Consider the following 57671-nt stretch of genomic DNA (forward strand, 5'->3'; position numbering starts at 1 on the left):
GGGCGGGGGGGGGGGGGGGGGCGGGGGCGGGGGCGGGGGCGGGGGGGGGGGGGGGGGGGGTGGGGGGTGTGGGGGGGGGGGGGGGGGGGGGGGGGGGCGTGGGGGGGGGGGGGGGGGGGGGGGGGGGGGGGGGGGGGGCGGGGGGGGGGGCCCCCCCCCCCCCCCCCCCCCCCCCGCGCCCCTTTGGGGCGCGACAGCTTACGGGGCCGGCAGTGGGGGTTTCCCCTTGCGGGTGATTGTTGGATCTGCGTGTTGACAAGTGCGCTCGGACGAGTGGTAGGTCTGGCCCATCAGGTCCTGAACAAAAGCCAATGTGGCAGTCTGACCCGGTGATTCGGTCGGATTGGGCAGGTATCGGGGGCATCCGCGATGAGCGTTGACGGGTGGGACGAGTCGTCCGTCGGTGACGAGACGGCCTTGCCGCAGGTGCCCAGGCAGGGCGGGCGGGCCCGGGTGCCGCCCGTCGGCGAAGCCCCGGAGGGGAACGTTCCGGCACAGCGGGGCGGGAGTGTGCTGCCGCCGCCCCGGGAGCTGCCGCCCGCCGACAGCCAGTTGATCCAGCGGATGCGCGCCGGCGACGACTCGGCGTACGAGGAGCTGTACCGACGGCACGCGGACGCGGTGCGGCGCTACGCGCGGACGTGCTGCCGGGACGGGCACACCGCCGACGACCTGACCGCCGAGGTGTTCGCCCGCATGCTGCAGGCGGTGCGCGGCGGGACCGGGCCCGAGTACGCCGTGCGCGCCTATCTGCTCACCTCGGTGCGGCGGGTCGCGGCGCAGTGGATCAAGTCTGCCCGGCGTGAGCAGCTGGTCGACGACTTCGCGCTGTTCGCGGCGCAGGCCTCGCGCGGCTCCGAGGTGTCCGACGACGACACACTGGACCTCGGCGCCGATGTGCTCGCGATGCACGAGGCCGAGCAGTCGATGGCGATGCAGGCGTTCCGCTCGCTGCCGGAGCGCTGGCAGGCCGTGCTGTGGCACACCGAGGTCGAGGACGAGTCGCCGAGCGAGGTGGCCACCCTCTTCGGGCTGGACGCCAACGGCACCCGGGTCCTTGCCAGCCGGGCCCGTGAGGGGCTGAAGCAGGCCTACCTCCAGGCCCATGTGAGCGCCTCCCTCATCGACGACGAGGAGTGCGCCCGCTACGCCGACCAGCTCGGCGGCTACGCCCGCCGCAAGCTGCGCATCCGCGCGGAGCGGGGGCTGCGCAAGCATCTGGAGGAGTGCGCCAAGTGCCGGCTGGCCGCCGCCCAGGTCGAAGAGGTCGCCGCCGGAATCCCGGCCGTCGTACCGGTGGCGGTCATCGGCTGGTTCGGGGTCGCCGGCTACGCCAAGGCGCTCGGGATCGTCGCCGGTGGTGCCGGAGTGGGGGCGGCGGGCGCGGCCGCCGCGGCGAGCGGTTCGTCCGGCGGGGCGGGCGGCGGCGCGGCCTCGGAGGGGCTGGGGGCGCCGGTGAAGGCCGGGATCGCCGCCGGAGTGGTGGCGGCGGCGGTCGCCGCGGTGGTCCTCGCCCTGGCGAACGACAGCCACCCGGCCAAGAAGGTCGCCGAGCCCGCCCCGTCCGCGCCGGTCGTCCAGCCCGAGACCCCGGCCCCCGCCCCGTCGAAGAAGAAGCCGCAACCCGAGCCGGTCGTGCTCGCCCCCGAGCCGGCCCCGACGCCCACCCCGACACCGACCCCCAGCCCGACGCCCACGCCGAGCCCGAAGCCGACTCCCACCCCGACGCCCACGCCGTCCCAGAAGCCGACTCCCACCGCCACTCCGACGCCCACGCCGCCGCCGGCCCCGGTGGTCTACGAGTGGAGCGAGCTGAGCTTCGACCTCACCGGTGACGGCACCCGGCCCGAGATGCGGCTCGGGGAGAGCAGCTGGGTCTGGCAGCGGTACGGCGTGACGGTCGCCGACAAGGAGTACGCGCACGGCGTCACCGTGCACGGCCGGTCCTCCGTCACCATCGACCTCAACCGGCAGTGCACCGCCTACGACGCGCTGGCCGGTGTGGACGACATGACGCTCGGCCTCGGCAAGGTCACCTTCGCCGTCTACGCGGACGGGGTGCGGCTGTGGCGGTCCGGGGTGGTCGAGGGCGGACAGGCCGCCGTACCCGTCCAGGTGAACCTCGCCGGGCGCAGGACCGTGCGCCTGGAGGTCGAACCGCATGGCCCCTTCGACACGGGGGCGCTCGCCGACTGGGCCGAGTCGAAGTTCACCTGCCGGTAGCCGTACTGCCCGTACCGCCCGCGCCACTGGGGGCCGCCGTCCTGCTCAGTTCGCGCAGGACGTCCTCGGTGGCGAAGGCGGCACCGCGCGAGCGCTCGGCCGTGTACCGGCGCGCGGTCAGCACCGCGCGGGCGGCCCGGTCGACCTCCTCGGCACGGCCGCGCTCCGGCTCGGGGCGGGCGCTGCCGTCCCGCCATCGGTCGGCGGCCGCGAACAGCCGTACCGCGCCCGCCAGATCGCCGAGCCGGGCCAGCAGGTCGGCGCCGATGTCCACCAGCGCCGACGTGATCGCCTCGGCGCACCGGTACTGCACCGCCTCGCGCAGCGCCCCGGCCACGATCGGCAGAGCCCGCGCGGGGCCCTGTTCCATCGCCGTGAGCAGGGCCTCGACGGCGTGGAAGGCCGCCATGAACTGCGGCGGCGCGGGGCCGCCCACCGTCGTCGCACGGGCGGTCTCGTAGCAGGCGCGCGCCCGGGCCAGGTCGCCGTTGTGCAGGGCGATGTGCGCCCGCAGCACGGCCACGTACGCCTTCGTCTCCGCCACCCCGTACCGGTCGGAGGCCTCGGCCGCCCGGTCCAGGGCGGCTTCGGCGCCCGCCCGGTCGCCGGAGCGGAAGGCGATCTCGGAGAGCCGGGCGAGCAGGAAGGGGCTCTCCGCGTACGCCCCCACCTCGTGGGCGAGGCGCAGTGCCTCCTCGTACTCGCCCGCCGCCTCCGCGAACCTGCCGCGTGCCATGTCCGCCTCGCCGGCAGCGCTGCAGACCTGGGCGCGCATCCAGCGGTCCCCCACCCGGCGGCTGAGGATCCGCAGCTCGGCCAGGTCCTCGTCGACGCCGCGCAGATTGCCGGGTGAGTCGACCAGGACATGGGTGCGGTACATCAGGGTGACACCGACCTCCCAGTCGCCGCCGTGCGCCCGGCAGTTGGCGACGACGGAGGACAGGTCGGGGCCGACGTCCACCGGGCTGCCGAGGTACCAGGCGGTCAGCGGCCAGATGATGCCCGGCAGCCGGGCGGCCCGGGGACCGCCCGGTTCGAAGGAGGCCCGCACGAGCGTGATGTACTCCAGGGCCCGCTCGTCCGTCACCAGGTCCGGGGAGCCGCCGGACTCGGACGTCAGGAACAGGTCGAACAGCCGCAGGTCCATGCGCAGCTCGTACAGCGGATGCCCGGCCTCGGCCCGCGGCGCGGCCAGCAGGGCGCCCACCGGATCCGCGGCCTCGGCGGCCGCGCGCAGCTCGTCCGGGCCGGCGTCCTCGGGCAGGGCGTCCCGCGCGATGCCCAGGCGCAGCACCGCGCGCACCCAGCCCGTCGCCTCCTGGCGGTAGTTGCGCAGCCACCAGAACCAGCCGACGGCGAGGACGATCCGGCCCGCCCCCGCCTCGTCGCCCGCGTCCAGCGCACGGGCCAGGGCCGCGCGGATGTTGTCCAGGTCGGTCTCCAGGCGGCGGATCCACGGGAGCTGCTCCGCCGACCGCAGCTTCGGCTCCGCCTCCGCCACCAGCGCGCGCACCCACGCGCGGTGCCGCCGCTCGGCCGCGCCACGCAGCCCGGGCACCTCGGCGGCCCGCTCCACGGCGTAGTCGTGGATGGTCTCCAGCATGCGGTAGCGCATCCCCCCGGTGCCGTCCGGACTGTCCGGGGCGTCCGGCGCGGCGACGATCAGGGACTTGTCGACGAGCGCTCCGACGAGGTCGGCGGCCGGGCCGGTGCACACGGCCTCCGCCGCCGCGAGGTCCCAGCCGCCGGCGAAGACGGAGACCTCGCGCAGGACCGTCCGCTCCCGCTCGTCGAGCAGGTCCCAGGACCAGTCGACGACCGCGCGCAGGGTCTGCTGGCGGGGCAGGACCGTGCGGCTGCCGGCGGTGAGCAGCCGGAAGCGGTCGTCGAGCCGGTCGGCGATCTGCCGGGGCGTCAGCAGCCGCAGCCGGGCCGCCGCGAGCTCGATGGCGAGCGGCAGTCCGTCCAGGCGGCGGCAGATCTCGTCGACCGCCGCCCGGTCGCCGGGCGCGGTGCCGGCACCGGGCCGGACGGTGGCGGCGCGCTCCTCGAAGAGCCGGTGCGCCTGCTCCGGGGCGAGGGGCTCGACCGGACGCACCGACTCGCCGGGGACGCCCAGGGGTTCACGGCTGGTGGCGAGGATCGTGAGCCCCGGGCAGTGCGTGAGCAGCGTCTCGGCGAGGGCGGCCGCCGCTTCGATGACATGCTCGCAGTTGTCAAGGATCAGGAGCTGGTCGCGCGGGGCGCAGTGCTCGACGAGCAGGGCCACGGGGTCGGCCTGCGGAGTGGACAGCTCGTTGGTCAGGAGCACGGTCTCGCGCAGACCGAGGGCGCTGACCACCGCGCCGGGCACCGCCTCCGGCCGGTCGAGCGGGGCGAGCTCGACGAGCCATGCCTGCGGGCGGCCGGCGGCGGCCTCCTCGGCGAGACGGGTCTTCCCGGAGCCGCCCGGTCCGGTGAGGGTGACGAGGCGGACCCTGTGCAATTCGGAACGAACGGACTTGAGTTCGGGTTCCCGGCCCACGAAAGAGGTAAGGCGTGGACGGAGGTTGCCGGTGCGGGGCGGCGGGGCGCCGAGCGGGGCCGGTTCCTGCTTGAGCAACGACGCGTGCAGCGCCCGGAGTTCCGGGCCGGGGTCGGTGCCCAGGCCTTCGGCCAGGGTGCGGCGGGCGGTCTCGTACGCGGCGAGGGCGTCCGCCGGGCGGCCGGTGTCGCGCAGGGCGCGGATGAGGAGGGCGTGCAGCGGTTCGTCGTACGGGTGGACGACGGTCAGCTCGGTCAGTTCCGGTACGGCGTCGGAGGCGCGGCCGAGGCGGAGGGCGGCGTCGGCCCGGGCGCGGGTGGCCTCCAGCCGGAGCGCCTGCGGGCGGGCGGCGGCCGCGGCGCGGTCGGGGAGGTCGGCGAGGGCGGGGCCGCGCCACAGGGCGAGGGCCTCGGTGAGCAGGCGGTGGGCCGTCGCCGGGTCGCCGGCGGCGAGGGCGGCCGTGCCCTCGCCCACCCGCCGTCCGAAGACATGGAGGTCGACGTCGTCCTCGCTCGCCGCCAGGCGGTAGCCGCCGGGGCCGGAGGCGATGGAGTCCCTGCCGAGGGCACGGCGGAGCCGGCCGACGAGGGCCTGGAGGGCGGCAGGGGCGTCCTGGGGCGGGTCGTCGTCCGCCGCCCAGACCTCCTGGATGAGGGTCTCCGGGGTGAGGGTACGGGTGGGGTGCAGGGCGAGGAGGGTGAGCAGCGCGCGGAGGCGGGGGCCGCCGACGGGTATGGGGGTGCCCTGGTCGTCGTTGGCCTGGGTTACGCCCAGGATTCGGTACCGCACCGGGTCATTGTCGTCGGGGAGGGGGAGCGGGGCACGGGGTTTCGGCGGCGGGGGCTGAGGGGTTGCCCGGGGCGGGGGCTGAGGGGTGGGGACGCTTACCGGCGCTGGCAGGGTGCCGCCCGCGCCCACCCGTGCCGCCCTGCGGCACGCCTGCCCGCGGCTGGGGAAGGCGGCTGGCGCGGCGCCCACGGCTGAGGAGAAGCGGCTGGACAGCGCCCCCTAAGGGGCGCTGGGGGTCCCCCCGGCCGAAGGCTGGGGGAGGAACTGCGCGATCAGCCCCCACCAACCCGCGGCCGAACGACTGCCGCGCCCACCCCGTTCATCCTCGCCCCCCGGGAGGATCACGCCCCCGACGCCAACGCCCCCCGCATCGGCCGAATCCCCGCAGGGACCGCACGCGCGCGTGCCGGCGTTCCCGTCCAGCAGGTGCCGCGGCGGGACAGGAGCCGGCGCAGCCACAGTTCGAGGGAGACCAGGTCGGCCAGGCCGTCCAGCGGCAGCGGCTCGCCCGCCGCCGCCGCGCGGAGCGCCTTGCGGACCACGCGTGCCTCCACCAGGCCCGCCTGGGCCAGCAACGGCGTGGAGAAGAGGGCGATCAGGTCGTCGGCGGCCACGCGCAGCCCCGTGCGGGTGGCGGCCGCGGAGGAGGCGTGGGAGGGGGCGCCCCAGCCCGGGGGGAGGTCGGTGACGCCGGCGCCCTCCAGGACCGTACGGAGGATGGCCGCGCGGGCCCCCGGCTGGACGCGCAGCGCTTCGGGGAGGTCGCGGCAGGCGCGGACCACCTGGTTGTCGAGGAAGGGCGCGTGCAGGCGCTGGGAGCGGATCTCGGCGGCCTGTTCCAGGACGCGGATGTCGGCGGCGTGCCGGGCCAGCACGGCACGCGCGCGGTAGTCTCCGGGGCGCTGTCCGGGTCCGACGCCGGAGCGGTTCGCCGCCCCCTGGAGCAGAACCGATACTTCTGCCAGGGCCTCCCCGGTCAGCCAGCGGGCGGCAGGGCCCGGTCTCGCCCAGGAGAGCGCCGCGAGGGACGCGCCCACCGCGCCTGGGGGATCGTCGAAGCGGCGCCGCAGCAGGCGCTCGGCGAGGGACTCGACGCCCTCGCGGTACGGCGTACGCGCCAGGCGCCGCGCCGCGCCGTACACACGCGCGGGGACCAGCACGGAGCCGTCGGCCTTGGCGAGCGCCGCGACCGGGCGGACGAGGTGGCGGCGCTTGCGGTCCATCAGCAGGTCCGCGAGGCGCGCGGGGTGCGCGTCCAGGACCTGGCGGGCGCCGTAGCCGGTGAAGTGGTCGGCGCTGCCGGCGGCGAGCCGGGCGCGGTGCCTGGCCGCGTGGACGAGGGACGGGCCCGGTTCGTCGGTCAGGGGGCCGTCGAGGTCGGCGTAGGGGAGCATCTCCTCCCCGCCGGTCACCACCACGTGGTGCAGGCGCGGGTTGGCCGCCAGCGTTCCCGCGCGCTGGAGTTCCGCCTCGCGGCCGCCCACGGCGAGGTCGTTGAAGGTGACGGCCAGAAGCCGCTCCCCGGCGCCCGTGCCGTGGCCCAGGACCGTGCCGGGCATGCCGGGCAGTCCGGCGGCCAGCAGCGCGAGCGTGCCCGACGCCGGGCCGCCGGAGAGGTCGGCGCCGATGCCCGGAACCGGCATCCCGCGCGCCGCGCGCCGCTCGGCGGGGCCCATTCCGGGCACCGGACCGGGGTCGATGTCCGGGACGTGCCGGGGTGCCGACAGCCGCGCGCGTACGGCGTCTACGAGCGCGTCCCGTACGGCGTCCACGGCACGGTCGGGGTCGGCGGAGGGGGCCGCGACCGCGAGCGAGGCCACCGGTTCGTACCCGGCGATCTCGCGCGCCCCGGTGCGCAGGATCAGCGCATGCCCCGGCGGAATGCGCCGCACGCCCTCGTACGGGGTGGAGTCGTGCACCGCGGCCGGCACGTCGGGGGCGGCCAGGAGCGCGGCCAGGTGGCCGTAGTCGAGGTTGGCCTCGATGAGGTCGGCGAGCGGCAGCGCGGCCGTGGCGTAGGCCGTACCGCCTGCCCAGGGGCTGTAGAAGACCGGGCGGGCGCCCGCGAGGTCGCCGCAGACCGTGACCCGGCGGCCGACCTGGACGACGGCGGTGTAGCTGCCGGGCCAGGCGGTCAGATGCCGGAGTGCGCCCCCGCGCGCCGTGAAGAGGCCGAGGCGCAGCTCCTCGTCGGTGGCGCCGCAGGTGCCGAGGACGGCGATGCGGTTCTGGGCGTCGGCCTTGACGACCCGGACCTCGTCGAGGCGCCAGTCGCCGACCGCCCAGAGCGGATCGGGGTCGCCCCACAGCAGCTGGGAGCCGACGGGGTGGACGGTCTCGCCGTCATGGCCCATGGCGCCGGCGGAGCCGATCGTGGCGGCACCGGAGGCGGTGCTGCTCCATCCCACCAACCACCGCATCGACGCCTCCACAGGCTGTGGACAACCATGCACGGTACGAACCGGGTCCCCATGCTGCCATGAAGGACGCGCTCCGGAGGGATGGTGGGGCCGCCTTTGATCCCTGGAAGATTGCGGGGAGTTGCCGCAGGACCGGCCCACGCGCGCGTGCCGCGGAAGGGCCGAGGAGGATCTGCGAAGGGGTCGCGGCGGAAGCCGACTGCCGTACGGCGCCCGGCGACTGCGACGCGAATGCGCCCCCTGTACGCTCCCCCAGAACGCCCTTCGCGCCCTCAATTCCCGTGGTAGGAGCGTTGATCGCCCGCAAAAGGTGGGGGCGATTTTCAGCCAAATCGGCGAAGCCTGGACGGCCTTGCGCACGCTCCGTACATGCTTTGCGCATCGCCCGCGCGTGTGTTTGAACGCGCACAGTCCGGGAGGCGGGCATCGCCTCCCGGACCGGTCCGCCACCCGCGGGGATGTAGGTGGCGGTGTCCCCCAGCCCACTGGATCCAGTACAGCGGGCCGACCCACGCACCATCATGGAACCGCTCCCCCGATGGCCGGAGAAGAGCGCACGGACGGGCGCACGGCCACACGGCGGGGGCACGTCGCGACGTGCCGTGCACGGTGCGTACATGGGCCGCACTCGCGTACGGACCACAATCCCGCCATCCGGAACAATGCCCCTTAACGCTTGGGATGCGGCGAACTACGCTGGGTTTACGAATGCCGCGTGGTTATGCCAGCGCGGCAGCCGTCTGTGTCGAGGGGTGGCGCATGTCCAGGGAGCAACGCGGGCCGAACGAAAAGCTCGGCGCCGTTCTCGCCCTCGCGGGAATCAGCAACGCAGGACTCGCGCGACGCGTCAACGATCTTGGCGCTCAACGCGGGTTGACTCTTCGCTACGACAAGACGTCGGTGGCGCGCTGGGTGTCGAAGGGCATGGTGCCGCAGGGCGCCGCGCCCCACCTCATCGCCGCCGCCATCGGCCAGAAGCTGGGCCGCCCGGTGCCGCTCCACGAGATCGGCCTGGCGGACGCGGACCCCGCGCCCGAAGTGGGCCTCGCCTTCCCCAGAGACGTCGGACAGGCGGTGCGGTCGGCGACGGAGCTGTACCGTCTCGACCTCGCCGGCCGCCGGGCCGGTACCGGCGGCATCTGGCAGTCGCTGGCCGGATCGTTCGCAGTAAGCGCATACGCAACGCCCGCCTCGCGCTGGCTGATAACCCCCGCCGACAGCTCGGTCGCACGCGAGGCGAACAGCGCCGAGGGTGCGGGCGCGGCGCTCAAAGTCGGCCACAGCGATGTGCAGAAGCTGCGGGAGGCCGCCGAGGACGCCAGGCGCTGGGACTCCAAGTACGGGGGCGGCGACTGGCGTTCGTCGATGGTGCCGGAGTGTTTACGGGTGGAGGCGGCACCGCTGCTGCTCGGCGCGTACTCCGACGAGGTGGGGCGGGCGCTGTTCGGGGCGAGCGCCGAACTGACCCGGCTCGCCGGGTGGATGGCCTTCGACACCGGGCAGCAGGAGGCCGCGCAGCGGTACTACATCCAGGCGCTGCGGCTGGCCCGCGCGGCGGCCGACGTACCGCTCGGCGGGTATGTGCTGGCATCGATGTCCCTGCAGGCGACGTACCGCGGGTTCGGCGACGAGGGTGTCGATCTCGCGCAGGCCGCCGTGGAACGCAACCGGGGGCTGGCCACCGCCCGCACCATGAGTTTCTTCCGGCTGGTCGAGGCACGGGCGCACGCGCGTGCGGGCGACGCACAGGCGGCGGGCGCCGCGCTGAAGGCCTCGGAGGGGTGGCTGGAGCGGGCACGCGAGGGGGACAACGATCCCTCCTGGCTCGGCTTCTACGGCTACGACCGGTTCGCCGCCGACGCCGCCGAGTGCTACCGCGATCTCAAGGCGCCCCGGCAGGTGCGGCGCTTCACGGAGCAGGCGCTGTCGAAGCCGACGGAGGAGTTCGTGCGGTCGCACGGGCTGCGGCTGGTCGTCTCGGCCGTCGCGGAGCTGGAGTCGGGGAACCTCGACGCGGCCTGCGAGCAGGGGGTGCGGGCCGTGGAGGTGGCCGGGCGGATATCGTCCGCGCGGACCACGGAGTACGTGAAGGATCTGCTGCATCGGCTGGAGCCGTACGGGGACGAGCCGAGGGTGGTGGAGCTGCGCGAGCGGGCTCGGCCGTTGTTGATGGCGCCGGCGTGAGGGGTGCGCGGGCGTCTGCTGGGTTCCGGTCGTAGAGCGCGTGCGGGTGCGTAGGAGCTGGTCGCGCCCACGCGGCGGTAGCCGCATATCGAATACAGCCCCGCGTCCCTGACGGGGCGCGCTGCCATCCCGCGCGTTTGAAGTGGCTGTCAGTGGCGCAGTGCACTATCGGACGTGGGAGGTGGTGCAGGTGCGGGCCGGGATTGCTTACGACTGTGATGTGCTCGTCGTCGGGGGTGGGATCGTCGGGCTGTCCACGGCGTACGCGATCAGTCGTGCCGCGCCCGGGACCCGGGTGACCGTGCTGGAGAAGGAGGCCGGGCCGGCCCGGCATCAGACCGGGCGGAACAGCGGGGTCATCCACAGCGGGATCTACTACCGCCCGGGGTCGCTGAAGGCGCGGTACGCCGTCAAGGGTGCCGCCGAGATGGTCAAGTTCTGTGCGGAGTACGGCATCGCGCACGCCGTCACCGGCAAGCTGATCGTCGCCACCGAGCGGGCGGAGCTGCCCCGGCTGCACGCGCTCGTGCAGCGCGGCCGGGAGAACGGGATACCGGTGCGGGAGCTGGGGGGCGCCCAGATCGGGGAGTACGAGCCCGAGGTGCGGGGGCTCGCCGCCATACACGTGGGGACCACCGGGATCTGCGACTTCGTGGGGGTCGCGCGGCAGCTCGGCGCGGCCTCGGGCGCGGAGATCCGCTACGGCGCCCGGGTCGAGCGGATCGACCGGCGGCCGGAACTCGGGGTCGCCGTCCGGACGACCGGTGGCGACGTCGTCCGGGGCCGGGTGCTGGTCAACTGCGCCGGGCTGCACTGCGACGAGGTCGCACGGCTGACCGGCGACGACCCGGAGATGCGGATCGTGCCGTTCCGCGGGGAGTACTACGAGCTGGCGCGGCCGGAGCTGGTGCGCGGGCTGGTGTACCCGGTGCCGGATCCGGCGTTCCCGTTCCTCGGCGTGCATCTCACGCGCGGGATCGACGGAGGCGTGCACATCGGGCCGAACGCGGTGCCGGCGCTGGCCCGCGAGGGATACGGCTGGGGCGTCGTCCGGCCCCGGGAGGTGGCCGGCACGCTGGCCTGGCCGGGCTCCTGGACCCTGGCGCGGCGGCACTGGCGGTACGGGGGCGGGGAGCTGCGCCGGTCGGTGTCGAAGCGCGCGTTCGCGACGGCCGTACGACGGCTGCTGCCCGCCGTGGACGACGGGGACCTGATGCGGGCCGCGGCCGGGGTGCGGGCGCAGGCCGTGCTGCGGGACGGGACGCTCGTCGACGACTTCCTGATCAAGGAGGGGGCCCGGGCGGTCCATGTGCTGAACGCGCCCTCGCCCGCGGCGACGGCCTCGCTGCCGATCGGGCGGGAGGTGGCGCGGCGGGCGCTGGAGATGCTGGGTTCGGTGTGAGCCCGCCCAGGAGGCCGTCCGGGGCGCGGCGGGGGCCGTAAAATCGACTTCACTGTGTCTGACTCGCTCAATGCCCCCGAAACCCCTCAGCCCGCCGAGACCGTCCCCGGCGCCGGCTCCCATCACGCCCCCGGTGTGTCCGTCCGGCACACCCGGGCCAAGGGGGAGCCGCGCTTTCCCGACGGCCCGCAGGCCGATCCGGCCGGGTCGCACTTCGAGCGGCGGATCCGCAGCTTCCAGCCGCGCCGCAGCCGGGTGACCGCCGGGCAGGCCGACGCGCTGCAGCGGCTGTGGCCCAAGTGGGGGCTGGACATCGACGGGCAGCGGGTCATCGACCTCGCCGAACTGTTCGGGAACGCCAACCCGGTGGTGCTGGAGATCGGGTTCGGGATGGGCGAGGCGACCGCGCAGATGGCCGCCGAGGACCCGGGCACCGACATCCTCGCCGTGGACGTGCACACCCCCGGGCAGGGGAACCTGCTCAACCTCGCCGACCAGCAGGGGCTGTCCAACGTCCGGGTCGGGAACGGCGACGCGATCATCCTGCTGCGGGAGATGCTCACGCCCGACTCGCTGGACGGGCTGCGCGTGTACTTCCCCGACCCCTGGCCCAAGAAGCGGCACCACAAGCGGCGGCTGATCCAGCCCGAGTTCCTCGACCTGGCCGCGACCCGGCTCAGGCCCGGGGCGGTCGTGCACTGCGCGACGGACTGGGAGCCGTACGCCGAGCAGATGCTCGATGTGCTCACCGCGCACCCGGAGTTCGAGAACACACAGGCCGAGGGCGGTTTCGCGCCACGTCCCGGGCACCGGCCGCTGACCCGTTTCGAGGGTCAGGGACTGGACAAGGGACATGTGGTGAACGATCTGCTCTTCCGTCGCGTACAGCATCGGGTGCGGCAGAGCGAGCAGCACCGACTGGAGTCACCTCGTTAGGGTCGATGCCGTGGCCAGCTACCCGCCGCCGTACCCGTCGTATCCGTCGTATCCGCCACGTCCGCCGTATCCGCCGGACCCCGCCGGGGACGGTCTGCGGCATCCCCGCTGGTGGCAGCGGCGCTGGGTGCGGTACGGGGCGCTGAGCACCCTGCTCGCCCTCTCCGGGCTGGTCATCCTCGCGCTGGTGCGGGAGCAGACGGGCACGGAGGGTTTCCTCGTCGGGCTGGGGCTCGCCGTGCTGCCCGTGCCACTGCTCATAGCCGCGTTCCGGTGGCTCGACCGGGTCCAGCCGGGGCCCTGGCGGAACGTGCTGTTCGCCTTCGCCTGGGGAGCCTGCGCGGCCGCGCTCATAGCCATCGTCGCCAACAGCTTCGCCACCCGCTGGATAGCGACGGCCACCGCGGATCCGAGCAGCGCGGACACTCTCGGGGCGACGGTGATAGCGCCGATCGTCGAGGAGTCGGCCAAGGCCGCCGCCGTGCTGCTGGTCTTCCTCTTCCGCAGACGGGACTTCACCGGGATCGTCGACGGGGTGGTGATCGCCGGGGTCACCGCCACCGGGTTCGCGTTCACCGAGAACATCCTCTACCTCGGTACGGCCTTCGGGACCGACCAGCTGACCGGTGGCACCGGGATCGCCTCCGTGACCGCCGCGACCTTCTTCGTGCGCATCGTCATGTCGCCCTTCGCGCACCCCCTGTTCACCGTCTTCACCGGCATCGGCTTCGGCCTCGCCGCGCTCTCCGCCGACCGGCAGCGGACGCGGCGCGTGCTGGTGCCGGTCGGCGGGCTGCTGTGCGCGATGAGCATGCACGCGTTCTGGAACGGGTCCTCGACGTTCGGGCAGTTCGGGTTCTTCGCCGTGTACGGCATGTTCATGGTGCCGATGTTCGGGCTGCTGACCTGGCTGGCCGTCTGGACGCGGCAGCGAGAGCTGCGGACCGTGCGCGAGGAGCTGCCGGCGTATGTGTACGCGGGGTGGCTGGGGGCGGCCGAGCCGTTCGTCCTCGGGTCGATGCGGGCGCGGCAGATGGCCCGGGAGTACGCCGCGTACCACTTCGGCAAGCCGACGGGGCGGGCGGTCGCCGAGTACGAGGGGTACGCGACGACCCTGGCGCTGCTGCGGCGCCGGGGGCAGCGGGGGCGGGCCGGGGCCGACTTCGTGGTCCGCGAGCGGGAACTGCTGGCCGAGCTGTGGAACCGGCGGGAGCTGGTACGCCCGGCCCTGGACTACGCGGCCCGGACGGCCGCACCGAGCGGATGGCCGGGGTACGCCGGCTTTCCGGCGCCGGCCTACGGGGGGCCGGGGTGGTACGGGACGGCGGTGCCGTACCCGTCGTACAACCCGTACCGGACGTAGGAGGGGCCAGGGTCGGGGGTACGGCCGGTACGGCCGGTGGGCACCGCCGGAATCCGCCGCCGCGGCTGGGCGCCGCTGCGGCGGAAGGGAATCACCGGCGGAGGATGAGCAGGCCGAGGTGCCCGTGAGGCTGCGGCTGCCGTCAGGCCGAGGCTGCCGTCAGCTTGGTGACTTCCTGGTCCGTCAGGTGCAGGTCCGCCACCCCCAGCAGGGCCGGGAGCTGGTCCAGGCTGCGGGCCGAGGCGATGGGGGCCGCAACGGTGGGCTGGGCCGCCAGCCAGGCCAGGGCGACCGTGGGGACGGGGGCCGAGTGGGTCTCGGCGATCTCGTCCAGGGCGGCGAGGACCTTCTGGCCGCGCTCGGACTCCAGGTACGGGGCGGCGCGGCCCGCACGGGGGCTGTCGACCGTCGTGCCGGGGCGGTACTTGCCGGTGAGGAAGCCGGCGGCCAGGGAGAAGTAGGGGACCGCCGCGAGGCCGGTGCGGGAGGCGAGGTCCTGGAGGGGGCCCTCGTAGGTGTCGCGGGAGACCAGGTTGTAGTGGGGCTGGAGGGCGACGTACCGGGCGAGGCCCTCGCGGTCGGAGAGGTCCAGGGACTCCTGGAGGCGCTCCGGCGTGATGTTGGACGCGGCGATGTGCCGGACCTTGCCCGCCCGCACCAGCTCGTCGAGCGCGCCGATGATCTCCTCGACCGGGATCTCCGGCTTGTCGAAGTGCGTGTAGTAGAGGTCGATGTGGTCGGTGCCGAGGCGGCGCAGGGAGGCGTCGGCGGCGGCCTTGATGGTGGCGGCGGACAGGCCGAGGTACTCGGGGTGCTGGCTGACCTTCGTCGCGATGACGATGTCGTCGCGGTTGCCGCGCGCCTTGACCCACTTGCCGATGATCGTCTCGGACTCGCCGCCCTGGTGGCCCTCGATCCAGGCCGTGTAGGAGTCGGCGGTGTCCACGAAGTTGCCGCCGGCGGCCGCGTAGGCGTCGAGGACGGAGAAGGAGGCGGCCTCGTCGGCGGTCCAGCCGAAGACGTTGCCGCCGAGGGAGAGCGGGAAGACCTCGAGGTCGGAGGAGCCGAGTTTGCGAAGAGCAGTCATGCTCTGTATCAACGCGGGTCGCCCCGGCAGGCCATCCCGGCGCAGTACGAAGGTTTCGTAAACAGGCGCACGGGCACCCCGCCGGAAACACCGGACCGGCGGCCCGGACGCCGGGGGGTTGTCGTCGGGGCCGCCGGGGATCCCGGGGATCGTGGCTCGTAGGGGGTGTCCCGTTACGGGTTGAGGCCCTTGCTGCGCAGCCAGGTCATCGGGTCGATGCCGGTGGCCTGGCCGCCGGGGTGGACCTCCAGGTGGAGGTGCGCGCCGGTGACGTTGCCGGTGGCGCCCACGCGGCCGATGACATCGCCGGTGGCGACCTTCTGGCCGACGGAGACGCTGATCGACGACTGGTGGCAGAACCAGAGCTCGGTGCCGTCGTCCAGGGTCAGGATCGTGCGGTAGCCGTAGGAGCCGGCCCAGCCCGCCTCGGTGACCGTGCCGCTGTGGACGGCCTTGATGAGCGTGCCGGTGGGCGCGGCGAAGTCGAGGCCGGTGTGGTAGCCGGAGGACCACATGGAGCCGGCCTGGCCGAAGGTGCCGGTGATCGTGTACGAGACGACCGGCAGCGTGTACTGCTTGGCCAGCGCGGCGAGGCGCTCCTTCTCGGCCTTCGCCTTGGCGTCGGCCTCGGCCTGCTCCTTGGCGTCGGCGGCCTTGGCGGCCGCGGCCTTCACCGCCTTGGCCTCCGCGTCGGAGACCGCCTTGTCGGCGGCGGCCACGGCCTTGGCGCTGGCCTTGGTGTCGAGCTGGTTCTGCTGCTGCTCGGCCTGGGCGATGATCCGGCTGCGCAGCGCCTCACCGGCGTCGGACGAGGAGGAGTCCGCGTCGGTGGCGTTCGTCGTGGTGGTGACGCTGCTGAGCGCGGTCTGGGTGGCCTGGTGGCCGCCGCCCTCGCCGAGCAGGGAGTCGACGGACGACGGCAGGTCGGGCAGCGAGATGGAGACCGGCGGCTTGCCGGTGTTGGCGCTGGCCATGCCGCCCGCGCCGACGGCGGCTATGACGCCGACGCCGAGCACCGTGGAGCTGCGGGCGAGTCCGCCGCCCTTCTGCTTGGCGACGCGGTGCCGGCCGCGTACCTGGGTGAGGGAATCCTCGGTGGGGTTCCACTCCTCCCAGGGGCCCTCGTCGGTGCGGTAGCTGCCGTAGCCGAAGGTGTCGGGTTGACGCTGGCTGGGCACGAACGGGGCTGTCGGAGCAGGCCGGTTGGACGCCACGCGGGCGCACTCCTTTCCTTCCGTCGCCTACCGGGTTAGCTGACGGGTTCGGAGCGGGAAGGTCTCCTACGCGCGTATACCGGCCGATTCCTACCGGCGGCAGCCGTGCGATTCACCCCAAGGTGGTGGTTCCCCGGTTCCCTTGCGGGATTCGGCGCGTGCGCGCGGAGCCGTCGCGGGTGACGGCTGGGACGACCGCGCTGCGTTATCGAACGTTAATAGACCCAGCTGTCAGATTCCAAGCTGTTCTCCTTGATCATTAAGCTTTCAAAGCATGGACTTACCAGCCACGACAGGTCAAAAACGGTCGAGTCGACCGGGCCTCCTGCTCAGCACAGGAGTCACACACGTTTTGATGGTGACTCAGACGTTATGCGGAGGGCGGTCGTCCGGCGACCCTGTGTCACCGGCGCCGGGGGAAGCGAAGGTACGGCCGGCCAGGCGCCGTTCGGGATCGTAGAAGCGGCCGTGCGCGTCCCACGCCTCGGAGAGGCCGTCGGTGTACAGCAGCAGCAGGGTGGCTCCGCCGGGGAACGCGTGCTCGACGGCCCGAGCGGCAGCGCGGCCTTTGGCGCCCGCACCGCGGACACCCGGCCGTCGCCGTGCGGGAGTTCGGCGAGTACGGCGGTGGCGAACCCCTCGTCGACTTCGACCCCGCCGCGCCGCACGGCCTCGCGCACCAGCGGACGGCGTACAGGTCGCCGCCGATGAAGGCGCCCTCCTGGGCGGCCTCGGCGATCTCGCGGACGGGGGCGAGGCGCTGGTCGCCGATGCGGACGATCCGGTTGATGCCGACGGCGAGGACGGCGACGGTCGCCACGGTCAGGATCTCGGTCAGGGCGTCGGCGTCGGGAAGGAAGCCGAAGCGCGCGTGCACGGCGTAGGTGGCGAGAGCGCGGCGACGCCCGTGAGGACGGTGGTGCAGGGGTGCGGCGGTCAGCGGGGCGGGCCAGGGTGCGGGCGGCTGCGGACCCGCCCTCCGGCACCTCTCCAGGGCCCACGGCACGGCTCCCCACAGAACGGCCCGGGTACGACTCAGGGCCGGAATCCTCGATCTTGGATTCCGGCCCTGAGTCATCAGTAGCGGGGACAGGATTTGAACCTGCGACCTCTGGGTTATGAGCCCAGCGAGCTACCGAGCTGCTCCACCCCGCGTCGGTGAAACCAGCATACGCCATCAGAAGGAGGGGAGTCACACGGGTTGATACCGATGGGGTCCGTGGGGCCTCGGCTCCACACGCCCGCTCAGCCCAGCAGATGCCCGTTCGGTGCCTTCGCCGCGCTCTCGTACTCCCCCAGCACCAGCACCCGCACCCCCGCCTCCCGCAGCATCCCGGTCCCGTCGGCCGCCGTCACGAACGTGTCCGGCTCGCGCCACGCGGTCAGCACCCGTCGTACCCCGGCCCGGAGGATCAGCTCGGCGCAGGGGTGCGGGCGGGAGGCGCGGTGGGTGCAGGGTTCGAGGCTGGTGTAGACCGTGGCCGTGGGGAGGCGGGGGTCGGCCGGGGGGATCTTGGCCAGGGCCGCCTCCTCGGCGTGCACCACCGGGTCGCCGGCCTCCCGGGAGTGGCCGCGGGCCAGTTCCGTGCCGTCGGCCGCGACGACCACCGCGCCGACGCTGAACGCGGTCCGGGACGGCGGGCACTCGGCCGCCAGCTCGCAGGCGAGCCGCAGCCACGCCCGGTCCGCGGCGGACACCGACGCGCCCTCGCCGGGGGCGGTGGGCTCGTACCGCATGAGGACGACGTCCTCGATCCGGCGGGTGTCGGCCAGCCGCAGCCGCCCGGCCTGGTACCCGCCCGGGCCGAACAGCCGGGGCGCCTTGGGGTCGCCGACGAAGAGCGGGGCGAGGACGAGCTGGAGTTCGTCGGCCAGGCCCTGCTGGAGGAGCTGGGTGTGGACGGTGCCGCCGCCCTCGACCATGAGGCGCCGTACGCCCCGTACGTCGTACAGGTGCTCCAGCAGCGAGTGCCAGTCGAGGTCGGCGCCGAGGGAGACCACGTCGGCGGCGATGCCGAGGCCGCTGGCCCGCCGCGCACCCTCGTCCGTCGTGTAGACGATCTTCTCGCCGCCGGTGTGCCAGAACCTCGCGTCCGGGTCGAGGTCGCCGGTCGCGGTGACCGTGACCTTGAGGGGGTACTCGGAGCGGCCGGCGGCGACCCGGGCCGCGCGCCGCTGCGCGGAGTTGACCAGCAGCCGCGGGTTGTCCGCGCGGATCGTGCCGGCGCCGATCAGGATGGCGTCGACGGAGGCCCGTACCTCGTCGACCCGGTCGAAGTCGGCCGGGGAGGAGAGCAGCAGTCGGTCGGGGCCGGTGTCGTCGAGGTAGCCGTCGAGGGAGACGGCGGCGGACAGCAGGACGTGGGGGTACGGCATCGGACGCGCTCACTCTCGGCGGCGGGCTGTGAACTGGACGCTTGGTTAAAGTTTGAAACAAACCTACACTGGGTGTATGACGACTCGCTGGCTCACCTCGAAGGAGCAGCGCGCCTGGCGCGCGTACATCGCGGCGACGCACCTCCTGGAGGACGCGATCGACCGGCAGCTCCAGCAGGACGCCGGCATGCCGCATCTGTACTACTCGATCCTGGCCAACCTCTCCGATGCGCCGGAGCGCAAGCTGCGCATGACTGATCTCGCCGAGAAGTCGAAGATCACCCGGAGTCGGCTGACGTACGCCGTGACACGGCTGGAGAAGGACGGGCTGATCCGGCGCGAGGACTGCCAGTGGGACAAGCGGAGCAGCTTCGCCCTGCTGACCGACGCGGGCATGGCGGTCCTCGAGCGCACCGCGCCGGGGCATGTGGAGACGGTGCGGGCGGCGGTCTTCGACCATCTCTCCGAGGAGCAGGTGGACCAGCTGGAGGAGATCAGCTCGGTGATCGTACGGGCGCTGGAGGGGGCCGAGACCCCGCGGCCGACGTCCGACGAGGTGCCGTGGCGGCGGCGGTCGTCACCCTGTTCCGGTTCGTGAACCCGGAATTCGCGAAACCGTACGGAAATCTGTTGCTTCAAATTTAAAGCATGAGGTAGGGTTCCAGCCGTGGATCTGCTTCAAATCTGAAGCAGGGCCCGCGACGTCCCGTACCGGGACAGCCGTCCTGCACCCGGACACTGGAGAACCCGATGACCGACCACCCCGCCGCCACCCAGCGCGCCCGCGTCCGGGTCCCGCTGCGCTTCAACGACGGCTACAGCGTCGACGCCGAGCTCGTCACCTTCCATGGCCTGGCCGACGGCCAGGAGCATGTCGCCGTCGTCCTCGGCGACCCCGCCCCGGGCACCCTCCCGCTGGTCCGCCTGCACTCCGAGTGCCTGACCGGCGACGTCTTCGGCTCCGCCCGCTGCGACTGCGGACCCCAGCTGCGCGAGGCCGTCGAGCGCATCGCCGACCGCGGTGGCGTCCTGCTCTACCTGCGCCAGGAGGGCCGCGGCATCGGCCTCTACAACAAGCTCGACGCCTACGCCCTGCAGGACCAGGGCCTGGACACCTACGAGGCGAACGCCGCCCTCGGCCTCCCCGAGGACGCCCGCGACTACACCGCCGCCGCCCAGATGCTGTCGGCCCTCGGCCTCGACGAGCTCGACCTGCTCTCCAACAACCCGGACAAGGCCGAGCAGTTGCGTGGCCTCGGGATCACCGTCCGCGACCGCGTCCCGACCGGTGTCTTCAGCACCGCCCACAACGTCCGCTACCTGCGCGCGAAGGTCCTGCACACCCAGCACACGCTCCCGCTGGCCGAGTTGACGGAGCTCAACGCGGGCTGAGCCCCGCCATGGCCCGGCGCGGCCCGGCCGGATGTGCTGGCAACGAAGGCGCACGCACCCCCGGTGAAGGAGCCTTGGTGGACGACCGGCTGGCACGCGTTCTCGACGACCTCCACCGCGAGGGGCGGTCCCACGACGGCCCGCTGGCCGACCGGCTGCGGCGCCTGCGCAACATGACCCCGGATGCCGCCCGGCTGATCGCGACCCTGATCCGCGCCCGGCGCGCCACGTCCGTCCTGGAGATCGGCACCTCCAACGGCTACTCGGCGATCTGGGATCCGATCAGCCCGGTACCGCCTATGACCGCGATCTCCAAGACGTACCTTTCATCGGCCTTTTTCCGCAATACCACTCTTTTTCCGCAATATGGCACGGCAAGCTCTGTGGGCACGGCAAGAAACGGCACCTCGACGGGGCCGGACCGGGCAGGGCAGGGCGGTGTCAGGGGCCGTCGACGAAGGTGACCGTCTCGCCGAGCGGCGCCCGGGTCGTGCGGGGAGCGCGTTCCGTGACGTCCTCGAAGCCGATCGACATGCCGCAGAAGAGGATGAGCCCCTCCGGGGGCGACACGATCTCCGCGACGGTCCGGTGGAACTTCGCCCACGCCATCTGCGGGCAGCTGTGCAGCCCTTCGGCGCGCAGCAGGAGCATGACGGTCTGCAGAAACATGCCGAGGTCGGACCACTGGGGCCGGCCCATGTCCCGGTCGACGTAGCAGAACAGGGCGGCGGGCGCGCCGAAGCAGTCCCAGTTCCCGGCGGCGGCCCGCTGGCGCGCCTCCAGGTCCTCGCGCGCGATGCCGAGCGCGCCGTAGCGCTGCTCACCGAAGGCGGAGCGGCGCTCGCGGTACGGCGACTTCAGCACGGGCGGGTACTGCTCGTACTCCGGCTCGTCCCAGGGGTCGCCCGCGGCCAGGCGCTCACCGGCCCGCTTCTTGAGCTCGGCCAGGGGTGCGCCGGTCAGCACATAGACATGCCAGGGCTGGATGTTCGATCCGGACGGCGCCCAGGCCGCGGCGGAGAGCACCCGCTCCAGGGTCTCCCTCGGGACGGGCCGGTCGGCGAACGCCCGCACCGCCCGTCGGCTCGCGACCGCCTCGTAGACGTCCATGAGTGCCGACCTCCGTCCGCCCCCCTTAGTCTCACTCAATATGGTATCACTCGATACCATCTCGGGTAAGACGGGTCAGCAGCTCCGCCAGCTTCTCGGGTTCGCCGGGCTCCAGCTCCGCGACCAGGCGCTCGGCGAACGGCTCCGCCGCCACATGGACCGCGTCGAAGAGCTCCCGCCCCTCAGGGGTGATCTCCACCGCCCTCGCCCGCCGGTCCCCCGGAACGGCCTTGCGCACGGCGAGCCCCTTGCGCTCCAGGTCGTCCACGACCCGCATGATCCCCGCCTTGTCCGACCCCGTCGCCGCCGCCAGGTCCCGCTGCACCGTGGCCCCGCGAGCGACCAGCTCGATCAGCACCGCGAAGTGCCGCAACTCGACACCGAACGGCCGCAGCGCCTCCCCCATCACCGCGGCCGCATGCCAGTGCGCGCGGCGCAGCAGCAGGCCGAGGGCGAACGGCGAGACATCCCCGGGGCGGTCGGTCGCATGCGGGACAGCGGCGGAGGCGGAGGCGGGCGCGGCGGGCGGGTGCGGAACATCGGTGGCCATGGCGCCAGATTACTTCGCTCGATACGGTATCGAATGAAACCAACTGCTTCCGGGTGCAGGTCAGTGGATGTGGGGGCCCTCGGACGGCCGCCGGAGGCCCGCTGACGGGGCGAGTGGCTACACGGACGTCGTGGAGCGGCCGGCCATCAGATGGTCGACGAGGGCCAGCAGCACATCGCGGCCGTCCGACCGGTCCCGGGCGTCGCAGAGCACCAGCGGCACCTGGGGGTCCAGGGCGAGTGCGCCGCGGATCTCCTCCGCGGTCCGGTCCCGGACGCCGTGGAAGCAGTTGACGCCGACGACGAAGGGGATGCCGCGGCTCTCGAAGAAGTCGATCGAGGCGAAGCTCACCTCCAGCCGCCGGGTGTCGACCAGGACCACCGCGCCCAGCGCCCCGTTGACCAGGTCGTTCCACATGAACCAGAAGCGCTCCTGGCCAGGCGTGCCGAACAGGTAGACCACGAGGTCGCCGCTGATGGTGATCCGCCCGAAGTCCAGTGCGACGGTGGTCGTCACCTTGCTGTTCAGGCCCTCCAGGTCGTCCACGCCGTCGCTGGCCCGGGTCAGGTACTCCTCGGTGTGCAGCGGGGCGACCTCGCTCACCGCGCCGACCAGGGTCGTCTTCCCGACGCCGAACCCGCCGGCGACCAGGATCTTGACCGCCAGGGGGGCGGTGCCGGGCACGTGCTCAGAGCCTGCGTAGTCCATTTCTCACCGCCTCAAGGATGGTCATGTCAGAAACGTCGCCCGGCTGGGCGAGCGGCCGTGGCGAACGGGCCCACATCTGCCCGGAGTCGACCAGATCGCCGATGAGGATCTTGGTCAGTGACACCGGGAGGCCCAGTTCGGCGGCGACCTCCACCACCGCCTTGGAGTCGCGGCACAGCGCGAGGATCGTGCGGTGCTCCGGCTGCATCCCGCGCACCGCGAGCGCGGGATGCGCGGTGGCCTCGGGGACCGTCGTCACCAGGGTGATCAGCGTCAGATCCGCCCGCTCGGGGGCGGTGCGCCCGCTGGTGATCGTGTAGGGACGGACCAGTTGCTCGTCGGCGTCATCGTCGTCGAACCCCTCGGTCCAGTGCCTCATCCGGCTCTCCCGGTGTCGTCCGACGGCGGTGTCCGCGCGTCGGTGCCCAGCCGCTGGCCGACCTGCTGGACGAGGGTGTGCATCGCGACGCTCATCAGCTCGGCGTCGACCTCCTGGGAGGCGATCACCGCCAGGTGGGTGCCACGCCCCGCGGAGATCACGAACAGCCACAGGCCGGCCATCTCGACGATGACCTGGTGGACCGGGCCGCCGCCGAAGAGCTGCCCGGCGCCGCGGGCGAGGCTCTGCTGGCCGGTGGCGATCGCGGCGAGCCGCTCGGCGTCGGAGCGGTCGATGGTCCGCGAACGGCTGATCACCAGGCCGTCGTCCGAGAGCACGATGGCGTGCCGGGTGCCCGTCACCTGGTCGACCAGGCCGTCCAGAAGCCAGTCCAGGTCCACGTCGGTGGCCGTCGTTCGCTGCGTCATTCTCGATCATCCGTCCTAGGAGAGGCAGGCCGGCTGGGAGAGGCGGGCCCTTCACCGTTGCCGTTGCCATCGCCGTTGCCGACGCCATCGCGGCTGCCGTGGCCATCGCGGCTGCCGTAGCCGTAGCCGTTGGTGTGACCGTCGCTGTCGCCGGTGCCACCGCCGAAGTCGGCCGCGGTGCCGCCGTCCGAGTCGCCCCCGCCCCGGGCCAGCCGGGACTGCCGGGACTGCCGCTGGAACGCGCCGATCGTGGCCCCGGACCGGCCGGACCGGCCGGGGAGCGTCCAGAGGTCCGGCTCGGCCGGCTCGGCCTGCTCCTCCGGTGCCGCCGGGAGCTGGAGCTCGGGCGCCAGGCTGGCCTGGCGGACCCGCTGGGGCAGCGGCCGCGCCTCGGCCGGCGCGGGCGGGGACACCTCGTGTTCGTCCGGGGGCCGCAGACCGGAGGCGGCGGTGACGTTCGCCATCGCGTGTCCCCTGGCGCGGACGGGCAGCTGACCGCCCTCCTGCGGGGCCCGCGAACCGATACCGGCGTCGTGCGGATGCCGCCTCGGACCGGGCTGGTACGACGGGGCCTCCGGGGGGAGCTCGGCCCACTGGGGCGCCGTACCGGGCCGGTCCACCACCACCTGCTCCGGCAGCAGCACGATCACCCGGGTGCCGCCGAAGGCGGACGGCCGCAGCTCCACCCGCAGGCCGAGGCCCGCCGACAGCCGGGCGACCACGTACAGGCCGAGCCGCACGTCGTCGGCCTGGGTCATCACGTCGAGCTGTGGTGGCGTCTCCATCAGGGCGTTGGCGGCGGCGTACTGCTCGGGCTCCATGCCCAGGCCGCGGTCCTCGATCTCGACCGCGATGCCCCGGCTGACCGGCGCGGCCCGTACCTCGACCGGGGTCGGCGGCCTGGAGAAGGCGGCGGCGTTCTCCATCAGCTCCGCCAGGATGTGCACCAGCGGGCCCACCGCCCGCTCGGACACCCAGGCCTCGTCCTCCACGTCGATCGAGATCCGCCGGTAGTCCTGCACCTCGCTCTGCGCGGCGCGCAGCACGTCGAGCAGCCGGACCGGCTTGTGCCAGCGGCGCTGCGGCTGGCCGCCGCCGAGGATGACCAGGTTCTCCTCGTAGCGGCGCAGCCGGGCGGTGAGGTGGTCCAGGTCGAACAGGCCCTCCAGCACCTCCGGGTCGTCGTGGGTGCGTTCCAGCTCGTCCAGCTTGCGCAGCTGGAGGCCGATGAGGATCTGGGTGCGGCGGGCGATCCGCTGGAGCAGGCGCTCGAAGCCGCGGTGCTGTTCGGCCTGCCGGACGGCGGTGGACACGGCGCTGCGGCTGGCCGCGTTCAGGGCCCGGCCGAGCTCGCCGAGCTCGTCGGGGGTGGGCTCGACCAGCCGGACCTCGCGGTCCACGTCGACGTTCTCGCCGCGCTCCAGCCGGGACACCACGTCGGGCAGCCGCTGCTGGAGCTCCACCGCTTCCTCGCGCAGGGCGTGGATGCGCCGGCGCAGGACGGTGGTGAGGCGCCAGCTGGTGATGATGACCAGCACCACGGCGAGCAGGCCGATGGCGCTGACGATGAGCAGGGTCCGCTGGAGCCGGCTGACGCTGTCGGAGGCGACCTTGTCGAGGTGCGCGACCCGGACCTGGACCAGGTTCAGCAGCCGCGGGTAGCCGGCGTCCACCGAGCTGCGCCACTGGGTGTGGATCTGGCCGAGCACCAGCTCGCCCTGCGAGTGGTGCGGGCCGGCGACGATGACCTGCTCCTCCAGGTTCTGCTTGGTCGCCCATGACCTGGCCGCCGTCAGCTCTTCGTACGCGTCGCGTTCGGCGCCGCTGAGGGTGAGGGCGGCCCGCTGGAGCAGGTACTCCTGGGCGCCGACGGCATCGACGAACACGTCGTACTCGTCGACCTTCAGATGCCCGGTCTGCCAGTCGCGGCCGAGCAGGGCGTCCTCGCGCCCGATCATGTCGATGGCGCCGTAGAGGTCGACGGTGGTGTGCGCCAGCAAGGTCACGTCGGCGTTACTGCTGCGGCCCAGCGCGGTGAAGACGGTGATCAGCGAGTCGACGGTGCCGTTGTAGTAGTCGAACGCCGCCTTCTTGCCGGCCGACCCGGTGTCCACCGCCTTGCGCTGTGCGGGGAGCCGGTCGAGATCGCGCACGGTGTCGGCGAGGGCCGTGCCGAGTCCCTGCTGCCCGTGCGAGGTGCTCTCGGCCGCCACCCGACGGAAGCCGGTCACCGCCTTGTCGGTCGCCGCGCGCGCGGCGGCCAGCTTGCCGCGGGTGTCGGCACCGGGGTCGGCCTGCGCCTCCGCCGTGAACCTCCGCTCCTCTCCGAGGGACTGGAAGAGGGCGGACGACGGCCGGCTCAGGGAGACGGTCAGGTCGCTCTGGGCCTTCTCCGACTGCCAGCGGGTCGCCAGCTGGTACGTACTCAGACCCCACAGGGGCGCGAGCGCGAGGCTCGGTACCACCACGAGGACGATCAGAACGGTCCGCAGGGGCAGTCGACGGGCGCCCCCACCAGGCCCGACCGCCCCTGAGGGCACATCAGCCGACGTCGGTTCAGCCTCGTCTGCTGGCTGGTTCTCGGCGGCCGTACTTCTGGTTCGCCTACCCCCGAACCCGCCCAATCCGGTCACCTTAGTGACACTCCCCCCACCGTTTCGCGCATTCATGAGGAAAAAATCGCCCAAGTCCGGCGACTGGTGGGCCGATAGTAGTCAGATTCAACGGGGCCCGTAAGCCCTTTGCCGTACCCCGCGGATCCGGCTTTCGGGAGTTCATTTCCCGGAGCCCGCCGGGCAGTTGGCACGTGCGAAGTAAGCCCCCGGAAACGGGCTCGCCCCCAGCTCGAGTACCTCCGAGCTGGGGGCGATGCGGTAGGCCGTGTGGGACTCGAACCCACAACCAATGGATTAAAAGTCCACTGCTCTGCCAATTGAGCTAACGGCCCAGGCGATGTTGCCTCCCCGAGCATAGCCGGACGGAGCCGTGTCGCCGATCGGGTATCGGGGTCACGGCCGCGTCACGCGGCAGAAGTGGGACGGAAGCAGGGCGGATGCGGGACGGATGCGGGACGGAAGTGGTCCGGAGGGTCAGAGATCGACCAGTTTGGCGGTGTCCTCCTGGCGGGCCGCGCCGCTCGGCCGGAGGAACCAGTGCCGGGCCGAGACCTGCCACCAGATCGCGGCGAAGCCGAGGACCGCGAGGACGGCGACCGGGGCGTAGTTGAAGGACTTCCAGGTGACCGGGGAGACCTGCGGCAGCATGAAGAGGACGGTGATGATCCCGACCCAGGTCACCGACACCACGCCGACGACGAGTGACCAGCGGCCCAGATGCCACGGCCCCCGCTGGAACGCCGCGCCCTTGCGCACCCGCAGCAGCGTCGGGATCACGTACGCCACGTACAGCCCGATGACCGCGATCGAGGTCACGGCGGCGTAGGCCGTGTAGTTGATCAGGTAGGGGAGGCCGAGGGCCAGCGCGGAGAACGCCGCCAGCCAGACCGCCGCCACGGGGGTGCGGGTACGGGGACTGACCGTGCGCCAGACACGGGAGAAGGGCAGCGCGCCGTCCCGTGAAAAGGCGTAGATCATCCGGCTGTTGGCGGTGACCGAGGCCATTCCGCAGAAGAGCTGGGCGCCGATCACGACGAGCAGCAGAAGCTTGCCGGTGGTGGCGCCGAGCGCGTCCAGGAGGATCTGGGCCGGGGGCGCGCCGGTCGGGGACTTCAGCTCCTTGTCGTAGGACTGGATGGCGAAGGTGAAGCCGAGGAGCAGGACGAAGCCGGCTATCCAGGACGTCCAGATCGAGCGGACGATGCCCTTCGGGCCGGCCGTCGAGGCGTCGTGGGTCTCCTCGGTCATGTGGGCCGAGGCGTCGTAGCCCGTGAAGGTGTACTGGGCCATCAGGAGGCCGAGCAGGACCACGTACGGGCCGCTGCTCCAGCCCGTCTCGTTGACGAACTTCGTGAAGACGAAGGACGCCGACTGGTGGTGGTCGGGGACGAAGGTCAGCGCGCCGACGATCACCGCGACGCCCACCACGTGCCACCACACGCTCACGCTGTTCAGGAGCGCGACGATGCGGACGCCGAAGGTGTTCAGCAGGCCGTGCAGCAGCAGGATCCCGGCGAACAGGAGAATCGTCCGGCCCGGGGTGACCTCGAAGTCGAACTGCAGGTTCAGGTACGCGCCCAGGAAGGACGCGGCGCCGAAGTCGATGCCCGCCGTCACCGCCACCTGGCCCAGCACGTTGAACCAGCCCGTGAACCAGGCCCAGGCCGCGGCCGAGCGGGGCGGGGCCAGACGGTGGGCCCAGAAGTAGAGGCCCGCCGAGGTCGGGTACGCCGAGCAGATCTCGGCCATCGAGAGACCCACGAAGAGGGTCATGAGCCCCACGGCCACCCAGCCCCAGGTGATCACGGCCGGGCCGCCGGTGATCATGCCGAAGAGGTAGAGGGTGAGGCAGCCGGAGAGGACCGAGATGATCGTGAAGGAGACCGCGTAGTTCGAGAAGGCCGACATACGGCGGGCGAGGACCTGCGTGTAGCCGAGCTGGGCCAGCTGTTCCTCGTCGGAGAGCACCTTGCCTGTCGCGTGAGCCGCGTCATCTGTCATGCCCCCAGCATTTCCCTCACCGGAGGCGTGACATGCGTCACAACTTGGCTAGAAAAGGCCCTTGTAGTACTGCCAGCCCGTCCCGATCTTCACCCGCGCCGCGAACGTCCCCTTGCCGGTCCCGGTCATCCGGTACAGATTCCCCGCCGTGTCCCGCGCGACCAGGTCGTTCTTCCCGTCCCCGGTGATGTCCCCGACCCCGACGACCACGTTGTACGACGACCCCCACCCGCTCGCGATCTTCACCCGCCCGCCGAACCCGCCCTTCCCGGTGCCGTAGTACCGGTACAGGTTGTCCGCCTTGTCCTGCGCGACCAGGTCCCCGACCCCGTCCCCGTTCAGGTCACCGGCGCCGACCACCTTCTTGTACGTCTTCCAGTTGTCGTACAGCTTCACGCGCGCCGACAGCTTGCCCGCGCTGGTGCCCTTGTACAGGTAGACCGCGCCGGTGGAGGCGTTGCGGACGATCAGGTCGGGGCGGCCGTCCCGGGTGAGGTCGCCCGGGGCGGTCAGGACGTCGTACTGCTTCCAGCCGGTGCCCAGGGTCGTGTGCGGGGACGACGTCGCCAGGGCGTTGTCGCAACCCGGCTTGTACAGCTGCAGGGTGCCGTCGCTCCGCCGGATCAGGACGTCGTTGCAGTCGTCGCCGTTCAGGTCGCCGATGGGCACGGCCCGCAGCGCGGTGGACCAGCCGGCGGCGACGGACCAGGCGGCGAACTTTCCGTCGCCCGTGCCGATGTGGAACCTGAACTCGCCGTTGGAGTTGAGGGTGAGCAGGTCACCGAGGCCGTCCGAGCCTCCGACGTAGTCATGGTGCGCCGCTCGCCCGTGGAGCAGCCGGACCGAGCCCTGGAACGAGAGCGGGGCGCCCACGCCGTCCGCCGGAGTGATCGACAGCGTCCAGTCGTACGGCCCGCTGGGCAGCAGCCCGGCACCGGCCACGCCGGACCAGCCGACGTTCAGCGTGCCGCGCGCGGGGCCCCCGGTCACGGTGTCGACGACCTTGCCGGTCGCCTTGGAGCGGACGGTCAGCGTCCAGCCCGCGGCCGGTTTCGACAGCGGCACCCGGGTGAGCGGGTAGACGGCCGGATCGGTCTGCCGCGCCTCCAGCTGGGCCGCGCGGTACACCGGGCCCAGCAGGCGCAACGGCTGCTGGGTCACCCCGGACGGCACCAGGTGCACCTGCTCCCTGCCGTCCACGTAGGCCGCGTTCGCGCCGGACTCGTCGACCGTCCAGCGCACGTCCCGCTGGGAGACGCCGGTGTCGGGCAGGTCGCCGATCGCCCGGCTCGCCGCCGTGCCGTCGGCGACCGTGGTGAGGACCAGCCGCCCGGCCGCCTTGTCGTGGGTGACGACGTACCCGTCGCCGAGCTTCGCCTCGTCGGCCGGGACGGGCACGGACTTCTTCGCCGTACGGTCGTACACCCCGGCCTTGTCCCCGCAGTTCCAGTACAGCCAGCGGCCCAGCGCCTGGAGTTCGGTGGGCGCGCAACCGGCGTCCGTGGTCAGGGTCTCGACGGTCTTCCGCTGCGTCAGGTCGTAGGCGGTGACGGTGCCGGGGGTCGCGCCCGCGCTCCACAGCAGGTCGCCGGAGAGGGCGGCGGGGCCGGCCGCGAGGGTGCGGACCGGGGCGCCCGCGTCGCCGGCGCGGTAGACGAACTGCTGGCTGGAGGTCGTGTAGAGCACGTACGCGCCGGAGACGTCGGTGATTCGGCCGCCCGCCGTGACGCTGTGCTCCCAGAACACGCCGGGGCCGCTCGCCCTGATCCGGTCGTACTGACCCGACTCCCGCTGCAGCCACACGGCCGATCCGTCCGGAGCGCCGTACAGCTGCGAGCATCCGGGATCCGTCGCCGGGCAGGAACCCACCAGCACACTGGACCCGCCGTACGACGAGCGCGGCCCGAACGTCGGTGTCCCGGTCGCGGCGACGGTCCGCGCGTACGCGTCGCGGTAGCCGTTGCTGGGGTCGGCGACGACGAGCGTCCCCTGGTCCAGGGCGAGCCCCTGGATCTTGTACGGCGGTTTCGGCAGCGCCTTCAGCTGGGTGACCGTCGGCTCCCCGGTCGGCCCGGGGAGGATGCGCTGCACCCCCCAGTCGTCGGCGGGCCGGCCGGTGCGGCCCACCGCCAGGGCCCCGCCGTCCGAGGCGGCGGCGATGCCGGTGTTCGACGAGGGCAGCAGCACCTTCGAGGGACCGCCGGCGATCGGCTGGGCGCGCACGGCCGTACCGGGCTGGGTCAGCAGCCAGTCCCCGACGACCGCGAGGCCCTGCGCGGGGATCGTGCCACCGTTGTCCAGCGTGACCGCGACCGGGGCGGCCGACAGATCGGCGCGGGAGTACACCTGCACCGTGGCGTCGCCGGTGTTGAAGAGCACGACCCGGTCGGCGGTGACCTGCGCGTTCAGGTAGACCTTGGCACCGGGCGGGGTCCAGCCCCGGACCTGCCCGGTGTGCGGGTCGACCATGACCGCCGTGTAGGAGCCGCCGCCCGACCGGCCGGCCTGGAACAGCAGCCCGTCCGCGTCGCCGCCCTTGGGCTGCCCGAGGACGTACCCGTCGGGCACCCCGGTCACCGGCACGTCCCGGGTGGAGCCGTCGTCCTGCGGGAACAGCAGGTGCATCTCGCGGGTCGTCGTGCCGTTCTCGTCGGTCACCTGCCGGTAGGCCACCGCCAGGTCGGCATAGGCGGTGAGCAGGCTCAGCCCCTCGGGGGTCCGGATCGTCCGGGTGGTGCCGTCGGCCGCGTTCCACAGGTCGACCCGGCCGTCGGCGTACCGGTAGGCGAGGACGTCACCGCCGGCCGTCGCGTAACTGGTGTACCCCGTCGGGTGGACCACCGGCGTCGAGGTGCCGTCCGAGTACCGCGTCCAGACCAGCCCGGCGCCCTCCAGGCTGTGGAACACGCCCTGCGCACCGGCACCGTCGTGCCCGGCGTAGGTGGACTTGCCGTAGAGCGCGCCGGACGTGTACGTGCCGCGCAGGGTCGCCGGTACGACCGTCTCCTGCGCGGTGTCGGCGACGGCGGCCGGCATGGGCAGCAGCGGGCTCAGTCCGGCCGCCAGTACGGCGGTCGCGGCGACGAGACGCAGGCGTGCGGGAGCACGACGTACCACGAAGAGTCCCTCCCCAGGAACGGTGACGGGTTCGGCACCGCTCACTCCGGCGCCCGCGGCCCCCCCGGCCTGCTCACCCCTCACACAACTGTGCTGACTTTACAGCTCGTTCACAGATCCTGGGAAACTCTTTGCCATCGGAGACCGCCGGCCGGAAACGCCGAGGCCCCCACCGGCGGGGTGCCGATGGGGGCCTCGGGGACGGCTCACGGAGTGTCAGCCGTTCATGAAGGTGTGTCAGCCGTTGCGCTTCCAGCGCGGCTTGTCGTCGCGGCGGCCGAAGGAGCCGGAGCCGGAGGACGAGCCGCGGTGGTCGTCACGGCGGCCGTAGGGGCGCTCGTGGCCGGGGCGGTCGTGGCTGCCGCCGCGGAAGGGCGGGCGGTCGTCACGGCGGTCGCGGTTGAACGGACGGTCGCTGCCCCGGTGGCCGGACGGACGGTCGTCGCGGCGGAAGCCGCCACGGTCGTCACGGCGCTCGAAGGAGCGGCCACCGCGGTCGTCACGGTCACGGTCGAAGGAGCGGCCACCGCGGTCGTCACGGCGCTCGAAGGAACGGCCGCCACGGTCGTCACGACGCTCGTCGCGACGGAAGCCGCCCCGGTCGTCACGACGGTCGCGGTTGAACGGGCGGTCGTTGCGGTCGCGGTCGAACGGACGGCGGTCGTCACGGCGGTCGTCACGCCGTTCGAAACCGCGCTCGCGGTTTTCCCGGCGCTCGAAGGGGCGGCCGCCACGGTCGTCACGACGCTCGAAGGAACGGCCGCCACGGTCGTCACGACGCTCGTCGCGACGGAAGCCGCCCCGGTCGTCACGACGGTCGTCACGGCGCTCGAAGGAACGCTCGCGGTTCTCCCGCACCGGCTCCTGCTCCGCCGCCGCCACGGTCTCATCGACCACGGTGGCCTCGGCCACGGCCTGCGCCTCGGCCACGGCCGTCTCCGGGTCCTCGCCGCGCTCGCGGGCGACCCGGGCGACGAGGCGGTCGGCCTCCTCGCGCAGCTCGGCGGCCCGGCGCTGCGCCCGCTCCAGCTCCTTGGTGAGCTGGGCGACCTCGCGCTCGGCCTGCTGCGCCGCGTTGCCCGCGGACTCGGACTGGACCTCGGTCATCGAACGGGCGCCGGTGATCTCGGCGACCTCGGGCTCGAAGGCCGTACCGGAGTTGATGATGTGACGCCCGGCGTCGACGCCCGCGTCCTCCATGAGGCGGAAGATCTGGCGGCGCTGGTGCGGCAGGGAGAGCGAGACGACCGTGCCGGTGCGGCCGGCGCGGGCGGTGCGGCCGGCGCGGTGCAGGTAGTCCTTGTGGTCGCCGGCCGGGTCCACGTTCAGGACCAGGTCGATGCCGTCGACGTGGATACCGCGGGCGGCGACGTCGGTGGCGACGAGGACGTTGACGTAACCGTCCTTGAAGTCCGCCAGGGTCCGGGTCCGGGCGCCCTGGGTCATGCCGCCGTGCAGCGCGTCGGCCTTCACACCGGAGTCGCGCAGCTGCTCGGCGACGCGGTCGGCGCCCAGCTGGGTGCGGACGAAGATGATCGTGCGGCCCTTGCGGGAGGCGATCGCGGCGGTGACCGGCGCCTTGTCCTTGGGCTTCACGATCAGGATGTGGTGGGACATGGTCGTCACCGCGCCCTGGGCGGCGTCGACCTCGTGCGAGACCGGGTCGACCAGGTAGCGCTTGACCAGCGTGGAGATCTCGTTCTCCATGGTCGCGGAGAAGAGCATGCGCTGGCCGCCGGCCGGGATCTGGTCGAGCAGCTCGGTGACCTCGGGCAGGAAGCCCAGGTCGGACATCTGGTCGGCCTCGTCGAGAACCGCGATCTGCACGTCCTCCAGCGAGCAGGCGCCGCGGTTGATGATGTCGCGGAGCCGGCCCGGGGTGGCGACGAGGATGTCGACGCCGCGCTCCAGGGCGTAGATCTGGTTGCCCATCGACGTACCGCCGCAGACGACCTTCATCTTCAGGCCGACGACGTCGCCGTAGGGCTGGAGGGCGTCCGCGACCTGCATCGCCAGCTCACGGGTGGGCGTGAGGATGACGGCGCGCGGACGCTTCTTCTCGGTCCGGCCGCCGGCCAGCGTGGCCAGGGTGGGCAGACCGAAGGAGAGGGTCTTGCCGGAGCCGGTGCGGCCGCGGCCGAGGATGTCCTTGCCGGCCAGGGCGTCCGGGATGGTCGCGGCCTGGATCGGGAAGGGGGTGGTCACGCCGTTCTGCGCGAGCTTGCGCACAACGCCCTCGGGGAGACCGAGGTCGGCAAAGGTGGTCTGGGGGGTGGTGTCGGTGGTGTCAGCGGTCTCCTCGGAGACCTCGGTGACCTCGGTCACCAGATCGTCGTCCTGGTTGTTCTCGGACACGACAAACTGATCAGTACTGGACACGGACATGCGAATGCGAAACCTTCCGGAGTCTCTTCGGCACGCGCCCGTCAACTCCGTGATTCGCTCACGACCGCCTCAATGCGGTCCGCCACGGCAAGGGAGAGTACGCGCCACACGGCGCGCTCTGCAGTGGCGCCGGGCAAATGGGATCAAACGATCTACCACCATACGCACCCAACACCCCCCAAGGCAAACCGAGCCCCAACATCGCAGCTCACAGCGGGTTTGCCACGGCCCTACAGACCAGACGCGCGGTCTTACGCACGTCACAACACCCGAACCCGCCCACTTCTTCCGCGCTCCTCCGCAGACGCCCCCGCCACGCCCCCTACGCCGGTGTCCCCGCCGCCGGCGCCGGCTCCCGCTGCACCAGCTGTGTTCCCGAGCCGTCCTCGTGCGCCGACGAGGACGGCTCGGCCGACGGCGGGTCCGTCACGGGGGGCGGCGGCGTGGGGGAGTCCGGGGGCGGCGTGGGCGATGCCGCCGGCGGCATCGGTGTCACCGGCGCCCCCGTGGGCCCGGCCGGCGATCCCGGCGGCGCGCTCTGCCCCGGCTTCACCGGCACGGCCGGCGCCGCACTGGACCCCTTCGTCGACTGCGCGGCCGCCGACGACGACTCCCCCGGCTTCGGCTTCCCCGCGTGCCCGCGCTTCCCGTCGACCACCTCACCGCCGTCCCCCGCGCCGCCCCCGCCGGACACCCCGGAGCCACCGTCGGCCTCGTCACCGCCCCGGTGCCCCGCGGAGTGCGACGGCTTGGCCTTTCCCGCGTCGTCCCCCACGTTCACACAGCCGGCGGCGGCCGCGACCGCCATCAGCGTGGCGGCCAGACGGACGGGTGTGTACAAGGGGCGCACGGCGGCCACCTCCGGGGGCGGAGAAAGAAGTCGTCCTGCCCAACTCCCGCCGCCCGCAAGAGGACACGCCGACCGCACCACCGGCGTACCGGTGGGTCGGCACCGACTTTGGTCGGCGTGCGCCCCGGCGCCCGCTACCTGAGTCGCGGAACCGCAGACCAAGCGCCGACGCGCGGGCGGCAGGGCCGGTGGCACCGTCGGTTCATGACCATGAGCGCAGACAGCACACCGCAGGCCGTGGGCGACTACGTGGACGCCACCGCCGGCGAACCGGACCGCAGGACGACCCCCGACAAACTGGCCGCCGTCGTCAGCCAGAAGGCGCTGTTCCCGCGGCGCGGCAGGATCGCCCTGCACCGGGACCGGCTGGTGCTCGGCGGCTGGGGCGACACCGGGGACCTGGTGCTGTGCCGGGCGGACATCACCTCGGTGGAGGTCACATTCACCGACCTGTACGGCCGTTTCATCGGCGGCCTGCTGAACGCGGGCAAGCCGCTGATCCTGGGCACCGTGCCCGCCGGGGAGCTCTACCTCCTCATCGACCGAAAGGAGTTGACGGAGACCACCGCCGACCGCGCCTGGGCCGCCCGCATCCGCTCCTGGCTCGGCGAGTGAGTACGGGCACCTTCGAGATCGAGGTCGGCCGCCGAGACCGAGGTCGGCCGCTCCGCCGCGGACCTCCGCCCGCCGACCGCGCGCTCCGCGTCACCCGACCCGCCCGCGCCCCCCGTCCCTGACAATGGCCCTGTGCTGGAGATGACACGCGAATCGTTCGAGGAACTCGTGAGCCAGGCCCTGGACCGGATCCCTCCGGAACTGACCCGGGTGATGGACAACGTCGCCGTGTTCGTCGAGGACGAGCCCCCGGCCGACGACCCCGAGCTGCTGGGCCTGTACGAGGGCACCCCGCTCACGGACCGCGGCGAGTGGTACGCCGGTGTGCTCCCGGACCGCATCTCGATCTACATGGGCCCGACGCTGCGCTACTGCGAGACCCCCGAGGCGGTGGTGCACGAGGTCGCCGTCACCGTGATCCACGAGATCGCCCACCACTTCGGCATCAACGACGACCGCCTTCACGAACTCGGCTGGGGCTGAGCCCGGGCGTCCGCATCGGCGGGCCGCGCCGGTCGCATAGGAGCCCGCAACCCTGGGCATACGGCACCAATGGCCCGAGCCCGAGCCCACGTCCGCCTCCCCGTCCTGGAACTCGCCGCCGAGCAGCACCGGTCGGCCGCCTGGAGCCGCGCCCTCGGCCTGCTGGCCGTGGTCCTCGTCGGCGCCTGGCTCGGTCTGCTGATCGTCGGGAACGTCCGCTCCCAGGTCGGCCCGATGGACACGACGATGACCCTGCGCCCGTCCCTCACCGGCGGCACGAAGATAAACGTCTCCCCGCTGGGCGCCCTCTACCTGGACACCCACACCGCGCCCGTCCGCCTCGACGTCAACGTCGACCAGCTCGACCCGGTCCGCTCCCAGGCCCTCGTCGACCACCCCGAGCGGCTCTCCGGCCTCCAGGACGAGGTCGCCCACGACGTCGAGCACGGCACCCTCGACCTGGCCGTACGCTCCTGCGTGGCCGTCGTCTCCGGCGCCACCGCCCTCGGTCTCGCCGTCTACCGCCGCCCGCGCCGCGCCCTGGCCGCCGGCGGCCTCGCCCTCGCCCTGCTCGCCACGTCCGGCGCGACCGCGTACGCCACCTGGAACCCCAAGTCGGTCCTGGAACCGAGGTTCTCCGGCCTGCTCTCCTCCGCCCCCGCCCTGGTCGGCAACGCCCGCAGCATCGTCACCGAGTTCGACGTCTACCAGAAGGAGTTGGCCCGCCTGGTGACCAATGTGACGAAGCTCTACGACGTCACCTCCACGTTGCCCGCCTACGCGCCGGACCCGGGCACCCTGCGTGTCCTGCACGTCTCCGACATCCATCTCAACCCGGCGAGCTGGAAGATCATCGCCTCGCTGGTGGAGCAGTACAAGGTGAACGTGATCGTCGACTCCGGCGACACCATGGACCACGGCACGGCGGCCGAGAACGGCTTCCTGGACCCGATCGCCGACCTGGGCGTGCCCTACGTCTGGGTGCGGGGCAACCACGACTCACCGCTCACCCAGCGTTATCTGCAGCGCATGAAGAACGTGCACGTCCTGGACGACGGCCGGGCCGAGACGATCGCCGGGCTGCGGTTCGCCGGGATCGGCGACCCCCAGTTCACCCCCGACCGCTCGACGGTCCCCGGCGGCGACGCGGCCGAGGAACAGGCCGGGGACCGCCTCGCCACGGCCCTGCGGGAGCAGCGGGCGGCGGACGCCCCGGTGGACGTGGCGATCGTCCACGAGCCGTCGGCGGCCCGGATGACGGACGGCGAGGTGCCCATCGTCCTGGCCGGCCACCTGCACCACGAGCAGACGGAGCTGCTGCCGCACGGCACCCGGCTCCGGGTGGAGGGCTCCACGGGCGGCAGCGGGCTGCGGGCGGTCGAGGGCAAGTACCCGGACCCCATCGAGGCCTCGGTCCTCTACTTCGACCGCGACTCCCGCCGCCTCCAGGCCTGGGACGAGATCAAACTGGGCGGGCTGGGCCAGACGACGGCCGAGGTCAGCCGCCACCTGCCGGAAGAGAACCTGCCAGGGGCCACCCCGTCCCCCTCGCCGAGCCCGTCACCCTCACGAGGCACCCCCGGCGCCCCGTCGCCCTCGGGGTCGTAAACCGTTTTGGCGATACTCCCCGCCATCCCATATGCTTCTCACGTCCCCGACGCGCTGAGGAAGCGCCCAGGCGGGCCGATAGCCCTCATCGTCTAGCGGCCTAGGACGCCGCCCTTTCAAGGCGGTAGCACGGGTTCGAATCCCGTTGGGGGCACGCAAGATCGTGTGCGACACTGTTGCACGCAAAGCTTGGTCCTGTGGAGCAGTTTGGAGTGCTCGCCACCCTGTCAAGGTGGAGGCCGCGGGTTCAAATCCCGTCAGGACCGCTGGGGTTTCACGTGAAACCTCGTGGCTGGGTAGCTCAGTTGGTACGAGCGATCGCCTGAAAAGCGATAGGTCGCCGGTTCGACCCCGGCCCCAGCCACAACAGACAGCCCCTCCGGGATTCCGGAGGGGCTGTTCTCATGCTCCGCCCGGCCGCCGGTGCCCCTTCCAGGTGCGGCGCATCAGCTCCAGCTTGTCGTAGAAGCCGGGGTCCGCGGCGATGGTGCCGGACGTGAAGGGGATGGGCAGCAGGAACGACGTCCCGTCGGTGCGGGTCACCCCGATCTGTGTGATCGTTCCGCGGCGGCCGCGCCCCGGGAGCTCGTGGATGCTCTCGATGTCCCTCCAGGCCACCCGTCGCCGCCCGGTCATGCCGCGGGTGCGCAGGCCCTGCGCGTCGATGCGTGTCGCACCCGTCGACATACCCACCAGCACCACGGAAATCGCCGTCGGTGCCAGTCCGAACGCGAGCCACAGGCCCACGGCGGCGCCCGTCCGGTGATCGGCCAGGAGCCTCCCGGCACTCGCCCCTGCCCACCCGGCCCACACCCCGACGAGCAGGGCGTTCCCCCACATCATCAAGCGCTGTCTGCCCGTGTACCGAAAGGCCGTCTCGTCCATCCGTGCAGTCTGGCAGCGGCCCGGCACCCGGCCTCCTTTTGAACAAGACGGGGGTGGATCATGGCCTTCCTTTGCGGTGGCGCTGCGACCATGACAGCTGCATGTCAACGCTGAACTGAACCGTCCTGGGCCCCAACCGGTCGTACGCTCAGGCTTGTTCACCCCCTCCGGCGTTCTCGTGACCGCACCGCGAACGCTCCCGGGAGACCTCGTGCACAGACCCCGCCCCGCCCTCGGGCTGCCCCTCGCCATGATCGTCGCGGCGGGGGTGATGAGCGGCCTGGGCACCGGGCCGGCGCTGGCGGATCCGGGGTCCGACGGCACGCTGTACGTCAACCATGACGTCGCGTGCAGCGACAGCGGGACCGGGACGCAGAGCCTGCCCTTCTGCACCGTGCAGGCCGCGGCGGACGTGGTGGAGCCGGGGGACACGGTCCTGATCCTGTCGCCGGACGACAAGCCGTACTCGGGCGCGGTGACCCTGAGCCGGTCGGGGACGAGTGACGCGCCGATCACCTTCACGGGGGCGCAGCCCGGTACGGCCGGCGGCCGGGCGGTGCTCTCGTGGCCCGGCTCCGCGACCGCGCTGACCCTGGACGCCGTCCACGACGTGCGGGTGGAATCGCTGGGCTTCACCAACGGCGGCGAGAACGGCGTGGCGGTGACGGGGTCCGAGGACGTGACCCTCGACCGGCTGGCGATCAACCACCCCGCCCTGTCGGTCCCCGCCACGGGGAGCGCGGTCAGCGTGGACGGCACCTCCTCGGACGTGACCGTGTCACGGAGCTGGATGGGCCCCTCGTACGCGTACGGCGTGCGGACGGAACCGGGAGCGGCCCGGGTCACCGTGACGACCAACGTGATCACCACGATGCGGCAGGGCGGGATCGTGGTGACGGGAACGTCCGGCGCGGACGTGACGAGCAACACGGTCCTGGCGCCGTGTGCCACCGGAATCTCGCTGACCGGCGACAGCTCCGGGGTGGTGGAGAACAACGTGGCCATCACCACGGGGTCGGCGCAGAGCACCACCTGCCCGGCGCCGGCCGATCCGCTCTACGCAGTGTCGGCCGACTCCACGGACCAGGTCACCGCCGACTACAACGTTGCGGCGAAGGACGCGGGCCCGTCCGCCCCGGCGCGCACCGAGTACTCCTGGGCCGGCACCTCCTACGCGACCAGCGCGGCGTTCCGGGCCGGGACCGGGCAGGCCGGTCACGACATCGACGGGCTCTCGCTGACCCTCGGGGTGCAGCCGTCCGAGCACTCCCCCCTCGTCGACTCCGCCGACGCCGCCGCGCCCGGCGAGCTCACCACCGACTACACGGGGCACCCGCGCGCCGACGACCCGCTCGTCGCCGACACCGGCACCGGTGCGCCGCACCCCGACCGGGGCGCCATCGAGCGGGAGGACGTGCTCACCATCCCGTCCACCGCCGCCCCGTCGCCGGCGAGCGGGATCGCACCGTTGGACGCCTCGGTGAAGACCGACGCCGTCAGTTCCTGGGGCGAGGCACTCACATATTCCGTCGACTTCGGGGACGGCAGCGCCGCCGTCACCGGCGCGGCGGGCGCTCCGATCGCCCACACGTACACCAAGCCGGGCCTGTACACCGCGCTCGTCACGGTCACCGACACCGACGGGACGAGCCGGACCCAGTCCTTCGGCTGGACCACCGTGGGGACGGCCACGCCACCGGCCGCCTCGCTGTCCGCGACCGCCGACACCACGAACGACGGCCAGACCGACGCGGGGTCCGCACGGTTCACCGTCCCGGAGCCGACGGACTCCTGGGAGGTCCTCAGCCGGGCTCTGGACTTCGGTGACGGCAGCCAGGAGCAGCTGGGCGACGGGGTCCGGCAGACGCTCCACCAGTACCCGGCCCCCGGCACCTACACGACCACCCTCACCCAGACGGACCGGCTCGGCCGCACCACCACCGCCAAGACCACCTTTCGCGCCGCCGACGCCTACGTCGCCATGACCCCGCAGCACGACACCGAGAAGACGATCGCCGCCCACGGTGTCCTGAAGCTCTCGGCGGCCACCCTGCGCGCCGACTCCGGCGGCGTGGACGCGGCCCAGCTCCAGATCGTCACCACCGGCGCCAGGGCGAGCGGCTCGCTCACCCTCTACACCGCCGGCACCACCCGTCCCGGCACGTCCACCATCGACTTCGAGCCCGGCCGGACGGCGCTCAACGAGGCGACGGTCAAGGTCACTCCGACCGGTTCGGTCGACCTCTACAACGGCAGTTCCGGCGCCGTGACGGTCGATGTCGCCACGGTGGGCCTCCAGTCGCACGCCCAGTACGCCGACACCTACCACCCGGTCACCCCGGCCCGCCTGCTGGACACCCGCACCGGCACCGGCGGTGTGCACACCCCGGTCGCCGGCGGCCACTCGGTCACCCTGACGGTCGGCGGCACCCACGGAGTCCCGGCCGGGGCGGCCGCGGTCGTGCTGAACGTCACGGCGACCACCACCAAGGCGTCCGGCGGCCTCACGGTCTCCACCCACGGCACCAGTGACTCCAGCGTGAGCGGCCCGTTCTGGACCACCGGACAGACCGCCTCCGCCCAGGTCGTGATCCCTCTGCAGGACGGAAAGATCGTCCTGCACAACGGCAGCAAGGCAGCGGCGAACCTCGTCGCGGACCTGGCCGGCTGGTACGGCACCACCGCGAACGGCTCGGAGTTCCTGCCCGTCACCCCCGTACGGGTCCTCAAGACCGCCAAGCTCGCCGCCCACGCCACCCTCAAGCTCAAGGTCACCGGCGCCCACGGCGTCCCCGCGACCGGAGTCACCGCCGTCGACCTGAACCTCACCGTGCCCTCCCCGGCCGGCAGCGGCTACCTGGTCGCCTACCCCGACGGCACCTCGCGCCCCGGCGTCTACTCCCTGAACTTCACCAAGGGACACACCACGGCCGACCGCGCGCTGGTCAAGGTCGGCACCGACGGCGAGATCGACCTCTACAACGCCGGTGCCGGCCCGGTGGACGTCACCGCCGACCTCCTCGGCGACTACGCCGTGTTCCCGGCAGGCTGAAGGAGACGGGATGGAACCCGAGTTCCACGGCTTCGAGATCGTCCGGCGCGGCTACGACCGCGCCCAGGTCGACGCCTACCTCGCACGACTGGCCGGGGACACGGTCCCCGACGCGCCTCCGGTCTTCGACATCGCCCGCCGGGGGTACGACCGGGCGCAGGTCGATGCCCGGCTGGCCGAGCTGAGGGAGCGCGGCGGCGGACTGTCCTGAACCGCCTTGGCGGCAGGGCCGCCCGGCGCTACTTTCTGCGGGTCGACACGTCACAAGGGTGGGGAAGATGAGCCAGGTCGAGGACATGCAGCTGGAGAAGAGCCGTGCGAGATACGGCCTTCTCGCGGTGGTCATCAGCAATCTCGCGATCGCCGCCGTCGCGGTCTTCGGCGTCTGGCGGCTCGACGGCGACAAGTCGGTGATCATCGGCGTCCTCAGCGCCGCCTTCACGGCGGTGAGCAGCATGACCACGGCCTACTTGGGGATCAAGGCCGTATCCAACACGGCGAAGTCGATCGCCGCCTCGACCACGTCCGCAGCCCCGGCACCGGCCGCATCCGCCGCACCGACCGCCCCCACGGCCGCCCCGGGCAGCACCCCTCCCGCCCAGCGCGGCCAGTAGCCCGACCCCGGCCGAACCGCCGGAGGCAAAAGCGTTCGCCATGCATTTCCCCGAGGTGAGATCCTGGACCGCGTATGTCTACGCACCCCGCCCCCGCCCTCGGCACTCTCGCCCCTCGCCTGACCGAGCTCTCGCTGCGCGACGCGCACCGGCTCGGCCGCAGGCTCGAAGGCGCACGCAAGATCCGTAAGCCGGAGGCCCGCGCCGCCGTCCTCGCCGAGATCGAGGCCGAGGTGGCCAGGGCCGAGGAACGGATGGCCGGCCGGCGCGCCGTCGTGCCCGCCGTGTCGTACCCCGAGCAGCTGCCGGTCAGCCAGAAGAAGGACGAGATCGCCGAGGCGATACGCGACCACCAGGTCGTGATCGTGGCCGGTGAGACCGGCTCCGGCAAGACCACCCAGATCCCCAAGATCTGTCTGGAGCTCGGGCGGGGGGTGCGCGGCATGATCGGGCACACCCAGCCGCGCCGGATCGCCGCCCGTACCGTCGCCGAGCGGGTGGCGGAGGAGCTGCGGACGCCGCTCGGCGAGTCCGTCGGCTGGAAGGTCCGCTTCACCGACCAGGTGAACCCGGACGCCACCTTCGTCAAGCTGATGACCGACGGCATCCTGCTCGCCGAGATCCAGACCGACCGCGAGCTGCGCGCCTACGACACGATCATCATCGACGAGGCGCACGAGCGGTCCCTCAACATCGACTTCCTGCTCGGCTACCTGGCGCAGCTGCTGCCGCGGCGCCCGGACCTGAAGGTGGTCATCACCTCCGCCACCATCGACCCCGAGCGCTTCTCCCGGCACTTCGGCGACGCCCCGATCGTGGAGGTCAGCGGCCGGACGTACCCCGTGGAGGTCCGCTACCGCCCGCTCCTCGAAGAGGACACGGACGACGCCGACCGGGACCAGATCACCGCCATCTGCGACGCCGTGGAGGAGCTCCAGGGCGAGGGGCAGGGCGACATCCTCGTCTTCCTCTCGGGCGAGCGGGAGATCCGGGACACGGCGGACGCGCTGGAGAAGAAGAAGTACCGGTTCACCGAGGTCCTCCCGCTCTACGCCCGGCTCTCGCACGCCGAGCAGCACCGGGTCTTCCAGCCGCACACCGGGCGCAGGATCGTTCTGGCGACCAACGTCGCCGAAACCTCCCTCACCGTCCCGGGCATCAAGTACGTCATCGACCCCGGCTTCGCCCGGATCTCCCGGTACAGCCACCGCACCAAGGTGCAGCGGCTGCCGATCGAGCCGATCAGCCAGGCCAGCGCCAACCAGCGCAAGGGTCGCTGCGGCCGTACGTCCGACGGCATCTGCATCCGGCTGTACGACGAGGACGACTTCCTCGCCCGCCCGGAGTTCACGGACGCCGAGATCCTCCGTACGAACCTCGCCTCCGTCATCCTGCAGATGACCGCGGCCGGCCTCGGCGACATCGAGAAGTTCCCCTTCATCGACCCGCCGGACCACCGCAACATCCGGGACGGTGTGCAGCTGCTCCAGGAGCTGGGCGCGCTGAACCCGGACGAGCGGGACGCCCGCAAGCGGCTCACCGACAGCGGGCGCAAGCTGGCCCAGCTGCCGGTCGACCCGCGGCTCGCGCGGATGGTCCTGGAGGCCGACAAGAACGGCTGTGTCCGCGAGGTCATGGTCATCGCCGCCGCGCTCTCCATCCAGGACCCGCGCGAACGCCCGGCCGACAAGCAGACCCAGGCCGACCAGCAGCACGCCCGCTTCCGCGACGAGACCAGCGACTTCCTGGCCTTCCTCAACCTGTGGAGGTACGTCAGGGAGCAGCAGAAGGAACGGGGCTCCAGCTCCTTCCGGCGGATGTGCAAGCAGGAGTACCTCAACTTCCTGCGCATCCGCGAATGGCAGGACATCTACACACAGCTGCGCACGGTCGCCAAGCAGATGGGCATCCACCTCAACGAGGAGGACGCCCCCGGCGACCGCGTGCACGTCTCCCTCCTGGCGGGCCTCCTCTCCCACGTCGGCATGAAGGACGTGAAGAACGCCGGGGGGGAGGGTGGGAGAAACACAGCGAAGAACGAGTACCTGGGCGCCCGCAACGCCAAGTTCGCGATCTTCCCGGGCTCGGCGCTGTTCAAGAAGACCCCCCGGTTCGTGATGTCCGCCGAGCTGGTGGAGACCTCGCGCCTCTGGGCCCGGGTCAACGCCAAGATCGAGCCCGAGTGGGTCGAACCCCTCGCCGGGCACCTCCTGAAGCGGACGTACAGCGAACCGCACTGGGAGAAGGACCAGGCGGCCGTGATGGCGTTCGAGAAGGTCACGCTGTACGGCGTACCGATCGTCGCGGACCGGAAGGTGAACTACGGCCGGATCGACCCCGAGGTCAGCCGCGAGCTTTTCATCCGCAACGCCCTGGTGGAGGGCGACTGGCGGACCCATCACAAGTTCTTCGCCGACAACCGCAGGCTGCTGAGCGAGGTCGAGGAACTCGAACACCGCGCCCGGCGCCGGGACATCGTCGTCGACGACGACACGCTCTTCGACTTCTACGACCAGCGGGTGCCCGAGCACGTCGTCTCCGGCGCCCACTTCGACTCCTGGTGGAAGCACAAGCGGCACGAGCAGCCGGAGTTCCTGGACTTCGAGCGGGAGATGCTGATCCGGGAGTCGGCGGAGGCGGTCACCAAGGCCGACTATCCGGACTCCTGGCGGCAGGGACCGCTCAAGTTCCGGGTCACCTACCAGTTCGAGCCGGGCGCGGACGCCGACGGCGTGACCGTCCACATCCCGCTCCAGGTGCTCAACCAGGTCAAGGACGAGGGCTTCGACTGGCAGATCCCGGGCCTGCGGGAAGAGGTGGTGACGGAGCTGATCCGCACCCTCCCCAAGCCCATCCGCCGCAACTACGTCCCCGCGCCGAACTTCGCGAAGGCCTTCCTGGAGCGGGCCGTGCCGCTGCAGGAGCCGCTCACCGTCACCATGGCGCGTGAGCTCCGGCGCATGGTCGGCGTGCCCTTCGACGCCGAGGACTTCGACTGGGCGAAGGTGCCCGACCACCTCACGATCACCTTCCGGATCGTGGACGAACGGCGCCGGAAGCTGGCCGAGGACAAGGACCTGGAGGCGCTGAAGCTCCGTCTGAAGCCGAAGGCCCGGGAGGCCCTCTCCCAGGCGGCGGCCGCCACCGCGTCCCGCGAGGGCGGCGAGTCCCTGGAGCGCAAGGGCCTCACCGACTGGACGATCGGGACGCTCACCCGCGTCTTCGAGACCCGCCGGGCGGGCCAGCCGGTGAAGGCCTACCCGGCCCTCGTCGACGACGGCGACACGGTCTCCGTCCGCCTCTTCGACACCGAGGAGGAGCAGACCGAGGCGATGTGGAAGGGCACCCGGCGGCTGATCCTGCGCAACATCCCGGTGAACCCGGCGAAGTTCGCGTCCGAGAAGCTGACCAACGCCCAGAAGCTCGCCCTGTCGGCGAACCCGCACGGGACGATCCAGGCCCTCTTCGACGACTGCGCGATGGCGGCGGCGGACAAGCTGATCGCCGACTTCGGGGGGCCGGTGTGGGACGAGGAGTCGTACCGGAAGCTCTACGACAAGGTGCGCGCCGAGATCGTCGACACGACGGTCCGGACGGTGGGCCAGGTGCAGCAGGTGCTCGCCGCCTGGCAGGCCTGTGAGCGCCGTCTGAAGGGCGTACGGAGTCCCGCGCTCCTGGCGAACCTCACGGACGTGCGCAAGCAGTTGGACGCCCTCGTGAAGCCCGGCTTCGTCACCTGGGCCGGTATACGACGCCTGCCCGACCTGATGCGCTATCTGGTGGCCGCGGACCGCCGCCTCCAGCAGATGCCGACGAACGTCCAGCGGGACACCACCCGCATGGAGAAGGTCCACGAGATGCAGGACGAGTACGCCTGGCTCCTGGAGCAGCTCCCGAAGGGCCGGCCGGTGTCCCGGCAGGTCCTGGACATCCGCTGGATGCTGGAGGAGCTCCGGGTCAGCTACTTCGCCCACGCGCTGGGCACGGCGTACCCGATCTCCGACAAGCGGATCGTGAAGGCCATCGACACACTGGCTCCGTAACCGACCGGCCACGCTAAGTGAGTTCGACCAGGACCCACACCCTCCTGTACAGTCCTTTTCGCAGCACAGCGCAGACAAAGTGCCGCGAAACCTGGTCCTGTGGAGCAGTTTGGAGTGCTCGCCACCCTGTCAAGGTGGAGGCCGCGGGTTCAAATCCCGTCAGGACCGCGTGAAGCCGAGGCCCGCATCCCACAAGGGAAGCGGGCCTCGCGCGTGTCACCGGCAACGCACCCTCCCTCGCCGCCCTGGCGAGGTGGAGGCCGCGCCCGCGGCGCAGCCGCAATCGGATGCGGCACATCCCGTCAGGACCGCAGTAAACCGAGGCCCGCACCCCGCAAGGGAAGCGGGCCTTGCCCGTGTCACCGGACCTTCCCTCGCCGCCCTGGCGAGGTGGAGGCCGCGCCCGCGGCGCAGCCGCAATCGGATGCGGCACATCCCGTAAGGGAAGCGGGCCTCGCGCGTGTCACCGACACCAACACCGCTCGGCGCCCCGTCAAGACCGCGGTCAGGAGCCCGGATCTTCGGATCCGGGCTCTTTCGTGTGTGGCATTGACGGCGTCACATTCGGTCGGTACCCAGAAGAGAGGGCCCGCTCCTCCCCTCGGCCCCCTTCTGGAGGTGGCGTATGGCGGCTTCGGTGCGGCATGAGACGCGGGCGTTGCTGAGGGCCCATCTGGCGGCCGCCTCGTCGTACCGGCATCTGACCCGCCACTGTCCGGTCTGCCATCGGCTCCTGCGGCTGGCCATGGATTCCGCGCCGTGTGCCGCCGCGGAGGCCCCCGAGGACGCCAGGGAGGACGAGGACCCCGTCGGCGCGTGAGGGGCGCCGGCCCCAACGGCCGTTCCCTCAAGGGCCGATGGAGGGCGTGACTCCTCTAGCGCACCTGGGGCAGTACAAACAACCCGCGCGGTATGTGACGGGTGTCACCGCATGAGTTTCCGAAACGGCGGAACTTACCCCCTTCCTACAACTGGTCAATTTAATATGTGCAATTGCACCAGCCTGGGGACCCGCTCCGAACCCTCCTCGGACGCCCGTCGCGCCGCATCCACAGCAGATCCGACACCCCTCCCCAGACTCCGACAAGGCTGCGCACAGAGCCGCTGGTTACGGTGGGGCAAGACCCCACGGGCGCACAAAAAAGATCGCGCTGGACCCGGCGGAGTCCAGCGCGATCTACGACGCACCCTGTATCGCTTGCCTGTGAAGTTCTTGTCGGCCTGGGCGTGGGCCCTGTTGGGGCAGGTCCCGCGTCGCTTGGAGCTAGGGCTGCGGGCGTCGCGGCCAGTTGGGGGACCGGTCGGTTTGCCCGCTATTCAGTTGGTCAGGCCTCGGTGCGCTGCTGCGGAATGCCCGCCAGCAGGGCGCGGACCTCGGCCTCGCGGTAGCGGCGGTGTCCGCCGAGCGTACGAATCGACGTGAGCTTGCCGGCCTTCGCCCACCGCGTGACCGTCTTGGGGTCGACGCGGAACATCGTGGCGACCTCAGCCGGGGTCAGCAGCGGCTCGGCATCAGGGGTGCGAGCGGTCATGAGCGGCCTCCTCGGGAGAACCGAACCTTCTCGGTTCTTTCCTCTAAATTCTGCACCTTGACCCGCGTTGCCCGAAATGGCGGACGCGAGTCGAGTCGGTTATAGGACGAACGGCTTGTCCTCGGCACTACAACTACACCATCTGTCCAGCCGCGTCGGCCAAACCGATGGAATTGCCCTCCCAGGTAGTCATCAGCCGCGGAAGCCGATGGACCATGCCATAGCGGACAGTCACGCCACTGTGACGATCAGTCACAGGACGATCAGGAGTCACCAGACCCCCCAAAGCACGTAATACCGAGAATCCGCCCACAGTGCACCACACTTGGACGGAAGGAGCCTTCCCCGGACTCCTTGTCCTATTTTGGCACGAGGAGTGGCAAGCGACGCAAGAGCCGTGTAAGTGCTATCCATCACCCTTGACACAAAAGCCCGGATCGAGGCCAACGTCCCGTGAGTGCACTGAAGTGCCGTCAAGGTACGTTGTTTCCTGCCTTCCGGGCCGTGACGTACGTCACTCACCACACATACGTCACCGAGGTGTCACCCAGTCGTAAAAGGCACCGGACCGCCCACCCGGTTAGTACGCATCACCCGGCCCCGGTGCTCAGACCGGCGCTCAGTTCGCCGAACGCCGGTCCCGGACCGCCCGCCAGCGCTCCACCAGCCGGCCGTACGCCGCCCCGGCGGCCGCCCCGTCGCCCTGCCGCAGCGCCTCGATGCCGGCCGCCACGTCGGCCGCCGAGTGGTCGTCCTCCAGATCACCGGCCGGCAGGGTGTGCACCAGGCCGCCGTAGTCCAGCTCGACCAGCGAGCGCGGGTGGAACTCCTCCAGCCAGCGGCCGACGTCCACCAGACCGTCGATCAGCGGCCCTTCCTCCACCGTGTCCTTGAGCGTGCGCAGCGCCCGGGCCACCCGGCGCCGGGCCTGCACCATCGGCGTGCGGTAGCGCAGCATCGGCGGGATCTCCGCGGTCCCCTTCTCGTACCGGCGCTCCTCGTCGGAGACGAGCACGAACCAGTTCAGCGGCACCTGCCAGGTCGCCGTGCGGATCCAGGGCCGGGAGTCGGGGTTGCGGACCAGCCAGCGCTCGTAGTCCACCGTGGCCTGGCGGCGCACCACGGGCGGCAGCATGGCGTCCAGGACCGACTTCGGCAGCTCGTCGGAGAGCTCCTGCAGCGCCTGCCAGCCGCGCAGCCGGGTCCGCCAGGGGCAGACGCACACCACGCCGTCCACCGACAGCACGAAGGCGTCGGCGCTCTCCTGCACCGGCACCGGGATCGGCGGGGTCGGCAGCAAGTCGGCCAGGGAGCGCCGGAGTTCGTCCTGGTACGAGGGCCGGCCCCGGCGGCGGGCATAACGCGCCCAGTGGTCGCGCTCCGGCTCCGGAAAGGCGGCCAGCGGCTCGTACACACGCAGGTACGTCGCGTAGGGGACGACCACCGAGGACACCTTGGGCACGCCTGCACCCTCCCCATCGGACCGGGCTCGAAACCAGCGGAACCCACGGCGGAGCCCACCTGGCCGCCCGGGGAAACCACAGCAAATCGTCCCACGCTCATACGTGCACACACGGCACGGGAGAGTGATCCTGAACACTGCGCGGATGGTGTGCGGGCCGGGGCTCTACGCTCATGCCACGGCCCCCGCCACCCTTACGGGAGCCCCGCCGCAGCCACCCGCCGCGACACACGCGACACAACCGGGAGTCACCACAGTGACCGACGTTTCCACCGGCGTCCTGCACACCCTGTTCCACTCGGACCAGGGCGGTCACGAGCAGGTCGTGCTCTGCCAGGACCGCAAGAGCGGCCTGAAGGCCGTCATCGCCATCCACTCCACCGCGCTGGGCCCCGCCCTCGGCGGCACCCGCTTCTACCCGTACGCCACGGAGGAGGAGGCCGTCGCCGACGCCCTCAACCTCGCGCGCGGGATGTCGTACAAGAACGCCATGGCCGGACTCGACCACGGCGGCGGCAAGGCCGTGATCATCGGCGACCCCGAGCGGGACAAGACCGAGGAGCTGCTGCTCGCCTACGGGCGGTTCGTGGCCTCGCTCGGCGGGCGGTACGTCACCGCCTGCGACGTCGGCACCTATGTCGCCGACATGGACGTCGTGGCCCGCGAGTGCCGCTGGACCACCGGCCGCTCCCCGGAGAACGGCGGCGCCGGCGACTCCTCCGTCCTCACCGCCTACGGCGTCTACCAGGGCATGCGCGCCAGCGCCCAGCACCTGTGGGGCGACCCCTCGCTGCGCGGCCGCAGCGTCGGCATCGCGGGCGTCGGCAAGGTCGGCCACCACCTGGTGGAGCACCTGCTGGAGGAGGGCGCCAAGGTGGTGATCACGGACGTGCGCCGGGAGGCCGTCGGCCGGATCTCCGACCGGCACCCGCAGGTCCGGGTCGCCGCCGACACCGAAGCCCTGATCCGCGTCGAGGGCCTCGACATCTATGCCCCCTGCGCGCTCGGCGGCGCCCTGAACGACGACTCCGTGCCGGTGCTGACCGCCCAGGTGGTGTGCGGCGCGGCCAACAACCAGCTGGCCCACCCGGGCGTCGAGAAGGACCTCGCGGACCGCGGGATCCTCTACGCGCCGGACTACGTGGTGAACGCCGGCGGGGTCATCCAGGTCGCCGACGAACTGCACGGGTTCGACTTCGAGCGGTGCAGGGCGAAGGCGGCGAAGATCTTCGACACCACGCTGGCCATCTTCGCACGTGCGAAGGATGACGGGATTCCGCCGGCCGCCGCGGCCGACCGGATCGCCGAACAGCGGATGCACGAAGCGGTAACGGCGGGTGGCCGCTGACCGTCCGGGCGGTTTCCGCGAGGAATTTCGGTACCTGCCGGCGGGCGGTTGGAGAGAACTCTCACGTTCGTCGGCGGGTCGTCCGCCAGGAAGTGGTTAAAATCGTGGTTGACCAGCGGGGACGGGGCGCCTCGCGGGTCATGGAGTCAGGCGCGTGGTGCGGGCGACGTACCGTATGGGCGCGGGCTCAGGTACCGTGGAAGCCCTACGGACCGGTCTCTCCGAGGAGAGCCCGTTCCGGATCATGAACGCGTGTCAGACTCTGGGGCCGTCGAGCCCCGTCACCGAGGGGGTCGAGCCATGGGGCGCGGCCGGGCCAAGGCCAAGCAGACAAAGGTCGCCCGCCAGCTGAAGTACAACAGCGGTGGGACTGACCTGTCACGTCTGGCCAGCGAGCTGGGCGCATCGACTTCGAGCCAGCCGCCGAACGGCGAGCCGTTCGAGGACGACGACGAGGACGAGGACGACCCGTACGCCCAGTACGCGGATCTCTATAACGATGATGACGACGAGGACGAGGACGATCAGTCCGGTCCGCAGTCGCAGCATCGTCGTGGTGCTTGACGTACCACTCTCCGCAGTTCTCTCAGCAACTGCACTTCACCCGGTCCGGGGCTTCGACGCCGGACCGGGTTTCGTGCTGACCGTCAGGCGCTGACCGTCAGGCGTAGTCCCCCACCAGTTCCGCACCGGTGGTGTGCGAGCCCCGCTCGGTGATCTCGCCGGCCACCCAGGCCTCGACCCCGCGGTCGGCCAGTGTGGTCAGCGCCACATCCACCGATTCCTGCGGGGCGATCGCGATCATGCCGACGCCCATGTTGAGTGTCTTCTCCAGTTCGAGCCGCTCGACCTCGCCGGTCCGGCCGACCAGGTCGAAGATCGGGCCCGGGGTCCAGGTGGCACGGTCGACGGTCGCGTGCAGGTGGTCCGGGATCACCCGGGCCAGGTTCGCCGCGAGTCCGCCGCCGGTGACGTGGCTGAAGGCGTGCACCTCCGCCGTGCGCATCAGGGCCAGGCAGTCCAGCGAGTAGATCTTGGTGGGCTCCAGGAGTTCCTCGCCCAGGGTCCGGCCCAGCTCCTCGATGTGCGCGTCGAGCGCGAGGCCCGCCTGGTTCAGCAGGACGTGCCGGACCAGGGAGTACCCGTTGGAGTGAAGACCGGAGGACGCCATGGCGATCACCGCGTCACCCGTACGGATACGATCCGCGCCGAGCAGCCGGTCGGCCTCCACCACGCCCGTACCGGCGCCGGCGACGTCGAAGTCGTCCGCGCCGAGCAGGCCCGGGTGTTCGGCGGTCTCGCCGCCCACCAGGGCGCAGCCGGCCAGCACACAGCCCTCGGCGATGCCCTTGACGATCGCGGCGACCCGCTCGGGGTGGACCTTGCCGACGCAGATGTAGTCGGTCATGAACAGCGGCTCGGCACCGCACACCACGATGTCGTCCATGACCATGGCGACCAGGTCGTGTCCGATGGTGTCGTAGACGCCGAGCTGCCGGGCGATGTCCACCTTGGTGCCCACGCCGTCCGTGGCGGAGGCGAGCAGCGGGCGCTCGTAGTTCTTCAGGGCGGAGGCGTCGAAGAGGCCGGCGAAGCCGCCGAGGCCGCCGAGGACCTCGGGGCGCTGCGTCTTCTTCACCCACTCCTTCATCAGCTCAACGGCGCGGTCGCCCGCTTCGATGTCGACGCCGGCAGCCGCGTAGGAAGCACCGGAGGACTGGCTCTCAGACATTGCCTGGGATCTTTCGGGTCGGTTTCTACGAGGCTTACGGGCGACGGATCGCGTCGGCCGCGGCCGTGGCTGCCGGACCGGCGGCCAGCTCGGTCTCCAGAAGCTGCTTGCCGAGCAGCTCGGGGTCCGGGAGCTCCATCGGGTACTCGCCGTCGAAGCAGGCGCGGCACAGGTTCGGCTTGGCGATGGTGGTCGCCTCGATCATGCCGTCGATGGAGATGTACGCCAGGGAGTCGGCGCCGAGCGAGGTGCCGATCTCCTCGATGGTCATGCCGTTGGCGATGAGCTCGGCGCGGGTGGCGAAGTCGATGCCGAAGAAGCAGGGCCACTTGACCGGCGGCGAGGAGATCCGGATGTGGACCTCGGCCGCGCCCGCTTCCCGCAGCATGCGCACGAGCGCGCGCTGGGTGTTGCCGCGCACGATCGAGTCGTCGACGACGACCAGGCGCTTGCCCTTGATGACTTCCTTCAGCGGGTTCAGCTTCAGGCGGATGCCGAGCTGCCGGATGGTCTGCGAGGGCTGGATGAAGGTCCGGCCGACGTAGGCGTTCTTGACCAGACCGTTGCCGAAGGGGATGCCGGAAGCCTCCGCGTAGCCGATGGCGGCGGGGGTGCCGGACTCCGGGGTCGCTATCACCAGGTCGGCGTCGACCGGGGCTTCCTTGGCGAGCATCCGGCCCATCTCCACGCGGGAGAGGTACACGTTCCGCCCGGCGATGTCGGTGTCGGGGCGGGCCAGGTACACGTACTCGAAGACACAGCCCTTGGGCTTCGCGTCCGCGAATCGGGAGGTGCGCAGGCCGTTCTCGTCGATGGCGACGAACTCGCCCGGCTCGATCTCGCGGACGAAGCTCGCGCCGCAGATGTCCAGCGCGCCGGACTCGGAGGCGACCACCCAGCCGCGCTCCAGGCGGCCGAGGACCAGCGGGCGGATGCCCTGCGGGTCGCGGGCGGCGTAGAGGGTGTGCTCGTCCATGAAGACGAGGGAGAAGGCACCGCGCACGTTCGGGAGGACCACGGGGGCGGCCTCCTCGACGGTCAGCGGCTTGCCGTCCTCGTCGACCTGGGCCGCGAGCAGCGCGGTGAGCAGGTCGGTGTCGTTGGTGGCCGCGACCCGGGTGGACCGGCCGTTGGTGTCCTTCGGGAGTTCGGCGACCATCTCGGCGAGCTGCGCCGTGTTGACCAGGTTGCCGTTGTGCCCGAGCGCGATCGAGCCGTGCGCGGTGGCACGGAACGTCGGCTGGGCGTTCTCCCACACGGAGGCACCGGTGGTCGAGTAGCGGGCGTGACCGACCGCGATATGACCCTGGAGCGAGCCGAGAGAGGTCTCGTCGAAGACCTGGGAGACGAGGCCCATGTCCTTGAAGACGAGGATCTGGGAGCCGTTGCTGACCGCGATACCCGCGGACTCCTGGCCCCGATGCTGGAGGGCGTAGAGCCCGAAGTACGTGAGCTTGGCGACCTCTTCACCGGGAGCCCAGACACCGAAGACGCCGCAAGCGTCCTGGGGGCCTTTCTCACCGGGGAGCAGATCGTGATTGAGGAGACCGTCACCACGTGGCACGGCTCCGAGTGTAGGCGAGATCGACCACTGGTCCGAATTGGGGATACCCGGCCGTAATGGATCTACGACCGCGGACGTCGTTGTGGGATTCTCCATTTGCGCTGGTCAACACGGTAAGAGGTTTCTCCAGGCGGTGCCCGTTCGTGCCGTCCGGTGTCCGCGCAACCCCCTCACACCGTATCCCTGAGTGAGGTGTCGCACATCATTCGGGGGGATCGGAGGGGGGCTGGAGGTCACTTCCTGGACAGCTGGACCCGGTCGCCGGCAGCGGTGGTGAGGGTGAGCTTCTTACCCTCGGCCGCGGTGCTGAGCGGCCCGGCGGTGAGGGTGCGGGCGAGGGCGCGCTCGAAGGTCATCCGGGCGTTGTCGCAGGCCATCCGGGTGGTGCGGGTGTGGGTCAGCCGGATCCGGTCGTCCGTGACGTCCGCCGTGGCGCTGAACTGGTTGCAGCCGAGGTTGCCGGCCGCCCTGCCGTCCTCGATCCGCACCCGGGCCTGCGCCGGGGCGCGGTGGGTGGTGCCGTCGACGGTGACGCTGTCGACGGTCCAGTCGATGCCGGTCACCGGCTGCCGGGCGGTCACGGAACCATCCTTCCCGCTCCCGCAGGCCACCGCGAGCGTGGCGAGCACGGCGACGGCTGTCATGGTCAGGGTCCTGGGCCGCGTGCGCTGCTTGTACCCGTACATGCCGATTCGACGGAACGCACCGGGTGATCGGTTCCCTCAGCTCATGACGGGCAGATAGGCCCCGATGTCCGCCCGCTCCCCGCTGGCGCTGACCTTGGCGTCCGCCACGGCCTCCCGCCACGCCAGCCGTCCGGTGGCCAGCCGGATCCAGGTCAGCGGATCGGTCTCGACGACGTTCGGCGGGGTGCCCCGGGTGTGCCGGGGCCCTTCGACGCACTGCACCACGGCGTACGGCGGCACCCGCACCTCGGTGGAGCCGCCGGGCGCCTTGGCCGCGAGGGCGTCCGCGAGCAGCCGGGTGCAGGCGGCCAGCGCCTGCCGGTCGTACGGCACCTCCAGTCCCGGCACCGCCGCGTTGAGGTCGTCGGTGTGGACGACCAGCTCGACGGTGCGGGTGACGAGGTAGTCGTCGAGGGAGAGCACGCCGGCGCTGGTGGCGAGCAGCCGGGTCCCGGGGTGTGCGGCGAGCAGGGCGCGGAGGCTCTCGTCGATGTCGGCGAGGTAGCCGCCGAGGTCGGGATGGTCCGCGGCGATCCGCCGGGTGAAGTCGGCGATGGCGGCGGAGTTGCCGGAGGTCCCGGCGGGCCAGTCCAGCAGGACCGCGTCGGCCTTCGCCGGCTCGGGCTGGTCCAGGGCCCGGTGCAGGGCGGTGACCGCCATGCCGATGTGGGCGACGAGATCGCGCACCGTCCACTCACCGAGCCGGGTGGGGAGCGCCAGCCGCTCGGGGGTGAGGGCGGGGACGGCGTCCCGCACGTTCGCCAGCTGGCCGAGCACCGCCGTGCGGATCCTGGCGGGGTCGTACGTCCTGGTGCGCTTCTTGGCCGGGGGCATGGAGGCGAGCCTATTCATGGGCGCGGCCTCACCGCGAGCGATTAGAAGCGGGTGATCTGGCTGTCGTTGTCGCCTGGTGCCTACCGGCGCTACTCCTTCACGGCATATCCCCGGAGTCCCTTTTCCACCAGGTCGAAGGCGGCCCTGGCCCGTTCCGGGGCGTCGGCGACGATGCGGTCGATGTCCTCGCCCTCGGCCTGACGGCGGTGGTGCTCCTCGATCAGGGCGTTGCGGGCGGAGCTCAGCATGGCGGCGGCGACGGTGCCGAGCATCAGGTCTCCGGTCTCCTCGCCCAGCAGCGCGGCCATCTCCCGGGCCCCCTTCTGCACGGCGAGGAAGGCGCGCTCCATCAGGGCGGGCGTCTCCACGACGAGTCTGCGCAGCTGGTGGGAGACGGGATCGGCGTGCAGCCCGACCGAGGGGTCGCGGTTCTCGACCATCTCCAGGAACTGCCGTCGTACGGCATCCACCGCGGACTCCCCGGACCGCCGCTCCCGCACCGCACGGAACGCGTCGCCGAAGTGCTCCTCCACGGGAGCGAAGACCAGGTCCTCTTTCGTCCCGAAGTAGTTGAAGACGGTCATCTTGGAGACTTCGGCCGCGTCGGCGATCTCCTGCACGGAGACGGCGTCGAACCCGCGCTCGACGAAGAGGGCGATCGCGGTGTGGAAGATCCGGCTCGCCGTCTGCTGCTTCTTGCGCTCGCGCAGCCCCATGCCGTCAGACATGACAGAACCGTACCAAGACGAAGTTTGAGCCGGGACGAAATTTCATCTCGGATGAAACATTGACCGGGTATACATTTATCGGGCATGGTGCTGCCATGACCGAGACCCAGCGCAAACTAGGCATGCTTGTCTGTCTTGCGACGATCGTCCTGGCCGTCCTCGACATGCAGATCGTGTCCGCGGCGACCGTCCCGATCGTCCGCGACCTGGACCCCGAGCACGGCATCGACAGGATCCCGTGGCTGGTCAGCGCATACGCGCTCGCGGCGGCCGCCCTGCTCCCGCTGTACGGAAAGCTGTGCGACGTACTGGGCGCCAAACGCGTCCTGCTCGGCGCGGTCGCCACCTTCCTGGCCGGCTCGGCGCTGTGCGGCGCGGCCCTGTCGATCGGGGAGCTGATCGCGGCCCGGGCGGTGCAGGGGGTGGGCGCGGGCGGGCTGATGAGCGTGACGATGGTGGTGCTCGCCGAGCTCCAGGGGCCGCGGCAGAAGAGCGGGGGCGCCGGGATGGGCGGAGTCGTCGCCGGCGGCGGCATGGCCCTCGGCCCCTGGATCGGCGGCCTGCTCTCCGACCACGCCGACTGGCGCTGGGTCTTCTACATCAACCTGCCGCTGGGCCTGCTGGTGCTGACGGTGGGCGCGGTGGTCATCAGGCTCCCCCGGCACCCGGTGAAACGACTGATCGACTACCCGGGCGCGGCCCTCGCCGCTCTCTTCTCCACCGCGCTCCTGCTGCTGACCGAATGGGGCGGCAAGAAGTACGCGTGGTCCTCCCCGGAGATCGCCGGCCTGCTCGCGGTCTGCGTCGCGGCCCTGGTCCTCTTCCTGCGCCGCCAGCGCACCGCGCCCGAACCGATCCTCCCGCTCTCCATGTTCCGCGTCCCCGAACTGCGCTGGGGCTTCGCCGTCCAGGGCCTGATGGGCGCGGCGATGACGGGCGCGATCTACTACGTCCTGCTGTACGTCCAGATCGTCCGGAACGTGCCCAGCTCCTCGGCCGGGCTGTTCCTGCTCCCGCTCGCGCTCGGCTTGAGCGTGACCGGCGTCGTCGCGAGCAGGCTGGCCGAACGCGGCTGGTCGGAGCGGACGTTCGTGATCGGCGGCGCGGCGGTCTCCTGCGCGGGCTTCCTGCTCCTGGCCACCACGGGCACCGACACCTCGCTCTGGCTGCTGCGTGCCGAGCTCCTGGTGATGGGCGTCGGCTTCGGCCAGCTCCTCGGCCAGCTCATCCAGTTGGTGCAGGTGGCGGCCCCGCCCCACCAGCTGGGCGTCGCCACCACGTCCATCCGCTTCTTCCAGACCCTCGGCACGGCCCTGGGCGCGGCCCTCTTCGGCACGATCATCACCCGCCTCTACGGCACCGCCGCCTCCGCACCCCACCTGACCGCGACAGCCGCCGCCCGCGACTCCTACGCCTCCGCGACCGACACGGTCTTCCTGTGCGCGGCCGGACTGATGGCCCTGTGCGTGCTGCTGGCGGCGCGGCTGCCGAGGGCGCGGGCACGGACCGTGGTACCGGCATGACGAAAGTACGGCATGACGAAAGCCCCGCCCGGTTCGCCCGGGCGGGGCCTCGTCGTCGTACGACCGGGGGCTACGCCAGCAGCGCCTCGATCGTGCCCTCGTGTGCCTCGCGCAGCTCCGCCAGGGGGAGGGTGAACTCGCCCTGGAGCTCCACGGCGTCTCCGTCGACGACGCCGATGCGGGTGACCGGGAGGCCGCGGGCGCCGCACATGTCGTTGAAGCGGAGTTCCTCGGAGCGCGGTACGGCGACGACCGCGCGGCCCGCCGACTCGGAGAAGAGGAAGGTGAAGGCGTCGAGCCCGTCCGGTACGACCAGACGCGCGCCCTTGCCGCCGAGCAGGGCCGACTCCACGACCGCCTGGACCAGACCGCCGTCGGAGAGGTCGTGCGCGGAGTCGATCATGCCGTCGCGGGAGGCGGAGATCAGGATCTCGGCGAGCAGGCGCTCGCGCTCCAGGTCCACCTTGGGCGGCAGGCCGCCGAGGTGGTCGTGGACGACCTGGGACCAGGCCGAGCCGCCGAACTCCTCGCGGGTGTCGCCGAGGAGGTAGAGCAGCTGTCCCTCCTCCTGGAAGGCGACCGGCGTGCGGCGGGCGACGTCGTCGATGACGCCGAGGACCGCGACCACCGGGGTGGGGTGGATGGCCACCTCGCCCGTCTGGTTGTAGAGGGAGACGTTGCCGCCGGTCACCGGGGTGCCGAGCTGCTGGCAGGCGTCGGCGAGACCGCGGATGGCCTCGGCGAACTGCCACATCACCGCCGGGTCCTCGGGCGAGCCGAAGTTCAGGCAGTCGGAGACGGCCAGCGGCTTGGCACCCGTGGTCGCCACGTTCCGGTAGGCCTCCGAGAGCGCCAGCTGGGCGCCCGCGTAGGGGTCCAGCTTGGCGTACCGGCCGTTGCCGTCGGTCG

General features: G+C 71.9%; 44 protein-coding genes, 6 tRNA genes and 1 riboswitch (1 of these 51 running past the window's edge). Of the genes, 24 read left to right on the top strand and 26 right to left on the bottom strand.

Going from position 1 to position 57671, the window contains the following annotated elements; genetic code table 11:
* Positions 1–369: 369 nt before the first annotated feature.
* Positions 370–2223 carry a sigma-70 family RNA polymerase sigma factor gene (locus ACFZDK_RS46910; RefSeq protein ID WP_390982963.1) on the top strand — a complete coding sequence of 618 codons (1854 nt, stop codon included), beginning with the start codon at positions 370–372 and terminating at the stop codon, positions 2221–2223.
* On the opposite strand, the gene ACFZDK_RS46915 is transcribed toward ACFZDK_RS46910, so the two are convergent.
* Together ACFZDK_RS46915 and ACFZDK_RS46920 are read right to left on the bottom strand one after the other, a co-directional pair.
* Positions 2210–5536 carry a BTAD domain-containing putative transcriptional regulator gene (locus ACFZDK_RS46915; RefSeq protein WP_390982966.1) on the bottom strand — a complete coding sequence of 1109 codons (3327 nt, stop codon included), beginning with the start codon at positions 5534–5536 and terminating at the stop codon, positions 2210–2212. The genes ACFZDK_RS46910 and ACFZDK_RS46915 overlap by 14 nt on opposite strands.
* A 341-nt stretch (positions 5537–5877) precedes the next feature.
* Positions 5878–7956 carry an asparagine synthase-related protein gene (locus tag ACFZDK_RS46920; protein ID WP_390982969.1) on the bottom strand — a complete coding sequence of 693 codons (2079 nt, stop codon included), beginning with the start codon at positions 7954–7956 and terminating at the stop codon, positions 5878–5880.
* A gap of 759 nt (positions 7957–8715) precedes the next feature.
* Between ACFZDK_RS46920 and ACFZDK_RS46925 the strand changes: the two genes are divergently transcribed.
* From ACFZDK_RS46925 to ACFZDK_RS46940, 4 genes are all read left to right on the top strand, one after another.
* Positions 8716–10140, top strand: a complete 1425-nt coding sequence (locus tag ACFZDK_RS46925) for an MFS transporter (protein WP_390982972.1) — start codon at positions 8716–8718, stop codon at positions 10138–10140.
* Between the two features lie 181 nt (positions 10141–10321).
* Positions 10322–11542: an L-2-hydroxyglutarate oxidase gene (gene lhgO / locus ACFZDK_RS46930; protein ID WP_390983231.1), complete on the top strand. Its 1221-nt coding sequence runs from the start codon at positions 10322–10324 to the stop codon at positions 11540–11542.
* Positions 11543–11596: 54 nt separating this feature from the next.
* Positions 11597–12478: a tRNA (guanosine(46)-N7)-methyltransferase TrmB gene (gene trmB, locus ACFZDK_RS46935; RefSeq protein WP_390982975.1), complete on the top strand. Its 882-nt coding sequence runs from the start codon at positions 11597–11599 to the stop codon at positions 12476–12478.
* A gap of 10 nt (positions 12479–12488) precedes the next feature.
* The gene (locus ACFZDK_RS46940) at positions 12489–13841 is read left to right on the top strand and encodes a PrsW family glutamic-type intramembrane protease (RefSeq protein ID WP_390982978.1); all 1353 of its coding nucleotides are present in this window, start codon (positions 12489–12491) and stop codon (positions 13839–13841) included.
* Between the two features lie 142 nt (positions 13842–13983).
* Here ACFZDK_RS46940 and ACFZDK_RS46945 read toward each other — a convergent pair whose 3' ends face one another.
* On the bottom strand, positions 13984–14928 hold the full coding sequence (locus tag ACFZDK_RS46945) for an aldo/keto reductase (RefSeq protein ID WP_390982980.1): 945 nt from the start codon (positions 14926–14928) through the stop codon (positions 13984–13986).
* Positions 14929–15101: 173 nt separating this feature from the next.
* Positions 15102–16142: a peptidoglycan DD-metalloendopeptidase family protein gene (locus ACFZDK_RS46950; protein WP_390982983.1), complete on the bottom strand. Its 1041-nt coding sequence runs from the start codon at positions 16140–16142 to the stop codon at positions 15102–15104.
* Positions 16143–16149: 7 nt separating this feature from the next.
* Positions 16150–16309: riboswitch (cyclic di-AMP (ydaO/yuaA leader) on the bottom strand.
* A 435-nt stretch (positions 16310–16744) separates the two neighbouring features.
* Between ACFZDK_RS46950 and ACFZDK_RS46955 the strand changes: the two genes are divergently transcribed.
* Entirely contained in the window at positions 16745–17026 is a 282-nt protein-coding gene (locus ACFZDK_RS46955) for a hypothetical protein (RefSeq protein WP_390982985.1), read from the top strand.
* A gap of 197 nt (positions 17027–17223) precedes the next feature.
* On the opposite strand, the gene ACFZDK_RS46960 is transcribed toward ACFZDK_RS46955, so the two are convergent.
* Together ACFZDK_RS46960 and ACFZDK_RS46965 are read right to left on the bottom strand one after the other, a co-directional pair.
* Positions 17224–17297, bottom strand: a tRNA-Met gene (locus tag ACFZDK_RS46960).
* Between the two features lie 90 nt (positions 17298–17387).
* Entirely contained in the window at positions 17388–18518 is a 1131-nt protein-coding gene (locus ACFZDK_RS46965) for a dihydrofolate reductase family protein (RefSeq protein ID WP_390982988.1), read from the bottom strand.
* 76 nt (positions 18519–18594) lie between these two features.
* On the opposite strand from ACFZDK_RS46965, the gene ACFZDK_RS46970 reads away from it, so the two are divergent.
* The 3 genes from ACFZDK_RS46970 (at position 18595) to ACFZDK_RS46980 (ending at position 20374) form a co-directional block, all read left to right on the top strand.
* Positions 18595–19116, top strand: coding sequence for a MarR family transcriptional regulator (locus ACFZDK_RS46970; RefSeq protein WP_390982991.1), 522 nt, complete (start codon positions 18595–18597; stop codon positions 19114–19116).
* A gap of 152 nt (positions 19117–19268) precedes the next feature.
* A complete protein-coding gene (gene ribA / locus ACFZDK_RS46975) occupies positions 19269–19910 on the top strand; it encodes a GTP cyclohydrolase II RibA (RefSeq protein WP_390982993.1) in 642 nt (213 codons plus the stop codon).
* A gap of 77 nt (positions 19911–19987) precedes the next feature.
* Positions 19988–20374 carry a hypothetical protein gene (locus ACFZDK_RS46980; protein ID WP_390982996.1) on the top strand — a complete coding sequence of 129 codons (387 nt, stop codon included), beginning with the start codon at positions 19988–19990 and terminating at the stop codon, positions 20372–20374.
* Here ACFZDK_RS46980 and ACFZDK_RS46985 read toward each other — a convergent pair.
* From ACFZDK_RS46985 to ACFZDK_RS47035, 11 genes are all read right to left on the bottom strand, one after another.
* Positions 20352–21020: a nitroreductase family protein gene (locus ACFZDK_RS46985; protein WP_390982999.1), complete on the bottom strand. Its 669-nt coding sequence runs from the start codon at positions 21018–21020 to the stop codon at positions 20352–20354. The genes ACFZDK_RS46980 and ACFZDK_RS46985 overlap by 23 nt on opposite strands.
* Positions 21021–21066: 46 nt before the next feature.
* A complete protein-coding gene (locus ACFZDK_RS46990) occupies positions 21067–21570 on the bottom strand; it encodes a MarR family transcriptional regulator (protein ID WP_390983002.1) in 504 nt (167 codons plus the stop codon).
* Between the two features lie 117 nt (positions 21571–21687).
* Positions 21688–22278, bottom strand: a complete 591-nt coding sequence (locus tag ACFZDK_RS46995; protein ID WP_390983005.1) for an ATP/GTP-binding protein — start codon at positions 22276–22278, stop codon at positions 21688–21690.
* Complete coding sequence (locus tag ACFZDK_RS47000; RefSeq protein WP_390983008.1) at positions 22259–22657, bottom strand: DUF742 domain-containing protein; 399 nt, start codon at positions 22655–22657, stop codon at positions 22259–22261. The genes ACFZDK_RS46995 and ACFZDK_RS47000 overlap by 20 nt, the downstream gene beginning before the upstream one ends.
* Complete coding sequence (locus tag ACFZDK_RS47005; protein ID WP_355713753.1) at positions 22654–23085, bottom strand: roadblock/LC7 domain-containing protein; 432 nt, start codon at positions 23083–23085, stop codon at positions 22654–22656. The genes ACFZDK_RS47000 and ACFZDK_RS47005 overlap by 4 nt, the downstream gene beginning before the upstream one ends.
* The gene (locus ACFZDK_RS47010; protein ID WP_390983012.1) at positions 23082–25553 is read right to left on the bottom strand and encodes a nitrate- and nitrite sensing domain-containing protein; all 2472 of its coding nucleotides are present in this window, start codon (positions 25551–25553) and stop codon (positions 23082–23084) included. The genes ACFZDK_RS47005 and ACFZDK_RS47010 overlap by 4 nt, the downstream gene beginning before the upstream one ends.
* Positions 25554–25959: 406 nt before the next feature.
* A tRNA-Lys gene (locus ACFZDK_RS47015) sits at positions 25960–26032 on the bottom strand.
* Between the two features lie 142 nt (positions 26033–26174).
* The gene (locus ACFZDK_RS47020; RefSeq protein ID WP_390983015.1) at positions 26175–27701 is read right to left on the bottom strand and encodes an amino acid permease; all 1527 of its coding nucleotides are present in this window, start codon (positions 27699–27701) and stop codon (positions 26175–26177) included.
* A 48-nt stretch (positions 27702–27749) separates the two neighbouring features.
* Positions 27750–30818, bottom strand: a complete 3069-nt coding sequence (locus ACFZDK_RS47025) for an FG-GAP-like repeat-containing protein (RefSeq protein WP_390983018.1) — start codon at positions 30816–30818, stop codon at positions 27750–27752.
* Between the two features lie 237 nt (positions 30819–31055).
* Complete coding sequence (locus ACFZDK_RS47030; protein ID WP_390983020.1) at positions 31056–33203, bottom strand: DEAD/DEAH box helicase; 2148 nt, start codon at positions 33201–33203, stop codon at positions 31056–31058.
* Between the two features lie 322 nt (positions 33204–33525).
* The gene (locus ACFZDK_RS47035; RefSeq protein WP_390983023.1) at positions 33526–34053 is read right to left on the bottom strand and encodes a hypothetical protein; all 528 of its coding nucleotides are present in this window, start codon (positions 34051–34053) and stop codon (positions 33526–33528) included.
* A gap of 204 nt (positions 34054–34257) precedes the next feature.
* Between ACFZDK_RS47035 and ACFZDK_RS47040 the strand changes: the two genes are divergently transcribed.
* The 6 genes from ACFZDK_RS47040 to ACFZDK_RS47065 all read left to right on the top strand — a co-directional run bounded on the left by ACFZDK_RS47040 (position 34258) and on the right by ACFZDK_RS47065 (position 37123).
* A complete protein-coding gene (locus tag ACFZDK_RS47040; RefSeq protein ID WP_390983026.1) occupies positions 34258–34668 on the top strand; it encodes a hypothetical protein in 411 nt (136 codons plus the stop codon).
* Positions 34669–34800: 132 nt separating this feature from the next.
* Positions 34801–35151, top strand: a complete 351-nt coding sequence (locus ACFZDK_RS47045; RefSeq protein ID WP_390983028.1) for a metallopeptidase family protein — start codon at positions 34801–34803, stop codon at positions 35149–35151.
* Between the two features lie 69 nt (positions 35152–35220).
* Positions 35221–36759, top strand: a complete 1539-nt coding sequence (locus ACFZDK_RS47050) for a metallophosphoesterase (protein WP_390983031.1) — start codon at positions 35221–35223, stop codon at positions 36757–36759.
* An 81-nt stretch (positions 36760–36840) separates the two neighbouring features.
* Positions 36841–36913 (top strand) — tRNA-Glu (locus ACFZDK_RS47055).
* A 37-nt stretch (positions 36914–36950) separates the two neighbouring features.
* A tRNA-Asp gene (locus tag ACFZDK_RS47060) sits at positions 36951–37025 on the top strand.
* 24 nt (positions 37026–37049) lie between these two features.
* Positions 37050–37123: transfer RNA gene (locus tag ACFZDK_RS47065), tRNA-Phe, on the top strand.
* Between the two features lie 38 nt (positions 37124–37161).
* Here the strand turns inward: ACFZDK_RS47065 and ACFZDK_RS47070 are convergent.
* Positions 37162–37644, bottom strand: coding sequence for a PH domain-containing protein (locus ACFZDK_RS47070; RefSeq protein WP_390983034.1), 483 nt, complete (start codon positions 37642–37644; stop codon positions 37162–37164).
* Positions 37645–37855: 211 nt separating this feature from the next.
* Between ACFZDK_RS47070 and ACFZDK_RS47075 the strand changes: the two genes are divergently transcribed.
* The 6 genes from ACFZDK_RS47075 to ACFZDK_RS47100 all read left to right on the top strand — a co-directional run bounded on the left by ACFZDK_RS47075 (position 37856) and on the right by ACFZDK_RS47100 (position 46173).
* Entirely contained in the window at positions 37856–40696 is a 2841-nt protein-coding gene (locus ACFZDK_RS47075; RefSeq protein ID WP_390983036.1) for a PKD domain-containing protein, read from the top strand.
* Between the two features lie 10 nt (positions 40697–40706).
* Positions 40707–40907, top strand: coding sequence for a DivIVA domain-containing protein (locus tag ACFZDK_RS47080; protein WP_390983039.1), 201 nt, complete (start codon positions 40707–40709; stop codon positions 40905–40907).
* A gap of 67 nt (positions 40908–40974) precedes the next feature.
* Entirely contained in the window at positions 40975–41310 is a 336-nt protein-coding gene (locus ACFZDK_RS47085) for a hypothetical protein (RefSeq protein WP_390983041.1), read from the top strand.
* A 74-nt stretch (positions 41311–41384) separates the two neighbouring features.
* Positions 41385–45353 carry an ATP-dependent RNA helicase HrpA gene (gene hrpA, locus ACFZDK_RS47090; protein WP_390983044.1) on the top strand — a complete coding sequence of 1323 codons (3969 nt, stop codon included), beginning with the start codon at positions 41385–41387 and terminating at the stop codon, positions 45351–45353.
* Between the two features lie 93 nt (positions 45354–45446).
* Positions 45447–45521, top strand: a tRNA-Asp gene (locus tag ACFZDK_RS47095).
* Between the two features lie 457 nt (positions 45522–45978).
* Complete coding sequence (locus tag ACFZDK_RS47100) at positions 45979–46173, top strand: DUF6274 family protein (protein ID WP_390983047.1); 195 nt, start codon at positions 45979–45981, stop codon at positions 46171–46173.
* Positions 46174–46678: 505 nt separating this feature from the next.
* Here ACFZDK_RS47100 and bldC read toward each other — a convergent pair.
* A complete protein-coding gene (gene bldC / locus ACFZDK_RS47105) occupies positions 46679–46885 on the bottom strand; it encodes a developmental transcriptional regulator BldC (protein ID WP_033321412.1) in 207 nt (68 codons plus the stop codon).
* A gap of 619 nt (positions 46886–47504) precedes the next feature.
* Entirely contained in the window at positions 47505–48347 is an 843-nt protein-coding gene (locus ACFZDK_RS47110) for a hypothetical protein (protein ID WP_390983051.1), read from the bottom strand.
* 256 nt (positions 48348–48603) lie between these two features.
* On the opposite strand from ACFZDK_RS47110, the gene ACFZDK_RS47115 reads away from it, so the two are divergent.
* Entirely contained in the window at positions 48604–49695 is a 1092-nt protein-coding gene (locus ACFZDK_RS47115; RefSeq protein ID WP_390983053.1) for a Glu/Leu/Phe/Val dehydrogenase dimerization domain-containing protein, read from the top strand.
* Positions 49696–49995: 300 nt separating this feature from the next.
* Positions 49996–50259, top strand: a complete 264-nt coding sequence (locus ACFZDK_RS47120) for a DUF3073 domain-containing protein (protein WP_355713715.1) — start codon at positions 49996–49998, stop codon at positions 50257–50259.
* A 97-nt stretch (positions 50260–50356) separates the two neighbouring features.
* On the opposite strand, the gene purM is transcribed toward ACFZDK_RS47120, so the two are convergent.
* From purM to ACFZDK_RS47145, 5 genes are all read right to left on the bottom strand, one after another.
* Positions 50357–51427 carry a phosphoribosylformylglycinamidine cyclo-ligase gene (gene purM, locus ACFZDK_RS47125; RefSeq protein ID WP_390983056.1) on the bottom strand — a complete coding sequence of 357 codons (1071 nt, stop codon included), beginning with the start codon at positions 51425–51427 and terminating at the stop codon, positions 50357–50359.
* A gap of 34 nt (positions 51428–51461) precedes the next feature.
* Complete coding sequence (purF, locus tag ACFZDK_RS47130) at positions 51462–52991, bottom strand: amidophosphoribosyltransferase (protein WP_359211780.1); 1530 nt, start codon at positions 52989–52991, stop codon at positions 51462–51464.
* A gap of 233 nt (positions 52992–53224) precedes the next feature.
* Positions 53225–53635 carry an META domain-containing protein gene (locus ACFZDK_RS47135; RefSeq protein WP_390983060.1) on the bottom strand — a complete coding sequence of 137 codons (411 nt, stop codon included), beginning with the start codon at positions 53633–53635 and terminating at the stop codon, positions 53225–53227.
* A gap of 78 nt (positions 53636–53713) precedes the next feature.
* Positions 53714–54511, bottom strand: coding sequence for a sterol carrier family protein (locus ACFZDK_RS47140; protein ID WP_390983062.1), 798 nt, complete (start codon positions 54509–54511; stop codon positions 53714–53716).
* A gap of 89 nt (positions 54512–54600) precedes the next feature.
* Positions 54601–55239, bottom strand: a complete 639-nt coding sequence (locus ACFZDK_RS47145; protein ID WP_390983064.1) for a TetR family transcriptional regulator — start codon at positions 55237–55239, stop codon at positions 54601–54603.
* Positions 55240–55334: 95 nt separating this feature from the next.
* Here ACFZDK_RS47145 and ACFZDK_RS47150 point away from each other — a divergent pair, with 95 nt between their 5' ends.
* Positions 55335–56762, top strand: a complete 1428-nt coding sequence (locus ACFZDK_RS47150; protein WP_390983066.1) for an MFS transporter — start codon at positions 55335–55337, stop codon at positions 56760–56762.
* Positions 56763–56832: 70 nt separating this feature from the next.
* Here ACFZDK_RS47150 and purL read toward each other — a convergent pair whose 3' ends face one another.
* Positions 56833–57671 carry the 3' end of a phosphoribosylformylglycinamidine synthase subunit PurL gene (gene purL / locus ACFZDK_RS47155; protein WP_390983068.1) on the bottom strand. 1420 nt of this gene lie beyond the right edge of the window, so only the last 839 of its 2259 coding nucleotides appear in the window; its start codon lies off the right edge, out of view; its stop codon occupies positions 56833–56835.

Origin of the sequence: Streptomyces sp. NPDC007901 (genome assembly GCF_042959465.1) — a bacterium.
Lineage (GTDB): Bacteria > Actinomycetota > Actinomycetes > Streptomycetales > Streptomycetaceae > Streptomyces.

What these genes read in the sequence shown, in the direction of transcription:
- ACFZDK_RS47030 (WP_390983020.1), bottom strand. Translation starts at nt 33,203, where the DNA reads ATGTCCGTGTCCAGTACTGATCAGTTTGTCGTGTCCGAGAACAACCAG.
- ACFZDK_RS47070 (WP_390983034.1), bottom strand. Translation starts at nt 37,644, where the DNA reads ATGGACGAGACGGCCTTTCGGTACACGGGCAGACAGCGCTTGATGATG.
- ACFZDK_RS47005 (WP_355713753.1), bottom strand. Translation starts at nt 23,085, where the DNA reads ATGACGCAGCGAACGACGGCCACCGACGTGGACCTGGACTGGCTTCTG.
- purM (WP_390983056.1), bottom strand. Translation starts at nt 51,427, where the DNA reads ATGTCTGAGAGCCAGTCCTCCGGTGCTTCCTACGCGGCTGCCGGCGTC.
- ACFZDK_RS47135 (WP_390983060.1), bottom strand. Translation starts at nt 53,635, where the DNA reads ATGACAGCCGTCGCCGTGCTCGCCACGCTCGCGGTGGCCTGCGGGAGC.
- ribA (WP_390982993.1), top strand. Translation starts at nt 19,269, where the DNA reads ATGACCGACCACCCCGCCGCCACCCAGCGCGCCCGCGTCCGGGTCCCG.
- ACFZDK_RS47145 (WP_390983064.1), bottom strand. Translation starts at nt 55,239, where the DNA reads ATGTCTGACGGCATGGGGCTGCGCGAGCGCAAGAAGCAGCAGACGGCG.
- ACFZDK_RS47140 (WP_390983062.1), bottom strand. Translation starts at nt 54,511, where the DNA reads ATGCCCCCGGCCAAGAAGCGCACCAGGACGTACGACCCCGCCAGGATC.
- ACFZDK_RS46965 (WP_390982988.1), bottom strand. Translation starts at nt 18,518, where the DNA reads ATGCCGTACCCCCACGTCCTGCTGTCCGCCGCCGTCTCCCTCGACGGC.
- ACFZDK_RS46990 (WP_390983002.1), bottom strand. Translation starts at nt 21,570, where the DNA reads ATGGCCACCGATGTTCCGCACCCGCCCGCCGCGCCCGCCTCCGCCTCC.
- ACFZDK_RS46925 (WP_390982972.1), top strand. Translation starts at nt 8,716, where the DNA reads ATGTCCAGGGAGCAACGCGGGCCGAACGAAAAGCTCGGCGCCGTTCTC.
- ACFZDK_RS47040 (WP_390983026.1), top strand. Translation starts at nt 34,258, where the DNA reads ATGACCATGAGCGCAGACAGCACACCGCAGGCCGTGGGCGACTACGTG.
- ACFZDK_RS47150 (WP_390983066.1), top strand. Translation starts at nt 55,335, where the DNA reads ATGACCGAGACCCAGCGCAAACTAGGCATGCTTGTCTGTCTTGCGACG.
- ACFZDK_RS46970 (WP_390982991.1), top strand. Translation starts at nt 18,595, where the DNA reads ATGACGACTCGCTGGCTCACCTCGAAGGAGCAGCGCGCCTGGCGCGCG.
- ACFZDK_RS46995 (WP_390983005.1), bottom strand. Translation starts at nt 22,278, where the DNA reads ATGGACTACGCAGGCTCTGAGCACGTGCCCGGCACCGCCCCCCTGGCG.
- ACFZDK_RS46985 (WP_390982999.1), bottom strand. Translation starts at nt 21,020, where the DNA reads ATGGACGTCTACGAGGCGGTCGCGAGCCGACGGGCGGTGCGGGCGTTC.
- ACFZDK_RS47080 (WP_390983039.1), top strand. Translation starts at nt 40,707, where the DNA reads ATGGAACCCGAGTTCCACGGCTTCGAGATCGTCCGGCGCGGCTACGAC.
- ACFZDK_RS47020 (WP_390983015.1), bottom strand. Translation starts at nt 27,701, where the DNA reads ATGACAGATGACGCGGCTCACGCGACAGGCAAGGTGCTCTCCGACGAG.
- ACFZDK_RS47000 (WP_390983008.1), bottom strand. Translation starts at nt 22,657, where the DNA reads ATGAGGCACTGGACCGAGGGGTTCGACGACGATGACGCCGACGAGCAA.
- ACFZDK_RS47100 (WP_390983047.1), top strand. Translation starts at nt 45,979, where the DNA reads ATGGCGGCTTCGGTGCGGCATGAGACGCGGGCGTTGCTGAGGGCCCAT.
- ACFZDK_RS47120 (WP_355713715.1), top strand. Translation starts at nt 49,996, where the DNA reads ATGGGGCGCGGCCGGGCCAAGGCCAAGCAGACAAAGGTCGCCCGCCAG.
- ACFZDK_RS46910 (WP_390982963.1), top strand. Translation starts at nt 370, where the DNA reads ATGAGCGTTGACGGGTGGGACGAGTCGTCCGTCGGTGACGAGACGGCC.
- ACFZDK_RS47050 (WP_390983031.1), top strand. Translation starts at nt 35,221, where the DNA reads ATGGCCCGAGCCCGAGCCCACGTCCGCCTCCCCGTCCTGGAACTCGCC.
- hrpA (WP_390983044.1), top strand. Translation starts at nt 41,385, where the DNA reads ATGTCTACGCACCCCGCCCCCGCCCTCGGCACTCTCGCCCCTCGCCTG.
- ACFZDK_RS47085 (WP_390983041.1), top strand. Translation starts at nt 40,975, where the DNA reads ATGAGCCAGGTCGAGGACATGCAGCTGGAGAAGAGCCGTGCGAGATAC.
- bldC (WP_033321412.1), bottom strand. Translation starts at nt 46,885, where the DNA reads ATGACCGCTCGCACCCCTGATGCCGAGCCGCTGCTGACCCCGGCTGAG.
- ACFZDK_RS46945 (WP_390982980.1), bottom strand. Translation starts at nt 14,928, where the DNA reads ATGACTGCTCTTCGCAAACTCGGCTCCTCCGACCTCGAGGTCTTCCCG.
- ACFZDK_RS46920 (WP_390982969.1), bottom strand. Translation starts at nt 7,956, where the DNA reads ATGCGGTGGTTGGTGGGATGGAGCAGCACCGCCTCCGGTGCCGCCACG.